The sequence below is a fragment of the Clostridioides sp. LIBA-2809 genome, assembly GCF_056688965.1.
Genome location: NZ_CP197004.1, coordinates 1117916 through 1175586 on the forward strand (window position 1 = coordinate 1117916; position 57671 = coordinate 1175586).

The 57671-nt window shown below is 29.3% G+C and carries 38 protein-coding genes, 1 tRNA gene and 3 rRNA genes (2 of these 42 running past the window's edge); 40 read left to right on the top strand and 2 right to left on the bottom strand.

The window, feature by feature from the left end; all coding sequences use genetic code 11:
- The 30 genes from ACTG44_RS05430 to ACTG44_RS05575 all read left to right on the top strand — a co-directional run.
- Positions 1-233, top strand: the 3' end of a protein-coding gene (locus ACTG44_RS05430) for a YczE/YyaS/YitT family protein (RefSeq protein ID WP_021383736.1). The gene continues 457 nt to the left of window position 1, outside the view; the window shows 233 of its 690 coding nt (coding positions 458-690); its start codon lies off the left edge, out of view; the stop codon is at positions 231-233.
- 432 nt (positions 234-665) lie between these two features.
- Positions 666-1205 (top strand): helix-turn-helix domain-containing protein, encoded by a 540-nt coding sequence (locus ACTG44_RS05435; protein ID WP_021383760.1) that lies wholly within the window; start codon positions 666-668, stop codon positions 1203-1205.
- An 18-nt stretch (positions 1206-1223) separates the two neighbouring features.
- On the top strand, positions 1224-2267 hold the full coding sequence (potA, locus tag ACTG44_RS05440) for a spermidine/putrescine ABC transporter ATP-binding protein (protein WP_021383779.1): 1044 nt from the start codon (positions 1224-1226) through the stop codon (positions 2265-2267).
- A gap of 1 nt (position 2268) precedes the next feature.
- The gene (locus ACTG44_RS05445) at positions 2269-3105 is read left to right on the top strand and encodes an ABC transporter permease (RefSeq protein ID WP_021383784.1); all 837 of its coding nucleotides are present in this window, start codon (positions 2269-2271) and stop codon (positions 3103-3105) included.
- Between the two features lie 104 nt (positions 3106-3209).
- Positions 3210-3884 (top strand): ABC transporter permease, encoded by a 675-nt coding sequence (locus ACTG44_RS05450; protein ID WP_003432155.1) that lies wholly within the window; start codon positions 3210-3212, stop codon positions 3882-3884.
- The gene (locus ACTG44_RS05455) at positions 3884-4936 is read left to right on the top strand and encodes an ABC transporter substrate-binding protein (RefSeq protein WP_479918340.1); all 1053 of its coding nucleotides are present in this window, start codon (positions 3884-3886) and stop codon (positions 4934-4936) included. The genes ACTG44_RS05450 and ACTG44_RS05455 overlap by 1 nt, the downstream gene beginning before the upstream one ends.
- Positions 4937-5291: 355 nt before the next feature.
- On the top strand, positions 5292-6140 hold the full coding sequence (locus ACTG44_RS05460) for a diguanylate cyclase domain-containing protein (RefSeq protein ID WP_021383776.1): 849 nt from the start codon (positions 5292-5294) through the stop codon (positions 6138-6140).
- A complete protein-coding gene (locus tag ACTG44_RS05465) occupies positions 6133-7794 on the top strand; it encodes a DUF2334 domain-containing protein (protein ID WP_479921436.1) in 1662 nt (553 codons plus the stop codon). Before ACTG44_RS05460 ends, ACTG44_RS05465 begins: the two co-directional genes overlap by 8 nt.
- A gap of 48 nt (positions 7795-7842) precedes the next feature.
- Positions 7843-9099, top strand: a complete 1257-nt coding sequence (locus ACTG44_RS05470; RefSeq protein WP_479921437.1) for a glycosyltransferase family 2 protein — start codon at positions 7843-7845, stop codon at positions 9097-9099.
- Between the two features lie 22 nt (positions 9100-9121).
- Positions 9122-11203: a cellulose biosynthesis cyclic di-GMP-binding regulatory protein BcsB gene (locus tag ACTG44_RS05475; RefSeq protein ID WP_479921438.1), complete on the top strand. Its 2082-nt coding sequence runs from the start codon at positions 9122-9124 to the stop codon at positions 11201-11203.
- A 36-nt stretch (positions 11204-11239) separates the two neighbouring features.
- Positions 11240-12325, top strand: coding sequence for a glycoside hydrolase family 113 (locus tag ACTG44_RS05480; RefSeq protein ID WP_021383756.1), 1086 nt, complete (start codon positions 11240-11242; stop codon positions 12323-12325).
- Positions 12326-12385: 60 nt separating this feature from the next.
- A complete protein-coding gene (wecB, locus tag ACTG44_RS05485) occupies positions 12386-13510 on the top strand; it encodes a non-hydrolyzing UDP-N-acetylglucosamine 2-epimerase (protein ID WP_479921439.1) in 1125 nt (374 codons plus the stop codon).
- A gap of 116 nt (positions 13511-13626) precedes the next feature.
- Positions 13627-14601 (top strand): glycoside hydrolase family 73 protein, encoded by a 975-nt coding sequence (locus ACTG44_RS05490; RefSeq protein WP_479921440.1) that lies wholly within the window; start codon positions 13627-13629, stop codon positions 14599-14601.
- A 241-nt stretch (positions 14602-14842) separates the two neighbouring features.
- Positions 14843-16345, top strand: a 16S ribosomal RNA gene (locus ACTG44_RS05495).
- Between the two features lie 240 nt (positions 16346-16585).
- Positions 16586-19483 (top strand): 23S ribosomal RNA (locus ACTG44_RS05500).
- A gap of 90 nt (positions 19484-19573) precedes the next feature.
- Positions 19574-19647, top strand: a tRNA-Gly gene (locus ACTG44_RS05505).
- A gap of 8 nt (positions 19648-19655) precedes the next feature.
- Positions 19656-19772, top strand: a 5S ribosomal RNA gene (gene rrf / locus ACTG44_RS05510).
- The 16S, 23S and 5S rRNA genes sit together here with 1 tRNA gene alongside, the layout of an rRNA operon.
- A 261-nt stretch (positions 19773-20033) precedes the next feature.
- Entirely contained in the window at positions 20034-22052 is a 2019-nt protein-coding gene (locus tag ACTG44_RS05515) for an N-acetylmuramoyl-L-alanine amidase (RefSeq protein ID WP_479921441.1), read from the top strand.
- A gap of 460 nt (positions 22053-22512) precedes the next feature.
- The gene (locus tag ACTG44_RS05520; protein WP_479918347.1) at positions 22513-24534 is read left to right on the top strand and encodes an N-acetylmuramoyl-L-alanine amidase; all 2022 of its coding nucleotides are present in this window, start codon (positions 22513-22515) and stop codon (positions 24532-24534) included.
- 247 nt (positions 24535-24781) lie between these two features.
- Positions 24782-26698 carry a hypothetical protein gene (locus ACTG44_RS05525; RefSeq protein WP_479921442.1) on the top strand — a complete coding sequence of 639 codons (1917 nt, stop codon included), beginning with the start codon at positions 24782-24784 and terminating at the stop codon, positions 26696-26698.
- Entirely contained in the window at positions 26691-28910 is a 2220-nt protein-coding gene (locus tag ACTG44_RS05530; RefSeq protein ID WP_479921443.1) for an ATP-dependent helicase, read from the top strand. Before ACTG44_RS05525 ends, ACTG44_RS05530 begins: the two co-directional genes overlap by 8 nt.
- A 111-nt stretch (positions 28911-29021) precedes the next feature.
- A complete protein-coding gene (locus ACTG44_RS05535) occupies positions 29022-29852 on the top strand; it encodes a PD-(D/E)XK nuclease family protein (RefSeq protein ID WP_479921444.1) in 831 nt (276 codons plus the stop codon).
- The gene (addB, locus tag ACTG44_RS05540) at positions 29842-33309 is read left to right on the top strand and encodes a helicase-exonuclease AddAB subunit AddB (RefSeq protein ID WP_479921445.1); all 3468 of its coding nucleotides are present in this window, start codon (positions 29842-29844) and stop codon (positions 33307-33309) included. Before ACTG44_RS05535 ends, addB begins: the two co-directional genes overlap by 11 nt.
- Positions 33309-37136, top strand: coding sequence for a helicase-exonuclease AddAB subunit AddA (gene addA / locus ACTG44_RS05545; protein WP_479921446.1), 3828 nt, complete (start codon positions 33309-33311; stop codon positions 37134-37136). Before addB ends, addA begins: the two co-directional genes overlap by 1 nt.
- Before the next feature lie 44 nt (positions 37137-37180).
- Positions 37181-38392, top strand: a complete 1212-nt coding sequence (locus ACTG44_RS05550) for an exonuclease SbcCD subunit D (RefSeq protein WP_479918352.1) — start codon at positions 37181-37183, stop codon at positions 38390-38392.
- Positions 38379-41906, top strand: a complete 3528-nt coding sequence (locus ACTG44_RS05555; protein WP_479918353.1) for an AAA family ATPase — start codon at positions 38379-38381, stop codon at positions 41904-41906. Before ACTG44_RS05550 ends, ACTG44_RS05555 begins: the two co-directional genes overlap by 14 nt.
- A gap of 129 nt (positions 41907-42035) precedes the next feature.
- Entirely contained in the window at positions 42036-43289 is a 1254-nt protein-coding gene (locus ACTG44_RS05560) for a hemolysin family protein (protein ID WP_052328874.1), read from the top strand.
- A gap of 148 nt (positions 43290-43437) precedes the next feature.
- Positions 43438-44490, top strand: coding sequence for a sporulation integral membrane protein YtvI (gene ytvI, locus ACTG44_RS05565; protein WP_021383852.1), 1053 nt, complete (start codon positions 43438-43440; stop codon positions 44488-44490).
- Positions 44491-44579: 89 nt separating this feature from the next.
- Positions 44580-45806, top strand: a complete 1227-nt coding sequence (gene pepT, locus ACTG44_RS05570) for a peptidase T (RefSeq protein WP_021383813.1) — start codon at positions 44580-44582, stop codon at positions 45804-45806.
- A gap of 207 nt (positions 45807-46013) precedes the next feature.
- Positions 46014-47060: a cell wall-binding repeat-containing protein gene (locus ACTG44_RS05575; RefSeq protein WP_021383877.1), complete on the top strand. Its 1047-nt coding sequence runs from the start codon at positions 46014-46016 to the stop codon at positions 47058-47060.
- Positions 47061-47232: 172 nt separating this feature from the next.
- On the opposite strand, the gene yfcE is transcribed toward ACTG44_RS05575, so the two are convergent.
- Together yfcE and ACTG44_RS05585 are read right to left on the bottom strand one after the other, a co-directional pair.
- Entirely contained in the window at positions 47233-47802 is a 570-nt protein-coding gene (yfcE, locus tag ACTG44_RS05580) for a phosphodiesterase (RefSeq protein ID WP_021383861.1), read from the bottom strand.
- 24 nt (positions 47803-47826) lie between these two features.
- On the bottom strand, positions 47827-48627 hold the full coding sequence (locus tag ACTG44_RS05585) for an NAD(+)/NADH kinase (RefSeq protein WP_021383844.1): 801 nt from the start codon (positions 48625-48627) through the stop codon (positions 47827-47829).
- 136 nt (positions 48628-48763) lie between these two features.
- On the opposite strand from ACTG44_RS05585, the gene ACTG44_RS05590 reads away from it, so the two are divergent.
- From ACTG44_RS05590 to ACTG44_RS05635, 10 genes are all read left to right on the top strand, one after another.
- Complete coding sequence (locus ACTG44_RS05590) at positions 48764-49624, top strand: ABC transporter ATP-binding protein (RefSeq protein WP_021383895.1); 861 nt, start codon at positions 48764-48766, stop codon at positions 49622-49624.
- Complete coding sequence (locus ACTG44_RS05595) at positions 49624-50310, top strand: ABC-2 transporter permease (RefSeq protein WP_021383894.1); 687 nt, start codon at positions 49624-49626, stop codon at positions 50308-50310. Before ACTG44_RS05590 ends, ACTG44_RS05595 begins: the two co-directional genes overlap by 1 nt.
- 51 nt (positions 50311-50361) lie before the next feature.
- Positions 50362-50904 (top strand): hypothetical protein, encoded by a 543-nt coding sequence (locus tag ACTG44_RS05600; protein WP_021383911.1) that lies wholly within the window; start codon positions 50362-50364, stop codon positions 50902-50904.
- Between the two features lie 87 nt (positions 50905-50991).
- Positions 50992-51459, top strand: coding sequence for a YbaK/EbsC family protein (locus ACTG44_RS05605; protein ID WP_021383817.1), 468 nt, complete (start codon positions 50992-50994; stop codon positions 51457-51459).
- Positions 51460-52167: 708 nt separating this feature from the next.
- A complete protein-coding gene (locus tag ACTG44_RS05610; RefSeq protein WP_021383893.1) occupies positions 52168-53304 on the top strand; it encodes an acyl-CoA dehydrogenase in 1137 nt (378 codons plus the stop codon).
- Between the two features lie 58 nt (positions 53305-53362).
- Positions 53363-54145 (top strand): electron transfer flavoprotein subunit beta/FixA family protein, encoded by a 783-nt coding sequence (locus tag ACTG44_RS05615; protein ID WP_021383832.1) that lies wholly within the window; start codon positions 53363-53365, stop codon positions 54143-54145.
- Positions 54146-54163: 18 nt separating this feature from the next.
- The gene (locus tag ACTG44_RS05620) at positions 54164-55174 is read left to right on the top strand and encodes an electron transfer flavoprotein subunit alpha/FixB family protein (protein WP_021383864.1); all 1011 of its coding nucleotides are present in this window, start codon (positions 54164-54166) and stop codon (positions 55172-55174) included.
- Between the two features lie 18 nt (positions 55175-55192).
- Positions 55193-55990 carry an enoyl-CoA hydratase-related protein gene (locus tag ACTG44_RS05625; RefSeq protein WP_021383809.1) on the top strand — a complete coding sequence of 266 codons (798 nt, stop codon included), beginning with the start codon at positions 55193-55195 and terminating at the stop codon, positions 55988-55990.
- A 99-nt stretch (positions 55991-56089) separates the two neighbouring features.
- A complete protein-coding gene (locus ACTG44_RS05630) occupies positions 56090-56935 on the top strand; it encodes a 3-hydroxybutyryl-CoA dehydrogenase (RefSeq protein ID WP_021383883.1) in 846 nt (281 codons plus the stop codon).
- Between the two features lie 81 nt (positions 56936-57016).
- Positions 57017-57671, top strand: partial view of an acetyl-CoA C-acetyltransferase gene (locus ACTG44_RS05635; RefSeq protein ID WP_479919990.1) — the 5' portion only. It continues 521 nt past the right edge of the window; 655 of the gene's 1176 nt are visible here — the first part of the coding sequence; its start codon is at positions 57017-57019; the stop codon falls past the right edge of the window.

Below are 57671 nucleotides of genomic sequence, written 5' to 3' on the forward strand. Positions count from 1 at the left end.
GAGGAACTATAGAAGTTGGAGCATTAATAGTAGGATTTTTCCTAGGAGGAAAAGTTGGTATAGGAACTATAATAAGTGCATTTGGATTAGGTTATTTTACACAGATAATATTTAGTTTATTTAAATTGGATTGTAGCAAGATTAAACATAGATTTATAGTAGATGATATAAAATTTATTAAGATATATATGAGTGGAGATAAAAAAACTACTGCTCAAAATATAGCTAAGTAACTTAACAATAAACTTAATAAAAGGTTAAATATTGTAAATTTAAAATTATATATATAACGTTGGATATTAAAAGAATATTAAACTATGAAGATTGCTAGAAATCTATAAAATATAGATTTCTAGCAATTTTTTATTTGTTTAACACTTTTTTATGTTTTAGAAGTTTTATTATGTATTTAATGAATTGATTAATTTATAATTAGGGATACTAAACTTTATAGATATTAATATAAACACCCTTAGATTGTGTATTTTCCAAAGCCTTTAAAATACTTGCATCTATTCTAAATAAAAAAATAAAAAAATGTCAAAAAAACTCTTGTATTATATCCAAATTTTATATATAATTACCTATGTTGTTTACAAATTTTAAACTCAATGTTTAGTAAACAAAATGTTTAGTAAAATAAAACAGAAACTAGGAGGTGCAACATGGATATAGGTGAAAAGATAAAAAGATTAAGAACAGAAAAACAACTGACCCAGGAAGAGTTAGCTAATAGATGTGAATTGTCAAAGGGATTTATTTCTCAATTAGAAAATAACTTAACATCACCATCCATAGCTACCCTTATAGATATACTTGAAATACTAGGTACGAATTTAAGGGAATTTTTTAATGAAATAGATGACGAAAGAATTAGTTTTACAAAAGAGGATATGTTTGAAACGGAAGATGAAGACTTAAAATATAAACTGAAGTGGCTAATTCCGAACTCACAAAAAAATGAAATGGAGCCAATAATAATAACATTGTATCCAGGAGGACAATATAAAGAAGAAAAGCCACATGAAGGCGAAGAATTTGGATATGTATTAGCAGGTTCGATATATGTTCATATAGGCGAAAAGAAAAATAAGGTAAAAAAAGGAGAAAGCTTTTACTTTAGACCAAGAGCAAATCACTATATATCAAACGAAGGTAAAACGACAGCAAAAGTGATTTGGGTAAGTACGCCACCATCATTTTAGAATAGAGGTGTTTAATAATTGGTAGAAAATATAATAGAATTAAGAGATATATCTAAACATTATGAAGAACTTACCGTTTTAGATAATTTCAATTTAGATATAAAGAAAAATGAATTTTTAACTTTACTTGGACCAAGTGGATGTGGAAAAACTACTACATTAAAAATAATAGCAGGATTTGAGTATGCTGATGATGGTAAAGTTTTATTTGAAGGTAAAGAGATAAACAATTTACCACCATATGAAAGACAAGTAAATACAGTATTCCAAAAATATGCTTTATTTCCACATATGGATGTGTATGAAAATGTAGCTTTTGGACTAAAAATTAAAAAGACTCCAAAAGATGTAATAGATGCTAAAGTGAAAGAGGTTTTAAAACTTGTTGCACTAGAAGGCTTTGAAAGACGACAAGTTGACTCACTAAGTGGAGGACAGCAACAGAGAATTGCAATAGCAAGAGCTCTAGTTAATGAACCAAAAGTACTGTTACTAGATGAGCCACTTGGAGCACTTGATTTAAAGTTAAGACAAGAAATGCAAATAGAATTAAAAAGAATTCAAAAAAAATTAGGAATAACATTCGTGTTTGTAACTCATGACCAAGAAGAAGCTCTTACTATGTCAGACACTATTGTCGTAATGTATAAGGGTAAGATACAACAAATGGGAACACCACAGGATATATACAATGAACCTAAAAACTCATTTGTAGCTAAGTTTATAGGTGAAAGTAACATATTTGATGGAATTATGATAGAAGATTATAAAGTAAATTTCTGTAATAGGGATTTTGAATGTGTTGATAAAGGGTTTGAAAAAAATGAAAATATAGAAGTGGTAATAAGACCAGAAGATATAAAAATGGTAAAGCCAGAAGAAGGAATGTTAAAGGGGAAAGTTACATCTACTGTGTTTAAAGGAGTGCATTACGAGATAGAATTAAATGAGAATGGCAGATTATGGATACTTCATAATACTAAAAATGCTGAGGTTGGAACAGAACTAGGTATGGACATATATCCAGAAGACATCCATATAATGAGAAAAGAGAATAACTAAGATGAAGAGAAAATCTTTCTTAGCATATCCATATGTAGTTTGGAGTGCGATATTTGTAATAATTCCTTTAATACTAGTAGTATTTTTCAGTTTTACAAAAGAATCAGGTGGAGGTTATGCATTTACACTTGAGAATTATAAAGAAGTAATAGACCCCATATATATTAAAGTATTTGCTCGTTCTATTCTTTTAGCAGGAGGAGCGACATTGATATGCCTTGTAGTTGGTTATCCAGTGGCGTATATAATTTCAAAAGCTCATGTAAGTAGAAGAGGTTCATTAATATTATTATTTATTCTTCCTATGTGGATGAATTTTCTTTTAAGAACTTATGCATGGGTTGCTATATTAGGAAAAAATGGACTTTTAAATACATTTTTAGGTTGGTTTGGAATACAGCCATTAGCAATTTTGTATACTAATTTTGCTATACTTTTAGGTATGGTATATAACTTTTTACCATTCATGGTTCTTCCAATATACACTGCACTATCAAAGATGGATAATGATTTGATAAATGCTGCTCATGACTTAGGTGCAAATAATATGACAGTATTTAGAAAAATTATATTTCCTTTGAGTTTACCAGGTGTAATGTCTGGAATAACTATGGTATTTATGCCAGCAGTTACTACTTTTGCAATATCAAGACTGTTAGGTGGAGGTAAAATAATGCTAGTTGGAGATTTGATTGAACAACAATTTACAGTTGTTGGAGATTGGAACTTTGGCTCAGCAATATCGATATTTATGATGATAGTAATATTGATATCGATGTCTATAATGTCAAAATTTGGAGATGAGTCTGACAAAGAAGGCGGTGGGTTACTATTTTAAAATTAAAGAAAATAACTTCTAATATATATTTAGCATTAGTATTCTTGTTTTTATATGCACCCATATTTGCCTTAGTACTATTTTCTTTCAATGATTCAAAATCAATGGCAAGATGGAATGGATTTACATGGAAGTGGTATGGTCAATTACTTCAAAATGAGAGTATAATGAGTGCTTTATATTATACTATCGTAATAGCTATATTAGCATCTGTAATATCTACAATAGTAGGAACTATAAGTGCTATAGGAATACATAAGATGAGAGGTAAGAGCAAAAAACTAATACTAAATGTAAACTATCTTCCTATTTTAAATACAGAGATAGTTACAGCAGTAGCTCTTATGAGTCTGTTTGTATTTGTAAAAATGGAATTTGGATTTACAACAATGCTATTGGCACATATAATGTTTTGTTTGCCATACGTTATACTTTCAGTTTTACCAAAAATGAAGCAATTGCCTGATAATATAGAAGATGCAGCTATGGACTTAGGAGCAACACCTATATATGCTCTTAGAAAGGTAATTTTACCACAAATAAAGCCAGGTATAGTTTCTGGATTTTTAATTGCATTTACTATGTCAATAGATGACTTTATAATAAGTTTCTTTAATGCTGGAAATGGTGTAAGTAATCTTTCTATAGAAATCTATGGAATGGCTAGAAGAGGTATAAAACCTGAAATAAATGCATTATCAACAATAATGTTTGCAGTGGTTTTAGGATTACTTTTATTAGCTAACAAAAAAGAATCTATAGTAAGGGGGACTAAATAATGATTAAGTTTAAAAAAGTAATAGCCCTTATAGCTGTAGGTGTGATGACAGTTACTCTATTTACAGGATGTAATAAAGCAACTGATTCTACAAAAGTTTTAAATGTATATAATGTTGGAGATTATATAGATGAATCTCTTATAGATAAGTTTGAAGAAGAAACGGGGATAGATGTTCAATATTCGACTTATGATACTAATGAAATGATGTATCAAAAAGTAAAGAGTGGTAGTACACACTACGATTTAGTCTTTCCTTCAGACTATATGGTAGAAAAAATGAAAAATGAAGGTCTTTTGGAAAAGCTAGATTTTAAAAATATACCTAATATGAAGTATTTAGATAAGAGTTTTTTAAATCCTGTATACGATGAAACTAATGAATATAGTGTTGCATATATGTGGGGAACTCTTGGAATATTGTACAATAAAAAAGAAGTTAAAGAACCTATAGATAGCTGGAATATACTTTGGAATCCAAAGTATAAGGGCAATATAATGATGTTTGATTCTGTTAGAGATACTATAGGAATAACTCTTAAAAAATTAGGATATAGTATGAATAGTGTAAATCCAAAAGAAATAAATGAAGCGAAAAATCTTTTAATGAAACAAAAAGACTTGGTATTAGCCTATGTAAATGATGAAGGTAAGGATAGACTACTTGGTGGAGAAGTAGCAATGGGTATGTTGTATTCTGGAGATGCAGTTACATTGATGGACCAAAACCCTGACCTTGATTACGCTATACCTAAAGAAGGTACTAATAAATGGGTAGATGCTATGTGTGTACCTACAACTGCACAAAATAAAAAAGAAGCTGAATTGTTTATAAACTTTTTATTAGACCCAGAAAATGCAAAAATAAATGCTGAATATATTGGATATTCGACACCTAATACAGGAGCACTAAAATTATTAGACCCAGAAATAACTAATAATCCTGTTGCATATCCGTCTAAAGAAGTCCTTAGTAAATGTGAGACTTTTGAAGATATTGGTGAAAACATAAAGTTATATGATAAGGCTTGGATAGAATTAAAGTCAAAATAGAGTTTTGGTGATTAATTATATTTACTTAATAAAACTGTTCTTTTTAGAAATTAATTTTCTAATTATTGAACAGTTTTATTTTTTGCTCATATTATATACTTTTTTTGAATTTATTTTTATAATAATTTAAAATTCAATAAGTTTAGTTGATTACTAGTTTTGTAATAACACTCATAAAAACAAGCAAATATATGACTTTAATGTCAAGTGTTTGCTTGTTTTTTTATTAAACTATGTTCACATACAATTTAAATAAGATTTAAGTAAGTGAAAAGCTTATTTGTATAATGACTTTAATAATAATTAGAAAAAATGGGCAACTTAATAGAATAATTGGAGGTGTAAATTTATAAAAATGAATAGGATAAATAAAAAAATAGATTTATTAATATTGAGTTTACTAGTTTTTATGTTTTTAATTGTTGGAATAGTAATATTATCTATTAGAACAGAAAATAAATTGAATGTATTTATAATGCTTGCAGTAATTTTTTTCATAATAATGTTAACTTATTTATCAAACTCAGTAGTAGGATTGATAACAAGTTCGATAACTATATTTATATATACATCCTATATTTTATATAACAATATTACTCACAATATAGATGTTGAATTTATATCATATATGTGGATAATAGCAATACCTATATCTTCAATTATAATAGGTACTTTAAATAAAAATATAAATGAATTACAAGATACGAACATAAAGTTATCTGAACAATATAAAGAATTAGTGACTATTGATAGAGAAACTGGACTTAGAAATTTAAAGATTTTTTATAATGATGTAAATATGGAGATAAGTAAATCTACTAGACATAATACTAATTTTTCTCTTATGATAGTAAAATTGCCATACTACGGAAATCTACAGACAATATTTGGAGAAAATAAAACTAATAAAATAGTAAAACATATCAGTTCTAGTATTATAGACTGTACAAGAAATGAGGATATAATCTATAGTTTACAAAAAGATATGATAGGAATATTAATGCCAAATACATCCCTGGAAGGTTCAAAAGTTGTTAAAGACAGAATAAATAAAAGGATAAGAGAGCTAAATTTAGATTTAAACAATAAAGGAAAGTATGTAAATATAGACATTAAAATTGCATTTTTAGAGTATAAAGACAGCTTTGGAGATAGTATAAATTTTAAGAATATGGTTGAAGAGGAACTACAATACGATGTTTAAAATATTTAATAAGAGTTTATCAAAACTAGTAATGATATTATCAATAGTATTAATAATATTAAATTTTAACCTATCTTCATATGCATCAGAAATTACTTCTAATAAAAATAAGGTCTTAATCATATATGATTCTAAGAAAGAAACAGCTTACAATAGAGATATTTTAAAAATTATGAGGACTCTATTGGGAAGATTTAGTTCAGATATTGAATCATTAAAATTAAGTAACTATGATGATGAAATAAATAAAAATTATTATAGTCATGTGTTTATTATAGGAATTAATGAAAATTCATATAGTAATGACAAAAAAACTAAATATTTACTTAGTTCATTGGATTCATATAAAGGCAATATATGTTGGTTGGGGTATGGTATAGAAAATCTTTTGGAATATAAAAAGTATAATTTAGAGTATTTGGGAAAAACAAATAATATAGTTAATGTAAATTATAAGGGGAAATCATACAATTTGGATGAACACTATTTATTTAACCTTATAAAATCAAAAGATACAAGTAATAAAGTGATAGGAAGGATTGATGATACATTAAACAAGTATCCATATATAATAAATGATAAAAATCTTTTCTATGTATCAAAATTGGATTTGGATGGTGTTTTATTTTATATATTCTGTGATTCATTGAACGATATTTTTAATATTAAAGAGTTTGATAAGGGAAGTCTATTTGTAAGAATAGAAGATGTACATGCTTTCAGAGACCCAGAGGACCTTGTAAAGATAGCTGATTATTTAAGTGACAAGAATATACCATTTACAATTGCACTGATACCAGCTTATGTAAATCCTAAGAATCATAAAATAACTACTTTATCAGAAAGCCCTGAGATTGTAAAAGCAATAAAATATATGCAAGATAAGGGGGGGACAGTGATATTACATGGATATACTCATCAATATAAAAAAGAAGCAGTTTCTGGAGAAGGGTACGAATTTTGGGATGGAGAAAGGGATGCACCTTTAAAGGAAGACATGAAAATATTTGTAAAAAATAGGGTGTTGAGTGGTCTTAGAATATGTATAGAAAATGGAATTTATCCTCTTGCGTTTGAAGCACCACATTATGCAATAGAATCGGAAGGATACAGAGAGTTAAAAAAATATTTTTCTACTTATGTAGGTCAACATCAAAATAATGATAAAAAATTTAGTACAAATACATATCCTTATGTTATTCGGGATACAGAAGAGTTTAATATACTTATACCTGAAAATTTAGGATATATAGACCCAAAAGATAATTTTACTTTTCAAAATATAAAAGAAAATTTAGATAAAATATCTATTGTTAGAGGTTTTAGTGGAGGATTCTTTTTTCATTCATATTTAGATATAGAGTATTTAAAATACGCAATAGAATATCTAGAAAAACAAGATATAGATTTTATGGATTTAAGAGATTTTGATAATTGGGTAAAAGTTGACGAAATACAAATAAGAAATGTTGGAGATGAAATTAGAGTAACTTATGATAGAAAATTAGAAGAAAATACTGAAAGTGATATTAAATTTAAGTCCATATCCAATATTAGCAAAATTTTGATATTAATAGTATCTGTAAGTGTTTTAACATTTGTGATTATATTTATATATTTTAAAAAAATAGATAAAAAGAAATTTTTAAAATAAGTGATTTTATATTAGAATCAATGTTTTAAAAACTTTTAGGAGAAATTTATGAGAGATTTAAATATATCAGAGTATTTATTTATATTTAGTTTATTTAGTATATGGTCTTTATTGCTTATAAATATTATTTTAGCTATGGGTGGTTATATATTTTATTTTAAAAATTTTGATAAAGAAGTAAAAAAAATTGATGAATATCCTATGGTATCAATACTTGTTCCTGCTCATAATGAAGCTAAAGTAATAGGTAAAACTGTGGAATCTTTACTATTACTTAATTATCCTAAGGATAAAATGGAACTTATTGTTATAAATGATAACTCATCTGATAATAGTAAAGAAATTTTAGAAAGCATAAAAAATAAGTATAATAATTATAATTTTACCATAATAAATACAGATAATTTAACTGGAGGAAAAGGAAAATCAAATGCATTGAATATTGGATATACCATTTCTAAAGGAGAGTTTATAGCTGTTTATGATGCAGATAACACACCGGACAGAAATGCACTTAGATATTTAATACAAACAATAGTAATGGACGATGAATTAGGTGCTGTTATTGGAAAATTTAGAACTCGAAATAAAAATAAAAATCTATTAACAAAATTCATAAACATAGAAACGCTAAGCTTTCAATGGATGTCACAAGCTGGTAGATGGCAATTATTTAATCTGTGTACAATACCAGGAACTAACTTTATATTGAGAAAAAGTATCATAGAAGAAATTGGAGGATGGGATAGTAAAGCAATTGCAGAAGATACAGAAATTAGCTTTAGGATATATAAATTGGGGTATAAGATAAAGCTTGTACCACAGTCTATAACATGGGAACAAGAACCAGAAACTGTTAAGGTATGGATAAAGCAACGTACCAGATGGGCAAAGGGTAATATATATGTCTTAATGAAATATATAAAAAATATATTTAAACAGGGAAAAAATAAAATTGTATTTGATATAGCATACTTTTTTTCTGTATATTTTTTATTCTTAACATCTGTCATCATATCAGATATTTTATTTGTTTTAAGTATATCTAAACTAATAGAGATTTCAATTCCAATTAACTTTTTTCTAATATGGATACTATCATATCTTTTATTTATCATAGAGGTGAGTATAAGTCTGAGTATAGAAAAAGGTGAATCAACATTTGAAAATATATTCATAGTTGCAATCATGTATTTTACATACTCCCAATTATGGCTATTTGTAGCTATAAAAGGAATGATAGAGTATTTAAAAGATATAATTTTTAAAAGAGAAGTTAAATGGTATAAAACAGAAAGATTTTGATTCATGTACAGGAGGAACTAGCATGAAAAAATTTATTATATCAATTATATCTCTAGTATTGTTTTTTTCAAATATAGCAATTGTAGATGAAGTAAAGGCTGATGAGACGAAAGTTAAAAACTATAAGTTTGAAAGAGACATCACTATTGATGGTGTTATAGGAAGTAATAGTACTTTTTTTGAGGTAAATAAAAATTGGGATATTGATGAAGTTTTATTACATCTTAGTTTTAGTAAAAGTCAAATATTAAATGGAGATGTTTCAAGTTTAACTGTTTTAATAAATAATGTACCAATAAAATCTATTAAATTAAACGCTAAAACAAATTATAAAAATACACTAGAAGTACTAGTACCAAAAGATTATATAATAGAAGGTTATAATGAAATAAAAATAAAAGCATATAAAACAATATCTGATGAAATTTGTCAGGATGATTCTAATACTGGAAATTGGATGGTTATTCATAAAGAATCATATACATCAATTAGATATAAGCAGAAAAATATGGGAAATTTGATAAATGAATATCCATATCCATATGCAGAAATTGAAGATAAGCTTAACTTAGATACAACTATAGTAGTTCCAGACAATATGACTAGAGGAGAATCCACAGCTGTATTCAATCTAGCTTCAGAATTTGGAAAAATAACACAAAATGATGATTTAAGACTTGATGTTAAACTATTTTCAGAAATGAAAAATTGGTCAGAAGATAATATTATATATATAGGTAAACCTGAAAATACAGCAGAAGAAATTTTGAATATTTTAAGTACAAAAGAACAAACCCTCTTATCTTCAAATTGCATAATTAAGCAAGTAGATTCACCTTACAATAAGAATAAAAAGATGATAGTGATAATTGGTAGTAATGAAGATTATTTAATAAAAGCATCAAATTTATTAGTAGAAAATAAAATTTCTAGTCAAGTACTATCGTCATCAGTACTTGTAAACAAAGATACTAATATAAAAATTAATGAACAACAAGAACTAAACTTAGCTCATTTGACATTAAAAGATTTAGGATATTCAGATTTTTTGTTAGAAGGTGCATTTAGTCAACAAGCTTTGTTTGATGTTAAAATACCAAAGGGCAAAGTATTAGATAATGGTTCAAAAATTGTATTAAATTTAAGGTACTCTGATAATTTGGACTTTGAAAAATCGTTGCTTACAGTGTCTATAAATGATGTTGTTGTGGGAAGTAAAAAATTGGATAGGTCACATTCTAATAATGATAAGTTAGAACTAAAAATACCTAAAGATATAGATAATAAAAATTACTATCAAGTTAAGTTAGCTTTTAATTTGAGTATAAAAAATTCGAATTGTATTACAAGAGAAAGTAATAATCCTTGGGCATATGTATTAAATAGTTCTTATTTGGAGTTATCTACAAAAGAAAATGAGGCTTTGTCCTTTGAAAGTTATCCATATCCATTTGTTAAAGATGATGAGTTTAATGATTTAACTGTGATAATGCCAGATTATTCAGGATCACAAGCTATGACTTGGATGTCTAGATTAGGGGTTAATTTAGGTGCAAATATAAATTCATATAAAGGAAATATAAATGTAATTAGAGGAAAAGAATTTAATGAGAAATATAAGGATACCAATATTATAGTTTTTGGAGTACCATTTAATAATTCTGTTATAAAGATGTTAAACAATAATTTAAACATAAAGTTTAATAAAAGTTACTCCAACTTTTTATCAAATGATAAGATAAGTTTTATTGATAATTATGGAAAAAATATTTGTGCAATTCAATTAATAAAATCACCTTATAATAATCAAAAGGATATCATGGCAATTAGTTCAATAAATGAAAAAAATTTATATTTAGGTATGGATTATTTATTGAATAAAAGTAAAGTTAATGATTTAAAAGGAGATACATTAACAGTTGATGAATATGGAGAGGTAGAAGATTTAGCTTATAATTTAAAAATTAATAAGGAAGTAAAAGATTCAAACAGTAACATCAGTATTAGTAAGACTACTAAAGTATTTTTAATGATTTCTTTTATTATTATAATTGTAGGAGCAGTATTGTCAATGTTATATATAAAAAAGTATAAAAGAAGATAAAATGATAAATCTATTATTTTAAAAGAGGTATATAATTTGAATAAACATGTAAATAAATTTAAATTAAAAAGAAATGTTTTAATCTCAGTGATGGTTTTAATTTTTATATTTATAATTTACTTTATAAGCATAGAATTAAAAGAAAAAAGTTTAATAAAGAATCAATATAATGGTAAGATTAAATCAGCCAATTTATCTGTAGACTATGAAATAAAGCAAGTTATGAAGGATATAGATAAACTAGGATTGAATACAGTAAATGTACCTATAATTATAAATGTAGATGAAATTAATTCTGATATTATGTCAATAGATAATACCAGTAAAGAAAAAGCAATTAAGTTGATAAAAAAACTAAATAAAAAAGGTGTTTCAACAATATTAGAAGCATATCCATGGATAGAAAATGGCAAGTTATATGAGACTGACTGGAATCCTAGAAATAAAGAAAGATTTTTTTATACATGGCAAAATACTATATTAAATGAACTTATAATAGATGTGGCAAATCCTCTAGATGTAAATGTTTTGAATATAGGTTCTAATTTTGTACATTTAGAGGAATATCAGAAAAATTGGAGTGAGATAATAGATTTTGTACAATCAAAATTTGATGGTCTTATAACATACAGGACTAATTGGTGGTATACAAAAAAAGATGATTTAAATAGTAAATTGTCTTATGAAGAAAAGCTAAATAATAACTTTTTTGATAAATTAGATTTTATATCTATAGCAGCATATTTTGAATTAAGTAATAAATCTGTTAATACAGTGGATGAATTGGTTTCTGCACTATATTCATCTACTGTAAATAATAGAGGACAAAATATAAAAGAAGAAATATATAATCTTTATAAGGTTCATAGAAAACCAATATTTTTTGGAGAACTAGGTTTTTCAAATAGAGAAAATGCGAGTTCTCAACCTTGGAATCATATTCCTTCAAAAGTTATAAATGGTGAAGAGCAAGCAAGATGCTTTGAGGCATATAAAAAGGTTTTTGAAAATGAAGATTGGATAAAGGGCTTTTCTGTGTTTTGTGTAGGTAAAATAGATGAAGAAAAAAATTTTTACCCATCAAAGGAGAGTATAAAGATTATTAAGTCTTGGTATGAATAGTTTTATTATGTAAATATTAGTATTTGCATAAATTAAAATGGATGATTAGGAGAGATACAAATGAATGACATCAAGGTTATGACTGTGTTTGGTACTAGACCTGAAGCTATCAAAGTGGCACCTTTGATAAAAGAACTTGAAGAAAGAGAGCATATAAAAAGTATTGTGTGTGTTACAGCTCAACATAGAGAAATGCTTGACCAAGTTATAGAGACATTTAACATAAATGTAGACTATGATTTGGATATAATGAAAAAAGGACAAAGTTTAAACGATATAACATGCAAAATTTTAAATGAACTTCCATTAATTATAAATAAGGAAAATCCAAATATAATATTAGTGCATGGAGATACAACCACAACTCTAGCTACTAGTTTGACTGCATTTTATAGTAAAATTTTTGTTGGTCACATAGAAGCTGGACTTAGAACCTATGATAAATATTCTCCATTTCCAGAGGAATTAAATAGACAACTTACAGGTATTATTGCTGATATACACTTTGCTCCTACTAGTTTGGCTAGAAAAAACTTAATTTCTGAAGGAAAGCTTAAAAATAATATATTTGTAACTGGCAATACTGCAATTGATGCGTTAAAGATGACAATAAAAGAAGACTACAATCATCCTATAATTGATAAGATTGGTAATGATAGGATGATTTTATTAACTTCTCACAGAAGAGAAAACTTAGGAAATCCTATGAAAAATATATTCAAAGCTGTAAAACGAATAGTAGATAGCTTTGAAGATGTACAGATAGTATATCCCATACATTTAAATCCTGAAATACGTAATATAGCTGATGAAGTATTTGGAAAATCACCTAACAGAATTCATATTATAGAGCCTTTAGAAGTAGTTGATTTTCATAATTTTTTAAATAAATCATATATGATAATGACTGATAGTGGAGGAATACAAGAAGAAGCTCCATCATTAGGTAAACCAGTTCTTGTATTGCGTGATAAAACAGAAAGAACTGAGGGGATTGAGGCTAAGACACTTAAATTAGTAGGTACAAATGAAGAAAAAATATATAATTCAGTAAGTAATTTATTAGTAAATAAAGGGAGCTATATTCAGATGAGTAAAGCATCTAATCCATATGGGGATGGAAATGCAAGTAAATATATAGTGGACATAATAATGAAAAAATTTAATTACAAATATTTAAATTAGTTTTTAGTTATTTAATATAAAATTTATAGAATTTATAGTGGAAAAGGTTAAAACTATTATCCATTTATATAAAATTTGTGATAACATAAGGAATACCATTTTTAAGGGGGAGTAATATGGGTAGAAAAACCATAAAAAACTTAGGTAGAAATAAAAGTGTAAAGAGAATAAAGCTTCTATTTAAAAAAATTTTTATTACTGTATGCATAATAGCAAGTATAATTGCTGTTTTTAACATAACAAAATATTTTGAGGAATTATATAAAGTAAGAGATATAAAAAGTACTAAAATTGAATACTATATGGATGTAGCTGATGAAGCTGGTGATGGGAAAGTTCAATTAAGTTGGAAGGCGTTGCTTGCTATAGATATGGTAATACATAATGAAGATTTAAGTAATATAAAAAAGAAAGACACATTGAATATAGGTGAAAGATTTATAGTAGAGGATAAAAACGATAAAGGAGAGAAAGTGTATAAGGTAAAAAAATTCACTAAAGTATTAAGTGAACTGAAATTTGACTCTTCTCAAAAAGGTAGAGCAAAAAAATATATGAAGGATTTAGAATACACATATCTTGGAAATAAAGAATTAAATAATAGTGATGAAAAAATTAAGTTTATAAAAAAATTAGAAGACTCAGCTATAAGAGAATACATTGACTATGGAATACTGCCATCTATCACAATAGGACAAGCTATATTAGAATCTGGATGGGGAAATTCTAAACTCACAAAACAGAGCAACAATTTATTTGGAATAAAAGCAGATAAAGCATGGAAAGGAAAAAAGGTAGAAATTTCAACTTCAGAAAACTATAATGATAAAATTGTAGCAAATTTCAGGTCATATAATTCAATACAAGATTCTGTTAAAGACCATAGTTTATTTTTAGCTAATAATAAAAGATATAGAAAACATGGTTTATTTGAAGCAAAAGATTATATCAGTCAAGCACAAGCATTGGAAAATGCAGGATATAGTACAGCTGAAGATAAAAAAGGAAATCGCATATATGCAGAACTATTAATAGAAGTCATTAGAAGTTACAATTTGCAACTTATAGATAATAAAGTAGAAACAAAGTAATTATTAACTTCATACAAAGTCATAACAGGATAATATTAGTTTCTACAAAAGAATAGAAAATTTGTAAAAAAAACTAAAAAAATGTATTGACTTGTTATTTAAAAGGTGATATTATTATTACTGTACTCGAAAGAGAACAAAATGAACTTTGAAAATTAAACAGTAGGTTAATTTATAAAACAAGAAACAAACCATAAAGCCAGATATTTTGATAACAATAGTATCTGAGCCTGATAAACTTTTATTTGAGAGTTTGATCCTGGCTCAGGATGAACGCTGGCGGCGTGCCTAACACATGCAAGTTGAGCGATTTACTTCGGTAAAGAGCGGCGGACGGGTGAGTAACGCGTGGGTAACCTACCCTGTACACACGGATAACATACCGAAAGGTATGCTAATACGGGATAACATATTTGAGAGGCATCTCTTAAATATCAAAGGTGAGCCAGTACAGGATGGACCCGCGTCTGATTAGCTAGTTGGTAAGGTAACGGCTTACCAAGGCGACGATCAGTAGCCGACCTGAGAGGGTGATCGGCCACATTGGAACTGAGACACGGTCCAAACTCCTACGGGAGGCAGCAGTGGGGAATATTGCACAATGGGCGAAAGCCTGATGCAGCAACGCCGCGTGAGTGATGAAGGCCTTCGGGTCGTAAAACTCTGTCCTCAAGGAAGATAATGACGGTACTTGAGGAGGAAGCCCCGGCTAACTACGTGCCAGCAGCCGCGGTAATACGTAGGGGGCTAGCGTTATCCGGATTTACTGGGCGTAAAGGGTGCGTAGGCGGTCTTTCAAGTCAGGAGTGAAAGGCTACGGCTCAACCGTAGTAAGCTCTTGAAACTGGGAGACTTGAGTGCAGGAGAGGAGAGTGGAATTCCTAGTGTAGCGGTGAAATGCGTAGATATTAGGAGGAACACCAGTTGCGAAGGCGGCTCTCTGGACTGTAACTGACGCTGAGGCACGAAAGCGTGGGGAGCAAACAGGATTAGATACCCTGGTAGTCCACGCTGTAAACGATGAGTACTAGGTGTCGGGGGTTACCCCCCTCGGTGCCGCAGCTAACGCATTAAGTACTCCGCCTGGGAAGTACGCTCGCAAGAGTGAAACTCAAAGGAATTGACGGGGACCCGCACAAGTAGCGGAGCATGTGGTTTAATTCGAAGCAACGCGAAGAACCTTACCTAAGCTTGACATCCCAATGACATCTCCTTAATCGGAGACTTCCCTTCGGGGACATTGGTGACAGGTGGTGCATGGTTGTCGTCAGCTCGTGTCGTGAGATGTTGGGTTAAGTCCCGCAACGAGCGTAACCCTTGTCTTTAGTTGCCATCATTAAGTTGGGCACTCTAGAGAGACTGCCAGGGATAACCTGGAGGAAGGTGGGGATGACGTCAAATCATCATGCCCCTTATGCTTAGGGCTACACACGTGCTACAATGGGTAGTACAGAGGGTTGCCAAGCCGTAAGGTGGAGCTAATCCCTTAAAGCTACTCTCAGTTCGGATTGTAGGCTGAAACTCGCCTACATGAAGCTGGAGTTACTAGTAATCGCAGATCAGAATGCTGCGGTGAATGCGTTCCCGGGTCTTGTACACACCGCCCGTCACACCACGGGAGTTGGAGACGCCCGAAGCCGATTATCTAACCTTTTGGAAGAAGTCGTCGAAGGTGGAATCAATAACTGGGGTGAAGTCGTAACAAGGTAGCCGTATCGGAAGGTGCGGCTGGATCACCTCCTTTCTAAGGAGAATTGCCTACTGTTTAATTTTGAGGGTTCGTTTTTACGAATACTCAAAATTAGCACTTTAAGCAACAGAATAAGCTGAGCACATGCGAAGTTTGTTTGTTGGCGACGTGCGTTAGCACCTTAAAAACTGCATATATATTTAGTGATATGACATCTAATTTGTAATATATAAAGCTGATAACTTTTAAAAATTATCAAGTTGATAGACTTTAATCTATCAAACCTTTTTAACAGGTCAAGTTATTAAGGGTGCAGGGCGGATGCCTTGGCACTAGGAGCCGATGAAGGACGTGATAAGCTGCGATAAGCTTCGGGGAGTTGCACGTAAACTTTGATCCGAAGATTTCCGAATGAGGAAACTCACTTAGAGTAATGTCTAAGTATCATTAAGTGAATACATAGCTTAATGAGGGGAACTCAGGGAACTGAAACATCTAAGTACCTGAAGGAAGAGAAAGAAATTCGATTCCGTAAGTAGCGGCGAGCGAACGCGGATGAGCCCAAACCAATAAAGTTTTCTTTACTGGGGTTGTGGACATACCATATATAAGAGGTCATTATAGACGAAGAAGTTTGGAAAGACTCATCATAGAAGGTAATAATCCTGTAGTCAAAATAATAATTCTTTAGGTATGATCCAGAGTACCACGGGACACGTGAAACCCTGTGGGAAGCAGGAGGGACCACCCTCCAAGGCTAAATACTACCTAGTGACCGATAGCGTATAGTACCGTGAGGGAAAGGTGAAAAGAACCCCGGGAGGGGAGTGAAATAGAACCTGAAACCCTGCACTTACAAGCTGTGGAAGCACATTTCTTGTGTGACCGCGTACTTTTTGTAGAACGGGCCAACGAGTTACGTTAAGTAGCAAGGTTAAGCACTTAAGGTGTGGAGCCGTAGCGAAAGCGAGTTTTAACTGAGCGTTCAGTTACTTGACGTAGACCCGAAACCGGGCGACCTACCCATGAGCAGGATGAAGCGAAAGTAAAATTTCGTGGAGGTCCGAACCCACGAGCGTTGAAAAGCTCGGGGATGACTTGTGGGTAGCGGTGAAATTCCAATCGAGCCCGGAGATAGCTGGTTCTCCCCGAAATAGCTTTAGGGCTAGCCTCAAGGTGAGAGATACGGAGGTAGAGCACTGAATGTCCTAGGGGGTATTGCACCTACCGAAGACTATCAAACTCCGAATGCCGTCATCTTATACTTGGGAGTCAGACTGTGGGTGATAAGATTCATAGTCGAAAGGGCAACAGCCCAGATCGTCAGCTAAGGTCCCTAAATGTAAGTTAAGTGGTAAAGGATGTGGGATTGCACAGACAACCAGGATGTTGGCTTAGAAGCAGCCACTCATTCAAAGAGTGCGTAATAGCTCACTGGTCGAGTGATCCTGCGCCGAAGATTTCCGGGGCTAAAACTTACTACCGAAGCTACGGCATCATTATGATGGGTAGGGGAGCTTCCCATACGGGTTGAAGCATGACCGTAAGGACATGTGGACAGTATGGGAGTGAGAATGTTGGCATGAGTAGCGAGATGTGGGTGAGAATCCCACAGGCCGTAAACCCAAGGTTTCCAGGGGAAGGTTCGTCCGCCCTGGGTTAGTCGGGACCTAAGCTGAGGCCGAAAGGCGTAGGTGATGGACAACAGGTTGATATTCCTGTACTACCGATAACCGTTTGAGAGATGGGATGACACAGTAGGATAAGCTAAGCACACTGTTGGTTATGTGTGCCCAAGCATTGAGGCAGTCAGAGTAGGTAAATCCGCTTTGATAATGCTGGGATGTGATGGGGAGCGAAATTTAGTAGCGAAGTAGCTGATTTCACACTGTCAAGAAAAGTCTCTATCGAGGTTAAAGGTACCCGTACCGCAAACCGACACAGGTGGGTGAGGAGAGTATCCTAAGGCCCGCGAGAGAACTGTTGTTAAGGAACTCGGCAAAATGACCCCGTAACTTAGGGATAAGGGGTGCCACCATCCGGTGGCCGCAGAGAATAGGCCCAAGCGACTGTTTACCAAAAACATAGGTTTCTGCTAAGTCGCAAGACGATGTATAGGAGCTGACGCCTGCCCGGTGCTGGAAGGTTAAGGGGATCTGTTAGAGCAATCGAAGCAGTGAACTTAAGCCCCAGTAAACGGCGGCCGTAACTATAACGGTCCTAAGGTAGCGAAATTCCTTGTCGGGTAAGTTCCGACCCGCACGAAAGGCGTAACGATTTGGGCACTGTCTCAACAACAGACTCGGTGAAATTGTAATTCCGGTGAAGATGCCGGATACCTGCGACAGGACGGAAAGACCCCATGGAGCTTTACTGTAGCTTGACATTGGGTCTTGGTACTACATGTACAGGATAGGTGGGAGGCTTTGAAACCAGGACGCCAGTTTTGGCGGAGCCATCCTTGGGATACCACCCTTGTAGTACTGGGACTCTAACCATAGGCCATGAATCTGGTCTTGGGACACTGTCAGGTGGGCAGTTTGACTGGGGCGGTCGCCTCCCAAAAGGTAACGGAGGCGCTCAAAGGTTCTCTCAGTACGGTCGGAAATCGTACGTAGAGTGTAAAGGCAAAAGAGAGCTTGATTGCAAGACATACAGGTCGAGCAAGGATGAAAATCGGACTTAGTGATCCGGTGGTTCTGCGTGGAAGGGCCATCGCTCAACGGATAAAAGCTACCCTGGGGATAACAGGCTTATCTCCCCCAAGAGTCCACATCGACGGGGAGGTTTGGCACCTCGATGTCGGCTCATCACATCCTGGGGCTGTAGTAGGTCCCAAGGGTTGGGCTGTTCGCCCATTAAAGTGGTACGCGAGCTGGGTTCAGAACGTCGTGAGACAGTTCGGTCCCTATCCGTCGCAGGCGTAGGAAATTTGAGAAGACCTGTCCTTAGTACGAGAGGACCGGGATGGACGTACCTCTGGTGTACCAGTTGTTCTGCCAAGGGCATGGCTGGGTAGCTATGTACGGAATGGATAAGCGCTGAAAGCATCTAAGCGCGAAGCCAACTTCAAGATAAGATTTCCCACCGCAAGGGTAAGACCCCAGAAAGACTATCTGGTTGATAGGTCGAAGGTGTAAGTGCAGCAATGTATTTAGCTTATCGATACTAATAGGTCGAGGACTTGACCAAATTATTTGATGTCCATTCAATAAAATATATGTGTAGTTTTTAGAGTGCTAACTCTAGAAAATTAGTTTTGCTAATTTATAAGAATTTAATGCGGGTGTAGCTCAATGGTAGAGTTCTGGCCTTCCAAGCCAGCTGTGAGGGTTCGATCCCCTTCACCCGCTCCAAAAGATTATGTGGTTACAATAGCAGAGAGGATACACCTGTTCCCATTCCGAACACAGAAGTTAAGCTCTCTAGCGCTGATGGTACTTGGTGGGAAACTGCCTGGGAGAGTAGGACGTAGCCACGTAATCTTTTTTTGTTGTATAAAATTTAATAAAACTACAATTATTATATGTTTTTATTTGTCTTTTATAGATTTTTTTGGCAATAAATGATATAGTGGATATAATTAAATATATTAGATATATTTAATTTTTTTATTTTTTGTGTTTTATAAGTTTATTTTTTATATAATTATTTATAATTTTGGGTAGATACTCTTTGATATATTTTAAAAATCTAAATCTATAAAACAAAATAGAAATTTACATTAAGTAAGGAGATTAATATGAGAAGAAATGCAAAATTATTAACAACAGGAATTCTTTCAATGGCAATTGTTGCACCGACAATGGCATTTGCTACTGAATCTAATGCTATGGAAAATAATGCAGATTTAAATATAAGCTTAGAGAAAAAAAGTATAGTTTTAGGCAGTACATCAAAAGTTAGTGTTAAATTTAAAGAAAAGCCAGATGCAGATAGTATTACATTAAAATATAAATGTTATGATATGCCCTTAGATACGACTATAAATTACAACCAATCAACTGGAGCATATGAAGGAACTATCAATTATAATAAAGACCCAGAATATCAAAATGTTTGGGAGCTACAAGGTATAACAATAAACAGTGCAAATAATCCTAAGACTTTAAACAAACAAGACCTAGAGAAGCTAGGATTAAATTTAAAAGACTATAATGTAACACAAGAATGTATAATTGAAGATATAACTTCAAGAAAAGATGTAAATAAATACTTGAGAAAGACTTCTGCACCTATTACAGAACTTACAGGAAGTGATAGATATGAGACCGCAGTTAAAATAAGTAAAGAAGGCTGGAAAAATGGTTCAGATAAGGTAATTATAATAAGTGGAGATGTAAGTATTGATGGGATTATATCAACTCCACTAGCTACTACATATAATGCACCAATACTTTTGGTTGAAAAAAATAATGTGCCTGATAGTGTAAAATCAGAATTAAAACGTCTAAATCCTAAAGATGTAATCATAATTGGAGATGAGAATTCTATTTCTAAAACTAGTGCTAATCAGATAAAATCAACTGTAAATGCTAGTCAAACACGTCTAAGCGGTTCTAACAGATACGAAACATCTCTATTGATAGCAAAAGAAATAGATAAAAATCATGATGTAGATAAAGTTTATATAACGAATGCTACTGGTGGAGAAGTAGATGCACTTACTATAGCAGCAAAAGCAGGTCAAGATAAGCAACCAATTATATTGACTGATAAAGATAGTATTACAAATAATACATATAAATGGTTGGAGGGTGAGGATTTACAAAGTGCTTATTTTATAGGTGGTCCTCAAATGATATCAACAAATGTTATAAATAAAGTAAATGATATAACTAAGGATAGCGTTACTAATAATAGAGTATATGGAGCAGATAGACATGAAACAAATGCAAATGTAATAAAAAAATTCTATACAGAGGATGAATTAGAAGCTGTTTTGGTAGCTAAATCAGATGTACTTGTTGATGCTTTAGCAGCAGGTCCATTAGCTGCTAATTTAAAATCTCCAATACTTATAACTCCAAAGACATATGTGTCAGCATATCATAAAGCTAATTTAGAAGCTAAATCAGCTAATAAGGTATATAAAATAGGTGGAGGATTGACTTCAAGTGTAATGAATTCTATAGCAGCATCATTATCTAAGCACAATACTACTCCAGCAGACCCAGATAATAATGGTGCTAAGACAGTTATGATTGACCCAGGACACGGTGGTTCAGATAGTGGTACAACAGGGAAACCATTAGGTGGTATTAAAGAAAAAGATTATACTTTAAATACTTCACTTGCGACTACTGAATATTTGCGTTCAAAAGGTATAAATGTAATTATGACTAGAGACACAGATAAAACTCTATCACTTGGAAACAGAACTGCTTTATCTAATTCTTTAAGACCAGATTTATTTACAAGTATACACTATAATGCGTCTGATACAACTGGAAATGGTGTGGAAGTATTTTATAAACTTGAAGATAAAAATGGTGGAACTACTAAAACTTTAGCTACAAATATATTAAATAGAATTTTAGAAAAGTTCAATCTAAAAAACAGAGGTGCTAAGACGAGAGCACTATCAACTGATGCTACAAAAGATTATTTATATGTTTTAAGAACAAATGATATGCCAGCAGTACTCGTAGAATGTGCATTTTTAGACAATGAGAAAGATATGAGTTTATTGAATACATCAAGTAAAGTAAAAGAAATGGGTACACAAATCGGTAAAGGTATAGAAGAGTCGCTAAAATAGTCTAAATGAGAATCATTAAAGGTTTTAATATAAAATTAATTATGGTCTTAAACTTAGACTAAATCTACAAAATAAAATATAATTGTATTAATAAGAAAGGCTATATATATACTGTTGCATATAAGTGCAAAAAAGTGTATATATAGCCTTTTGTAGTTAAGTATAATATAAAAACATTCATAGATATAAAGAATATTATTAACTATTAAAAGTTGTGATATTTGTCTATAAAATACGATGAAAATTAAGGTATTATGTGTTATTATTTGTTTTTTATGGATTTTTATCACAATAAGTGATATAGTGAAGATAAATAAATGTATTTAATACATTTATTTTTTTATTATTTTATTTTTATAATTTATTTATAAATTATTTATAATTTTGGGTAGATACACTTTGACATATTAAAAAATTAAGAAGACTAAGTCAGAAATTTATTTTAAATAAGGAGATTGATATGAGAAGAAATACAAAATTATTAACAACAGGAATTCTTTCAATGGCAATTGTTGCACCTACAATGGCATTTGCTACCGAATCTAATGCTATGGAAAATAATGCAGATTTAAATATAAGCTTAGAGAAAAAAAGTATAGTTTTAGGCAGTACATCAAAAGTTAGTGTCAAATTTAAAGAAAAACCAGAAGCAGATAGTATTACATTAAAATATAAATGTTATGACATGCCATTAGATACAACTCTAAATTACAACAAATCAACTGGGGCATACGAAGGTACTATCAATTACAATAAAGACCCAGAATATCAAAATGTTTGGGAGCTACAAGGTATAACAATAAACAGTGCAAATAATCCTAAAACTTTAAACAAACAAGACCTAGAGAAGCTGGGATTAAATTTAAAAGACTATAATGTAACGCAGGAATGTATAATTGAAGATATAACTTCAAGAAAAGATGTAAATAAATACTTGAGAAAGACTTCTGCACCTATTACAGAACTTACAGGAAGTGATAGATATGAAACAGCAGTTAAAATAAGTAAAGAAGGTTGGAAAAATGGTGCAGATAAGGTAGTTATAATAAATGGAGATGTAAGTATTGATGGGATTATATCAACTCCACTAGCAACTACATATAATGCACCAATACTTTTAGTTGAAAAAAATAATGTTCCTGATAGTGTAAAAGCAGAATTAAAACGTCTAAATCCTAAAGATATAATTATCGTTGGAGATGAGAATTCTATTTCTAAAACTAGTGTTAATCAGATAAAATCAGCTGTAAATTCTTCTAATCAAACTCGTCTAAATGGTTCTAATAGATACGAGACATCTCTATTGATAGCAAAAGAAATAGATAAAAATCACGATGTAGATAAAGTTTATATAACAAATGGTAAGGATGGTGGAGAAATAGATGCACTTACTATAGCAGCAAAAGCAGGTCAAGATAAGCAACCAATTATAGTGGCTGACAAAGATAGTATTACAAATATTACATATCAATGGCTGGAGAGTGAGGATTTACAAAGTGCTTATTTTATAGGTGGTCCTCAAATGATATCAACAAATGTTATAAATAAAGTAAATGATATAACTAAGGATAATGTTACTAATAATAGAGTATCTGGTGCAGATAGACATGAAACAAATGCAAATGTAATAAAGAAATTCTATCCAGATGCCGAATTAGAAGCTATGTTAGTAGCTAAATCGGATGAACTTGTTGATGCTTTAGCAGCAGGTCCATTAGCTGCTAGTTTAAAGTCACCAATTCTTATAACGCCAAAGACATATGTGTCAGCATATCATAAAGCTAATTTAGAGGCTAAATCGGCTAATAAGGTATATAAAATAGGCGGAGGATTGACTTCTAATGTAATGAATTCTATAGCAGCATCACTATCTAAACATAATACAACTCCAACAGACCCAGGAAGTAATAATGGTGCTAAGACAGTTATGATTGACCCAGGGCATGGTGGTTCAGCACCTGGAAATTCATTTGGAGGAATGATTGAAAAAGATTACAATTTAAATACTTCACTTGCAACTACTGAATATTTACGTTCAAAAGGTATAAATGTAATTATGACTAGAGATACAGATAAAACTGTATCACTTGGAAGTAGAACTGCTTTATCTAACTCACTTAAACCAGACTTATTTACAAGTATACACTATAATGGTGATAATAATAGAAAAGGTCATGGAGTAGAAGTGTTTTATAAACTTAAAGATAAAAATGGAGGAACTACTAAGACGGTAGCTAAAAATATATTAAATAGGATTTTAGAAAAGTTTAAACTTACTAATAGAGGAATAAAAACGAGAGCTTTAAACGATGACTCTACAAAAGACTATTTGTATGTTTTAAGAACTAATAATATTCCAGCTGTACTTGTAGAATGTGCCTTTTTGGATAGTGCAAGTGATATGAGTTTAATAAACTCGCCAGCAAAAGTAAAAGAAATGGGTACACAAATAGCTAAAGGAATAGAAGAGTCATTAAAGTAATTATAAGTAAAAAGATTTAAAAGTTTAATGTAAATCTATAATTGGAAATTGACATTAAAGTCATAAAATGAAATATAAGTGTATCAATATCAAAGACTGTATATACATTGTTGCATATATAAATGCAAGACTATGTATATATAGTCTTTTTTGTAGTTAAATGCAATAATTTGATTGTATTTTGTAAAATACACAATATGATATAATTAGATAATATACACTTAATTTAATTGAGGAAGGTGATTATGTGGAATATTTATTTGAAAAAAGTGGTTTAAGAGAATATAGAGATGAACCTTTAGATAAATATAGAGAAATATTAGAAAAAAACTATAATAATTCAAGAAGTATTATTCTATTGGTACCAAATAATAATACAAAAATAAGATATGAAAGGTCTTTAAAATTAGATTATAGTGAAGAGTTGAAAATAACAACATATATAGGTTTTGTAAAAAAAGAATTATTGAAATATTGGCCACTCATAATAGAAAAATGTAATAAAATAAGTAAAAAACCTGTATCTCCAACATTTATATCAAACAGTTTAAGTGAATATTTAATAGTACAAAAAGTTAAGGAAAAAAGGATACAAGAAGGTTATTTTGAAGATATTACAGGAACAAATAAATCAATAGCAAATAGTATAATGACCAATATAAACAAATCTGCATTCAATTTAATTGATTTTGATTTTATTGGAGAAAAAATATATTCATCAAAGAAAAACAGAGATAGTATATATAGATTTTCATATACTCAAATGGATGAAATTATATCATATTATATAGACTCATTATTATCAAACTCAATTTTAGATAATGCATTAAGTGTATATCTATATAATCAATATCTGCTTACTGATGATTCTTATATAAAAAACTTATTTAAAGAAGTGAGATATATAATAGTGGATAGCCTTGAAAATTCAAGTAATGTAGAAGTTGATTTTATTGTAAAAGCATTAGATAATGCATTGGAAAGTTATATATATATTGATTATAGCAAAGATTACTCTGTATTTAATAATGCAGATATGGACTATATAAATGAAAAGATAATATCAAAAATTGAATCACAAGAAAAAGATAAGATTAAAAAGAAGAACATAGGAATAGAAGACTTATACTTATTAAATGCAAAAGTGGAATTAAATCAATCAAGCCAACTGTACAATGAAATGTTAGATTTAATAAGTGAAAAAATTATATCTCTTATAGAAGATGGTATATCTCCAAGAGATATAGCAATTATATCTCCTATAAATAATACTATATTGGAGTATCAGATTAGAGACTCTTTGATAGAAAAAAATATAGATGTTTTTAATACTAAAAAGGATAAAAAAGTTATAGATTATCCATATGGAAATGCACTGGTAGTAGCTACATGTATATTTTATGGGCATTTAGATTTTATAAAAGAAGATGAATATTTAAGTTTTTTAGAAACTCTTTTAGAAATAAATAGGATAAAGGCATTTAAAATTCTCAATGAAACAAGAAATTTAAGTATTGATAATATAAATGGATATAGTCAGTACTGTGACATTTTACAGTATATTGAAGAAAAGAAGAAAAGTGATATAAAAATACATGAATTTTTAATTCAGTTCTATATAGATAAAATGCTAGGTTTAAAAGAAGGTAAGAAGAATGTTGGGTTATGTAAAAAGATAATAGCTGAAAGTGAATCTTTTAGTGAAAGTATAAGTTTACTTGATATGAAAGAAGAAAAGATATTCATAGAAGCTTTAAAGACTACAATAAATGATTATTACTCTGTTGTTGATATGGAAGAGTTAAAATCTAAAGATAAAATAGTAATAACTACTCCTTATTCGTATATATCATCAAATATAGATAGAAGTATACAAATATGGGTAGATATAGGAAGTAATGCTTGGAATATGAAAATAGAAAAAGATATAAGCAATTTGATTGTACTTAGAAAATCTTTTGAGGAAAAAAAGATTTATACAAATGAAATGGAAGAATATTATAAGAAATATTATCTATACAATACTGTATATAATTTGTTACTAAATGCAAATAAAATTTATGCATACAAGAGTGAGTATACGATTAATGGATATATTCAAGAAAGTATGTTATATAGTATACTTTTAAAAATCTCACATAAAGGAGATAAAAATTATGATTAATATAAATTATAGAGAAGATCAGATACCAATAATAAATTATGATAATGGTACTATGGCGGTACCAGCAGTACCAGGTGCAGGAAAAACATTTATAATAACAAACTTAGTAGCAAAGCTATTACTTGAGCAGAAGCATAAAGGTGGAAAGATATTAGTTCTTACTTATATGAACAGTGCTGTAAATAATTTTAAAGGTAGAATAAAAAAAATTCTTGAAGAGAATAAAATAGATGATGCTAGTTCATATGAAGTAATGACCATACATAGTTTAGCTGTAAAGATAATAAAGGAAAAACCAGAAGCTGTAATGTTAAGTGAGGATTTTAATATAGCTGACGATTTACAAAAAAATATTATATTAAATGAATGTATAAATAGATTTAGATTTGAAGGAGGAGAAAGAGCTTTTAGATGGTTTCTAAAAGAGCAAAAAGATGAGCGTTGGAAAGAAATAACTCTTGAAGCTTGGGAAAGAGGTTTTTTTGAATTTGCAGGAAATGCAATAAGTGAACTTAAGTATAAAGGTATTTCTCCAGATAAACTTGAAGAAATATTGTCAAGAGGGCATAAAGGAATGCTTAAAATTATTTTACCAATATATAAGTTATATGATAGGAAGTTGAAGCAAAATGGATTATTAGATTATGATGATATATTAATTTTAGCAGAAAAAACTTTGAGTTTAGATGAAGCACTTAGAAAGAAGTTTCAGACTAGATACAAATATATTTTTGAAGATGAATGTCAGGATTCAAATGAAATTCAAGGTAATATAATAAAAATTATATCTAGCGAAAATAAAAATTTAGTTAGGGTTGGGGATATAAATCAGAGTATAACAGGAACTTTTTCATCATCAGACCCCAGATTTTTTAAAGAATTTATAAATAATGCAGATTTCTGTCACAGGATGAATATGTCAAATAGAAGTTCAAAAGATATACTTGATTTAGCAAATACTCTTGTGGATTATGTTACAAAGGAATTTAGACAGGAAGAATGTAGACATGCTCTTGAAGATATGCAAATAAAGACTGTACCAAATGGAATGGGGTATAAAGAAAATCCTAACCCAGAACATTATAATATAAATGTAAAGTGGTATGAGAGTTGGAAAAATGAAATAGAGCAAACTGCTAAATATGTTAAAGGGATAAAAAATAAATACCCAGATAAAAGTATAGGTATATTAGTCCCATTTAATGAACAAGTTACACAAGTTGCTAAAGAACTTAGGGAGTACAATCTAACTTTTGAAGAATTAGGGCCAAATTCTTTGAGTAAGAGGAAGATTATAAACAACATAGCATCTATTATTGATTTTATGCTACATTGTGATGATGTAGAAAAGCTAATAAATGTACTTGATAAGGTTTTTATAAATATTGATAATGAAGCAGATGAGAAGAATTTTTTAGAAGTATTAAAAGACTATTCGACAGAAGAAATCATCTACAATTTTGAATTTAGTAAGTTAGACACTGATTTAATAGAAATTAATGAAGAAAGTGAGGTATATTTGAATTTCAAAAAAGGAATAGATATTATAAAACATATATTAGAATATCCAATAATAAGGTTAGACTTATTAGTTTTATTTATTGGCAAAAAACTTAATTTAGAAAAAGAAGATAAGGCTGTACTTGATTATATATCTTTTTATATAAAGTATCTAGTATCAGAAAATATACATATGGATTTAGAGGATGTATATAATTTATTATTCGATGTAAAAAATAAAGTATTCAATCACATAATAGATGTAGTATATGAGATAAATGGATATGAGCCAGAGCCTGGTAGTATAACATTATGTAATTATCATAAGTCAAAGGGAATGGAGTGGGATTGTGTGTTTTTATTAGGTCTTGTTGAATATAATTTCCCTGACAATATCAATCAAAAATTTCAGAGTGATAAATGGTATTTAAAAGAAAAATACAAAAATCCTATGGCAATTGTTAAATCAGAAATCGAAGCTATATTAAAAGGAAGTATCTCAACTGATTATGCTCATAAGACTAAGATTGATTCTATAAATGAAAAAATTAGACTTTTATATGTAGGAATTACTAGAGCAAAGGAGATGTTAGTACTTTCAGGAAGTGCTTATAGAGATGAAAATGATATAGGCAATAAAAGAAAAGAGCAAAAACCAAGTATATATTTAAGCAGACTGAACCGACATATTATTGAAAAGAGGTCAAATTAATATATGATAAGTTACATCAATATATTGTTTAAAATATTGATTGAAAAAAGTTAAAACAATATATAGTAGTAAATAGTTATTAAAAATAAAATTAAGAGGAAAGTGATATGAGTGAATGATAAATTAAAATATTTTTCTTATAGTCAAAATTCAATTAACACATATAAATCATGTCCATTGAAGTTTAAATATAAATATATTGATAGAATAAATTGGAAAAATGATGATATTGGTAGTAGAGAGTATTATGAAAGTTTAAAAACAGGAAGAGATTTTCATTTAATTTGCGAAAGATATTTTAGTAATATACCCCTTGGAATCTATTCTAATGAAGGTGATAAAAATAGTAAAAAATTTTTAAAATGGATTGAAAATATAAAAAAAGTAGTTCCTATTAAAGAAGATAAAATATATCTACCAGAATATGAAGTAAGGATGACTTTAAAAGAAGATATAATACAGGCAAAGTATGATTTAGTTGTAATTGGAAAAGACAGTATAGAGATATGGGACTGGAAAACTGAGTCTAAAAAGATTGACTATAAAAATGTAGAAAATAGAATACAAACAATTGTTTATATGTTTTTAGCAAAAGAAGTAATCCCAAAAGTTTTAAAAATGGACATAAATGTTAAAGATATAAATATGAGATACTATCAACCTGAATTTGATGACCTACCAATCATCATTTCATATGACGAGGAAAAGCATGAAGCAAATAAAAATAAAATTCAAACTTATATAAGTATGATAAAGAATACTAATTATGAAGAACATACATACGAAGACAATCTATACAATGATATAGAAAAGGTATATAATAAAGAAGAACGTATGTGCTATAGAAACAAGAATCATTGCAAGTATTGTGAATTCAATAAATTATGTAATGGTAAAGAAATAGATTATAGTATTTTGGAGGCGGAAATTTATGGGACTTAGGTTTATATTAGGTAGAGGTGGAAGTGGAAAATCTACTTATATACTAGATGAAATTAAAAGAGAAGCTCAAAAAAATGAAACTACATCAATTATACTTTTAGTTCCAGAACAATACACATTTGAGGCTGAAAATAGAGTAAGTAAACTATTTTTAGGTAAAGAAAAAGATAAGTATTTAAGAGTTAGGGTGCTTAGTTTCAAAACACTAAGTAATATAGTTTTTTCTCAAGCAGGAGGATTAACCGATGTAAATATAAATTCTAGTGGAAAAGCAATGATGGTATATAGAGCAATTGAAGATGTAAGTGAAGAATTAAATGTATTTTCAAAATCAAAGTCACAATCTGGTTTTGTAAGTTCAATTACAGATATGATATCAGAAATGAAACAGTATAATATAAGTCCTGAGATGTTAGAGAATATATCTGGAGAATTAGATAATGAGACTTTAAGCCTAAAATTAAAAGACATAAGTAAGATATATAATTCTTTTGAAGGAAAACTACATGAAAATTACGTAGATGCTCAAGATATGCTAACTTCATTGGCAAATAGGATAGAATTAAGTAGTTATTTAGAAGGAGCTTGTATTTATATAGATGAATTTACAGGTTTTACACCAAATCAGTACAATGTAATAAAGAGCATATTAAACAAAACTAAAAATGTCAGTATTTCTTTGACTGTTGATGATATTAATTATATTGGATATAGTAAAGCAGATGTATTTTCTAGAACTAAATTTACTTATTCAAAATTAACTCAATTGTGCAATGAAGAAGGAATAAAAATACTACCACAAGTAAATTTGAATACAGGTATTATAAAAAGATTTGAGGAAATTAAAGAATTACAACACTTAGAAAAATTTTATAATGCTTATCCATATAAAACATATTTAAAACCAACTGAAAATATAAAAATCAAAGAATTTAATAATTTATATTCAGAGGTAGAAGAAATAGCTAAAGAAATTGTACATTTAGTTAGAGATAAGAATGTTAGATATAGAGATATAACTATTGCTACAAGAGATTTAAATAGATATGATTTTTTAGTACACTCTATATTTAACCAATATAATATACCAAATTTTATAGATAAGAAGAGAGAAGCAAAAAGTAATCCAATAGTTATTTTAATTATTTCAGCTTTAGAAATGAAAAATAGACGATATGGATATGAGACTATGTTTAGATATTTAAAAAGTGGACTTATAGGAATTGATAATAATGATATAAATTTACTAGAAAATTATGTACTGGCTAATGGAATTAAAGGTAAGAAATGGTTTGATGAAAAATGGGATTATAGAATAACACAGAGTCTTTCTAGTGAAGAAAGTGAATTTGAGCTAGAATTAAAAGACAAAATAAATGAAATAAAAAATAGAGTATTAGAGCCAATAATCACTTTACAAGAAAAATTAAAAGGAAAAAATAGAGTAAAAGAAATATGTAAATATATATATGAATTTTTACTAGATATAAATATGCCAGAAACTATAGAAAGTTTAATAGTAAATTTTAAAGACAAAGGGGAACTTGATGTTGCCAATCAATACTCACAAGTTTGGGATATAGTAGTGGATGTACTAGACCAAATGGTCGAGCTTATGGGTGATGAAATAATTTCTTTAGAAAAATTTATAAAACTGATAACTTTAGGTTTTGATGAATATGAATTAGGACTAGTTCCTCCTAGTATAGACCAGGTACTTGTAAGTAGTATTGATAGAATGAAAAATCCAAATACTAAATATTTATATCTAATTGGAACTACTGATGGTGTATTTCCTCTGATTACAAAGGATAGTGGGATATTGAGTGATAATGATAGAGAAAGCCTTGGAAGTAAAGGAATTGAAGTTGACATTGATAGTAAAACTAGAAGTTTTGAAGAACAATTTCTAGTATATAAGGCTCTTACCTCTACATCTGAGAATTTAATCATAACATATCCGATATCTGACCATGAGGGTAAAACTCTTAGACCATCAATAATTATATCAAGACTTAAAAAGATATTTCCAAATATAGAAAATAAAAGTTATTTAGTAGAAGAAGATAAGCAAAATGATGAAGATGTACTAAAAAAAATAACTGTTAAATCACCTACATTTAATGAACTTATAAATGTAATAAAAAATTATGATAGTGATAGTTATAATAAAGAAGATATTAATAGTATTTGGCTAGATATATATAGATATTATCTAAAGGATGAAATGTATAGTTCCATAACAAAAAAGGTTATAAAAGGTCTTAGTTATACTAATCAAGTTCATAAGATTGAAGAGAAAAAGATAAGGTCGTTATATAAAAGTAATTCTCTCAGTATATCTAGGCTTGAAAAATATGCAGAGTGCCCATTTGCTTATTTTATACAGTACGGTTTAAAAGCTCGAAAACGTAAAGAATACTCATTTACACCACCAGATTTGGGAACTTTCATTCACAATATTTTAGATAGATTTTCAAAGGAGCTTTCACAAGATAATTTATCTTGGAGAGACATTGATGAAAAGTATATAGAATTAAAGATAGATATAATAGTTGATGAAATAATTTCAAAGATACCAGGGTATATATTAAATAGTTCAGAAAGGTACAAATATCTTGCATATAGATTAAAAAATATGTTGACAACTGCTGTAGATATAATCAGTCAACAAATAAAACAAGGTTCATTTGAGCCAATAGATTATGAAGTTAATTTTGGAAGAGACGGAAAATATCCTCCTATAAAAATAGTATTAGACAATGGAGAAGAAGTAAATCTAATTGGGCAAATAGACAGAGTTGATGAATTTAAAGAAGGAGAAAATAAATATATAAGAATAGTAGATTATAAGTCAGGTAATAAATCCATAAGTTTGACAGAAATATATTATGGTCTACAATTACAATTACTTGTGTATTTAGATGCAATCCTTGAAAGTGTAAAAGGTGAAGATATAAATATAAATCCAGCTGCAATATTATATTGTAGAATAAATAATCCAATAGCAAAATTTAATGAAGACAAAGATGATGAAGAAATACAAGAAGCAATACTAAAAGAGCTTAGAATGAAAGGGCTTGTAATAAAAGATTCACATATAATAAAAGAAATGGATAAATCATTAATAGATGGAGAACGAAAAAATTCTTTAGTAATACCAGTAGGTCTTACTAAAGATGGAAATGTAGGTAAAAGTACATCAGCAGTAACTTATGAGGATTTTAAACTACTTAGAAAATATGTAAAACATGCTATAAAAGATTTATGTGAGGACATGTTGAGTGGAGAAATATGTATAGCCCCATATAAACATAAAGATGGAACATCATGTGATTTTTGTGATTATTCAGCCATATGTCAATTTGATTCAACTATGAAAGATAATAAATATAAAATTCTAAACAATAAAAGCAATGAAGAGATAATAAAAATGATGAAAGGAGATGTTGATTAGTGAGTTCTCCTAAATGGACAAAAGAGCAACTAGAAGTCATAGAAAGTAGAGACTGCAATTTATTGGTTGCAGCAGCTGCTGGGTCAGGAAAAACAGCAGTACTAGTTGAGCGTATAATTCAAATGATAACAAGTAGGGAAAATCCAATCGATATAGATAAGTTATTAGTTGTTACATTTACTAATGCTGCTGCATCAGAGATGAGAGAGAGAATAGGTGATGCTATAGGAAAATCACTAGATGAAAATCCAGAAAATAAACATTTACAAAATCAACTGGTTCTATTGAATAAATCTAGCATTACAACAATACACTCATTTTGTTTGGATGTTATAAAATCAAACTTTCATAGAATAAACTTAGACCCTAATTTTAGAATAGGAGACCAAACTGAATGTGCTATTTTGAAACAAGAAGCAATAGAAGATGTATTTGAAACCTTGTATGAAGAAAGAAATGAGGGATTTTTAAATTTAGTTGAAAGTTATGCAGAAAGAGGAGGAGACAAGGAAGTACAAGATATTATTTTAGGAATATACTCATTTGCAATGGCTTCTCCTAAACCTAAAAAATGGTTAATTGATTCAGCAGAGAGATTTAATATCGATGAGGATTTTGATTTTTCACAGTCTATTTGGGCTAGAGCTATATTAGATACTGTAAAAATAGAAATTAATGGTCTTTGTTTAAATATGGAAAAGGCATTAAAAGAAGTTGAATCAATAGAAGAATTAGAAACTTTTGCAGAAAAGTTAGCTATTGAGTATAAAAAAATAGTAGATATTTCAGAAGCATGTAATAAATCCTGGAATGAAGCGTATGAAAAGATGGCAGGTATGTCTTTTGAAAACTATGTAAAAGGAATAAAAAGAATCCCGAAAGATGCTCCTTCATATATAAAAGAATCAAAAGAAAAAGCAAAGTCTATGAGAGATAAAGCTAAAAAATCTTTAGAAAGTATAGTAAATGCTACATTCAATAAAGATAATGACTCAATTAAAGAAGAAATAAAATATCTTTATAATATAGTCAAGCCTATATCTAATATTGTACTGAGATTTGAAGAGGAATATAGTAATAAGAAAAGCGAAAAAGGAATAATAGATTTTAATGATATAGAGCATTTTGCCTTAAATATACTAACAAATGTAGATGAAGAAGGTAATATTATACCTTCTGATATAGCATTGGGATATAGAAAGAGGTTTTATGAGATATTTATAGATGAATATCAAGATAGTAATCTAGTGCAGGAAGTATTGCTTAAAGCTGTGGCTAACACAGAAACACCAAATAGGTTTATGGTTGGAGATGTAAAGCAGAGTATATATAGATTTAGACAAGCAAAGCCAGAATTATTTTTACAAAAGTACAATAACTACAATGATAAAAAGGGAAGTTCTCATAGAAAAATAATGCTTTATAAAAACTTTAGAAGTAGAGCAGAAGTTGTAGATGCTGTAAATTATATATTTGAAAATATAATGAACGAAAATATAGGAGAAATTGAATATACGGAAAAAGAAAGACTAAATTTGGGAGCTGATTTTAAGTTAGACACAGATGAAACCTCTATTGTTGGTGGAGCAACAGAAATACATCTTATACAAAAAGATAATAAACTTGATGATGATATTATAAATAATAAAGATGATAATGCCAATAATGAAGAAAATGAATTAGAAGAAGAAGAAAAGTTAGATAATATACAACTTGAAGCTAGAATGGTTGGAAAGATTATCAAAGATTTAATGAAAGTTAACGAAGATGGAAAAATTCAAAAAGTATACGATAAAGGAATTGATGGATATAGACCTGTTGAATTTAGAGATATAGTGATTCTTTTAAGAGCTACATCTGCATGGGCTCCAGTGTTTGCAGATGAATTGATGAATATGGATATACCAACCTATGCAGATGTTGGAGTAGGGTATTTTGATACAATTGAAATAAAAACTATATTATCATTACTTCAAATAATAGATAATCCAATACAAGATATACCACTTATATCTGTATTAAAATCTCCTATATTTGGATTTACGCCAGAGGATTTGATTGATATTAGAATTCAGAACAAAGATAAGACTTTTTATGAGGTTTTAGAAAGTACATCAGAGTATGACGAGTTTACGGATTATCAAAATGAAAATAAGTCTGAGTTTGTACCAAGTAAAGAATGTATAAGTAAAAGCAAGGATTTTTTTGTTAAATTAAAGGACTTTAAAGAAAAATCAATGTACATGAGTACCGACGAATTTATCTGGTATTTGTACACAAAGACTGGATACTATGCTTATGTTGGAGCATTACCAGGTGGAAGTCAAAGACAAGCTAATTTAAAAGTACTGTTTGAAAGAGCAAAACAATTTGAAGAAACTAGCTTTAAGGGAATATTCAACTTTGTAAATTTTATAGAAAAATTAAAAAAATCCAGTTCTGATATGGGAAGTGCAAAGACACTTGGTGAAAATGCAAATGTTGTTAGGATAATGAGTATCCATAAAAGTAAAGGATTAGAATTTCCAGTAGTTATATGTTCTGCAATGGGTAAAAATTTCAATACTCAAGACTTTAAAAAGAGTATTTTATATCATCATAATTTAGGGTATGGACCTCAGTTTGTGGACTATGAAAGACGAATCTCTTTTCCAAGTATAGCCAAAGAAGCATTAAAAAGTAAAATAAATATAGAAAATTTATCAGAAGAGATGAGAGTTTTATATGTTGCATTTACAAGAGCTAAAGAAAAATTAATTATAACAGGTTCTACTAGAAATATACAAGATAGTATAAAAAGATGGGCAAATGGAATTGAAGGTCTGGATACAATATCACAATACGAGATATTAAAAGGTAAAAATTTTCTGGATTGGATAATGCCTTGTGTATTAAAACATAAGGATTTGTCTAATTTATTGGAAGAAGTAGGCTTAGATGCAGTCTTTAATGTTGACCATAATTCAAAATGGAGTGGAAAACTATGGAACAAGAATGATGTCTTAATAGAAAGAAAGACTAATGAAGAAAATGAAAGTATTGAAGAAATCCTTGAAAAAATAGATGTAGATAAGCATGACAGTGATTATTATACTGAAATAGAAGGAAAATTAAATTATGTATATCCATATGAGTTTAGTACAAGAAAACCTGCTAGTATATCTGTTACAGAAATAAAAAAAATACAAAATAACTATGAAGAAGAATTAATAAATACTATCTTTGAACAAAAAGTAATACTAAAAAAACCTCTATTTATTCAAAATGATGAAGAAAGAGAAAAGATAAATGGAGCAGAAAGAGGTACAATAGTCCATTTAGTTATGGAAGTTTTAGACTTAAAAAAAGTAAATACTGTAAATGATATAAAGTTACAAATAAAAAGCCTTATTTCAAAAGGCGTAATAACAGAAAAACAAGCTAGTATAGTAAATCCATATAAAATATATAAGTTTTTTGCTTCCGACATAGGGAAAAGAATGCTGAATGCTGAACTTATAAATAGAGAAAAATCAATTTATGCACAAGTGAATATGAAAGATATATATATTTATGAAGAATTGATAAAAAATGATGATAAAAAACTTTATGATAAAGAAAGTGTCATGTTAAGAGGTATAGTTGATGCTTATTTTGAGGAAGATAATCAAATAGTTTTAGTTGATTATAAAACCGACTTTGTAAATGAAGAAAATATAAACCAAATAATAGAGAAATATAAAAAACAACTAGATTTATATGCAGATGTTATTGAAACTCTAACTGGGAAGTCAGTAAAAGAAAAATGTATATATTTATTTGGTGTTGATGAAGCTGTTTGTTATTAGTTTTTTTATATAAATTAAACATAAAGGTAGAGGAAGGGGAAAAGATGAGATTTATTCATACATCAGATTGGCATCTAGGGAAATCCCTAGAGGGCCATTCTAGAATTGAGGAACAAGCAAAGTTTTGTGAGGAATTTATAAAAATAGTAGAATCAAATGAAATTGATATGGTTGTAATTGCGGGAGATATATATGATACCTCGAATCCTCCAGCACAAGCAGAAAAACTGTTTTATCAAACTGTTTCAAAACTTGCTAATAATGGGCAAAGGTGTGTATTAATAATTTCAGGAAACCATGATAATCCAGAGAGACTTTCTGCAATAACACCTCTAGCACATGAACAAGGAATACTTATATTTGGATATCCATCAAGTTCTACAACCAAAGCTAAGTATGAAAGATTTGAAATAACAGATTCAATACAAGGATGCACAACACTAGATATAAATGGAGAAAGTGTTGTAATTGCTACATTACCTTATCCAAGTGAAAAAAGGTTAAATGAAGTTTTTTCAAGTGAAGATGATTTGGAAAAACAAAAAACTTATTCTGAAAAAGTAGGCAATATATTTAAAAGTTTAGAAGAAAATTTTAGAAGTGATACTATAAATATAGCAGTATCACATATATTTGTAATAGGTGGAGAGAGTACTGAATCAGAAAGACCAATACAACTGGGGGGGAGTTTTTTGGTCGAAAGAAAAGACTTACCAGAAAAAGCTCAATATACTGCATTAGGACATTTGCATAAACAACAAAAAGCTTCTGAACGTTTAAATGCATACTATTCAGGTTCTCCACTTCAATATAGTAAAGATGAAAGAGCATATACAAAAGGTGCATACATAGTGGATATAAAAGCTGGTGAAAAACCAATAATCGAGGAAGTATATTTTAATAATTATAAACCTATAGAAGTATTTAAATGTAATGGTATAGAAGAAGCTTTAGATATATGTGAGCAAAATCAAGATAGAGATATTTGGTCATACTTTGAAATAAATACCGATGAGATAATATCACAGAATGAAATAAAAAAAATGAAGGAATTATTAAAAGACATAATAGAAATAAAACCAATAATAACATCTTGTTATGAACAAGAAAGTGTAGATATAAAAGAAAAGTCTATGGCAGAGTTATTTAAAGAATTTTATTCTTTTAGTAGGGGTGTAGAGCCAAAAGGGGAGCTTATGGATTTGTTTCTAGATATAATAAGTGAAGAGGGTGAATCAGCAGATGAGACCAATTAGGTTAGAAGTTACAGGACTTAATAGCTACATTGATAAACAAGTTATAGACTTTGAAAAGCTAATTGAAAGAGGTTTGTTTGGGATATTTGGAACTACTGGAAGTGGAAAATCTACAATTTTAGATGCAATAACCATTGCTATGTATGGAAATATATCCAGAAATACAAAAGAATATATAAATAGCGTATGTGATAAGGCAATTATATCGTATGAATTTGAGATAGGAAGTAAAAATACTAGAAGAAGGTATATTGTAGATAGGACTATTGCTAGAAGTAAAACAGGGACAAAGACTTCTAATGCTAGATTAATAGAGATATTGAATGACAATACTAAAAATGTTTTAGCTGATAAGGTTGTGGAAGTGAATGAAAAAGTAGCTCAAGTTGTAGGATTAACAGCTAATGATTTTACTAGGTCAGTAGTTTTGCCACAAGATAAATTTAATGAGTTTCTAAGATTGTCACGTGCGGATAGAAGAGATATGCTAGAGAGAATTTTCAATCTTGAGAAATATGGAAGAAGTCTTGGAGAAAAAGTAAAAAAGAGAAAAAATCTACATTTACAAAATTTAAAAGATTTAAAATCAAAATTAAGTCAATATGATGGAATTACAGAAGAAGTATACAACAATATAAACCAAGAATTAATAGAATTAAAACAAATAGAAAAAGAGAAGAATAAAGCTTTAGATTTGGCTCAGAAATCCTATGAAGAGAGTAAGGCAGTATATGAAGAGCAATTAAAATTAGAGAAAAATGAGAGTAGAAAAAATGAACTTAATTTAAAAAGTAACGAGATAAAGGAAAAAACTACTACTGTAGAAAGTGATAATAATGCAAGAAAAGTAGACCCATACATAGGCTCTGTTCAAAATCTAGAAAAAAAAATAAATGAAGATAGCTTTACTGTAAATAATTTAGAAAAGAAATTAGTGATATTAAATCAAGAACTTGAGGTCATAAAAAATAGATATGAAAAAATAAGTAGAATTAAAAATGAAGAAGTCCCTAAGTTAAGTGAAGAAAAAATAAGGTTACAACAGGCAATAAAACTAGAAGAGGAGTTAGTTTTACTGGATAAAGAGTTAAAAGAGTTAAAAGAAAATGGAATTAATTTAAATAAGAATAAAGTAGAATTAGAAAAAGTAAAACAAGAGGCTGAATCTAGAAAAGATGCAGTAATTAAGTCCATAAAAGAAGTTGAAGGAAAAATTGATAAAGTAAATATAAGTGCTGAATTAAAGCAAAAGATATTTTTAGCATATGAATATGAGAAAGATTATAATAAGGTCTTAGAAGAGAAGAATCAAAAAATAAATAAATTAGAAGAAATACTAAAAGAGACAGAAGACATAAATTTAAAAATCAGATATATTGATAAAGATAAAAATGATACAAAACGTAATTTAGACAATTTATCTCTTCACTTAGATGTTCTTCTTAAAAAATGTCCTGGTAAGAGTGCAGATTTACTTTTAAAATCTGAATATGTAACTGAATTAAGAAATAAAGCAAACAATACTAAAGAAAATGAAATTAAGAAGAATAGTATACAAGATGAATTAAAGATAGTACTAGAAAGCAAGTTTAATACTGAAAGAGAAATAAATTTACTAAATGAGAAACTTGAAAATAATAGAAAAAACAGAGAAGACTTGGAAAAAGAGCTAGAAGAACTAAAATATTTAAATTTAGCATCTGAACTTAGACGTGAGTTAAAAGAAAATATGCCATGCCCAGTTTGTGGGTCAAAACATCATGAAAACCATAATATAACCAAATATGATGAAAATATAGCTTTTGTCAAAGAAAAACTAGAGAAACAGGAAAAAGAAAAATTAAGTATAAGACGCAATATAGAGGAATTAAATGCTAAAGTAAGTGGATATTTGTCTGTAGAAAAAATGAAAACTAAAGAATTGGAAGATGTAAAAGGAAAGCTAGGTGATATTCCATCTAGTCAATTATTAAAAAAGCTTGATGACGAACAAAGAAAACTTGCTTTGCTTAAATCTAACATTCAAGAATGGGAGAAAGAGAAAGAAGATACCGAAAATAAGATAACTTTGGTTAAAGAAGAAAAGAATAAGGTTGAAAAAGAAGAATTAAAAATAAAAGAAAGCTTGAATAACTATAAGAAATTAACGAGAGACTTAAATACAGAGATAGAAAGTCTAGAAAATAAATGTAGAAAACTAAAACAGGAGTATATAGGGTTAAAGACGATTACTAAAGTTTCTAATTTATCATCAAAGGTAGAAGAAATAAGAGAAAATGAAAAAAAATTAGAATTATTAAGCACTGGATACTCAAAGTTGTTAAAAAATAGAGACTCATTAGACCTTAAAATAAGAGAAAATGAAAGTAAACTACATGAGATAGAGATAGAGTTAATAAGAGCTAGAGAATTATATGTAGAAAAAAAAGTGCATAGAGAAAATAAGTATAAAGAAGTTATTAACATAACTAAGGGTGATTTGGCTAAAAATCTTTTACATAATGTTGAAGAAAATATATGTAAGATATTAGAACAAGAAGAATCAAGTAGAAAAAAATTAGAAGAGCAAAGATTAGAGTATGAAAAAAATATTGCTGAAAAACACAATATAGATGGTAGGCTTAAAACAGCTAGAGAGCAATATAAAGAACAAAAATTAATATTAAATGGATTACTAGCAGAAAATAAATTTGAAAGTATATATGCAGTAAAGAGAGCTTTATTAGATGGCGATGAAATAAAAAAATTAATTGAAGAGATATTAGAGTATGAAGAAGAACAAAAATTATTGACATTTAAAATAAAGTCATCAAAAGAAAAGTTAAATGGAAGGACTGTAAAGAAGGAATACTTTGAGCAATTAAAAGACGAGATTTATAATCTAAAAGTTGAGATAGGTAATATATCGAAAGATATTGGAGCTAATCAAAATAAGCTAATAACATTAAAAGACTCTTTAGATAAGATAAATGATTTTAATAAAGAACTTAAAGTGGTTGAACATCAGGTAGATTTATTAGAGGAATTAGATAAATGTGTGCAAGGAAATAAGTTTGTAGAATATGTTTCTACAAACCAATTAAAATATATCGCTTTGGAAGCATCAAAAAGATTGGAAAGAATAACAAAAGGAAGATATGCACTTGAAATTGATTCGACACTGAATTTTGTAATGAGAGATAATTTTAATGGAGGAGAAAGACGAAGTATTGATACCCTATCTGGTGGAGAAACATTCTTAACTTCTCTATCACTAGCACTTGCTCTTTCATCTCAGATACAATTAAAGGGAAGTGCACCTCTAGAATTCTTCTTTTTAGATGAAGGTTTTGGCTCACTAGACAGTGAACTTTTAGAAATTGTTATAGAATCCTTGGAAAGATTGCATAGTAATAATCTAAGTGTGGGTATAATAAGTCATGTCGAGGAACTTAAAAATAGAGTTCCTGTTAAGTTAATAGTTTCATCTAGTGAGGCTGGAGTAGGTTCTCAAGTAAAAATTGAATATAGTTAAAAACATATGTTAATTGAATATATTATCTAATATTTCCAAAAAATATATAATTGTGATATAATTAAAACTAATATTAAAGTTATTTATAATTAATATTAATATAAAAACATGTAATTAGGAGTGTGGTAAGTGTTGGAATCGCCCAATAATTTGATTCAGATTATATTTTTAATAGTATTACTTATGGGGTCTGCATTTTTCTCAGCATCTGAAACGGCTTTAATGTCATTGAGTAAAATCAGAATCAGATATATGCAAGATGAAGGAGTTAAAGGAGCTAAGTTAGTAAGTTCATTAATAGAAAATCCAAATAAACTTTTAAGTTCTATATTAGTTGGAAATAACGTCGTAAATATAGCAGCAACATCCATATCAACATCTTTATTTATAGGATTAATGGGAGAAAAAGGAGTGGCACTTGCTACAGCTGTTATGACAGTGTTAGTATTAATATTTGGTGAAATCACTCCAAAGACAATAGCAGCAAGTAATTCAGAAAAGGTTTCTCTATTAGTATCCAAACCTATAAAAGTAATTATATTTATATTAAGACCAATAGTATGGGTATTTAACATAATCACAAGTGTTATATTTAAATTATTCGGTATAACAAATAAAGGAGCCAAATCATTCATAACTGAAGAAGAATTAAAAACCATGGTAAATGTAAGCCATGAAGAAGGCGTCCTTGAAATGGAAGAAAGAGAAATCATAAATAATGTATTTGAATTTGGAGATATGCAAGCTAAAAATGCAATGATACAAAGAATAGATATGGTAGCTATAGATATGGAAGATAGTTATGATGAGATAATACAGGTATTTAAAACTGAAAAATTGAGTAGAATGCCTGTGTATGAAGAGACTATAGATGATATTGTAGGAATACTTAATATAAAAGACATTATATTTTTATCAGATGAAGAAATAGAATCATTTGACATTAAAAACTATATGAGAGAGCCCTTTTTCACATATGAATTCAAAAAAATAACACAACTTCTTGAAGAGATGAAGCTTGAAAAAAGCCAAATGGCCATAGTTGTAGACGAATATGGTGGAACATCTGGTCTTTTAACTATAGAAGATTTAGTAGAAGTGATTGTTGGCGATATAGAGGATGAATATGATGAAGAAGAAGATGAAATACAGGTTATAAAAGAAGATGAGTATATTGTAGATGGAAGTACTAAAATTGGTGATGTTAATGAACTTATTGGTGTAAACTTAGAATCTGAAGAATTTGATTCTATAGGTGGATTTATAATTGGACATTTGAGCAGATTGCCAGAAGAGAATGAAGTAATTGAAGTCGATAATATAAGATTTTGTATAGAGAGTATAGAAAAAAATAGAATTAAAAAAATAAGAATATATACATAATGTGATAATGTTCTTAAATATTATAAGTGCATGTAATATAAAAGTTAAATTTTATATTACATGCACTTATTTTTATTTTATATTCAAATAAAACTAGTATGAAATGGACAAAATAAAAATATAAATTAGAAGAAAGGAGATTTTTAAGATGAGCATACTAGAGAATAATTTCTTATACAAATTAAAAAATAATACTATCTTTTTTTGTATATATACATTTTTATTTATTTTTATTTATAAAGCTTTTCCATACATAGCTCCATTTTTTTTAGGTGGTATAATAGCACTTATGATTAATCCTATATCACAAAAATTAGAAAATAAGTTCCACATAAACAAAGGTGTATCTACACTAGTTCTAAGTTTTCTTGCAGTTGCCATAGTGAGTACAGTTACTACAATAATAGTAATAAACTCAGTAAAAGAACTAATGGGATTTTTAAATAACATATCTACTAATCCTGAAGATATAAGCAATACTATTATGTATTTCTTAAATAAAATAAATGATTTTATGAAAACATTTCAAGAAATAGCTAATTTTGATGTAGAGCAATTAGTAAATAAATTTAGTGGTGAAGTGATGCAAATTACAAAAAATCTTCTTACAAGTATTCTTGGATTAGCTACTTCCATCCCATATATTATAATATTTATAATTACTTTGTTTATTGCTACATATTTTATAGCAAAAGATTTAGATAAAATTGAAAATAATTTTTACAATATGTTTACTACTGATGTTAGAAAGAAGGTAAAAAACGTAAAAAAAGAAGCAGGTCTTTCTCTTGTTGGATATATAAGGGCTTATACAATACTCATGGCTATAACATTTTTTGCAATCTGGGGGAGTTTTGCTTTATTTGGATTGAAATATGGTTTGATAGTAGGGTTTGTGGGAGCTTTAATGGATTTAATTCCATTTCTAGGTATTATAACAATATACCTTCCAGTGATTGTTTACTATTTTCTTATAAAAAATTATTTTATAGCTATAAGTATGACTGTAATATTTTTTATCTTATCTTTAATTAGAGAAATACTAGAACCTAAACTAGTATCAGTAAATGTTGGATTAAATCCACTTGCGACGCTTGCTGCAATTTTTATTGGAATCCAAGTAAAAGGAATAATTGGCGTAATTTTTTGTTTGGGTTTGGTATGTATGCATGATATACTTAAGAAGGTGGATATTTTTTAATTATAGTAAGTCAGAAATTTTAAAAAATAAAATTTTATTCACTAATAAATAAAAAATTTCATTAATAGTATAAGAAAGAGGGTATATACGTGAAACAAAAAGTAGTAGAAAGATTTTTAAAATACGTATCATTTGATACAACATCTAATTCTCAATGTGAAAATTGTCCATCTTCAGAAGGGCAAAGGGTTTTAGCTAAGTATATAGTTGAAGAGCTAAAATCAATGGGTATTGATGATGTAAGTTTAGATGAAAATAGTTATATAATGGCTACTTTAAAAGGAAACACTGATGGTGTGGATACTATAGGATTCATATCACATTTAGATACAATTGAAGATGTTAGTGGAAAAGACATCAAACCAAGAATAATAGAAAACTATGACGGAAAAGATATAGTTTTAAATGAAGAATTAAATGTTGTTACGTATATAAGTGATTCTCCAGAATTAGAAGAATTTAAGGGAGATGATTTAATAGTTACTGATGGAACAACTTTACTTGGTTCTGATGATAAAGCTGGTATAGCTGAGATAGTAACTGCAATAGAATATCTAATAAATCATCCAGAAATTAAACATGGAGACATAAAAATAGGATTCACACCTGATGAAGAAATTGGTAGAGGTGCTGATTTATTTGATGTTGAAAAATTTGGAGCAAAATATGCATACACTTTGGATGGAGGAATAGTTGGCGAACTTGAGTGTGAAAACTTCAATGCAGCAAATGCAACTATCACTATACATGGTAGAAATGTTCATCCAGGGTCAGCTAAAAATAAAATGGTAAATGCTATACATATAGCTGCTGAAATATCAGAAATGTTTCCAGCAGATGAAAGACCAGAAACAACAGAGGGATATGAAGGTTTTTGGCATCTAAATTCTATAGGTGGAAATGTTGAAAATGTAAGTATGGCTTATATTATTAGAGACCATTGTAAAGAAAAGTTTGAACAGAGAAAGTCTATTATGATAGAAAATATAGAAAAAATAAATAAGAAATATGACAATAGAGTAGAATTAGACTTAAAAGACTCTTATTATAATATGAAAGAAAAAATTGAACCAGTTATGTTCATAGTTGATATAGCTAAAGATGCTATGGAGGAATTAGGTATAAAGCCACGTCTAGTTCCTGTAAGAGGTGGGACTGATGGAGCGAGATTATCTTTTAATGGATTACCTTGTCCAAATATATTTACTGGAGGATTAAACTTCCATGGTAAAAATGAATGTATACCAGTTAGTTCTATGGAGAAAGCGACTAAATTAATTATAAGAATAGCTGAAAAATATGCTGAAAGAGTTTAGTTAAAAAGTATTTAAAAACTAATCATTTAAAGTTATAATAGCTATATCATTCTTTATAAGTCAAACTGATTATAAGTTTGTATTGTATTTGAGATGATGTAGCTATTTTTATAATTATTTTTATAAAAGATAATTATTCTTAATTGTGGGTATCAATAAGAGGTATGGATATCAATAGGTATTAACTTTTAAAAAGGGGGAATTATATTGAAAATTAAATCTAAAAAAATAATAGCATTTGCACTTGTAGTGGGTATTATGATGCCTAGTTGTGTATATGCAGACACTAGTAGTAAAAATACAGAGAAAGGTGTAAATCATTATCTTCAAAACAGAAAATCTCCAAAAGGAGAAACGTTGATTGGTGAAGATAGATTTGATACAGCCATAAAAATATCTCAAAGTGGATGGAATAATGGTTCAGAGAGAGTGTTTCTAGTAAATTCAAATTCATTACCAGATGCATTGGCTTCAACTCCTTTAGCAAGTAAATTGGATGCGCCAATATTACTTACCAATAAAAACAGCATACCATATAATGTGGAAGATGAAATAAAAAGACTCAATCCAGAAGAAGTTATTTTAATTGGAAGTGAAGGAGCTATTTCATCAAGTGTAAAAGAATCTCTTGAAGATATGGGAGTGTTAGTAAGTCGTATTGGTGGAGCAGATAGAGAAGAGACTTCTTTACTTCTTACTAAGCAATTGGATGATACAGGGGATTTAGGTGTTTCAAAAGTAGCTGTAGTCAATGGATATAATGGTCTAGCAGATGCGACTTCAATATCAAGTCCAGCAGCAAGTGATAATGTGGCTATAATATACACAAGTAAAGATAGTATAGGAAGTGAAGCAAAGAGTTTTATTACACAAAACTCAAATGAGACATACATAGTAGGTGGAGAATATAGTATAAGTAAAAAACTTGAAGGGCAATTAGTAAATTCAGAAAGATTAGCTGGTACAGATAGAAAAGATACAAATGCCAAAGTATTAGAAAAGTTTTATGGAAAATTAAGTAAGGTTAATAATATGTATTTTGCAAAAGATGGAAGTGGAAGAGAAGCTGATTTAGTTGATGGACTTGCTGCTGGAGTATTAGCATCGAAGAGTAAATCACCTGTAATACTTGCAAGTGGCAGTTTAAGTAGTGCACAGAAAAATTTTATAAAAAAAGTAAAGGCTGATAAATTTGTACAAGTTGGTGGAGGTAAGAATAGTAAACCATATACAGAAGCATTAGCATTACAATAATATAGTAGATCCATAAGAATATATAAAAAAACAAGTAAACTAAGTTATATTTAATTTAGAATTTTAAGGTACTATCTTTTAAATTTCTAATTGAGATATAAATAGCGTAGTTTACTTGTTTTTTATTGTTAATTTAACAGATTAAGTTTGATTTATTTTTATTCAAAGTTTATTATTCATTAATATTTATTATATTTCCAGTATTGATGTCAACTAAGTTGATATCAAGTTCAAGTTCATCTTCATCATCAGTTTTTATAATATCTATAATTGCTACAGAATGGCTTCCATCTTTAGGGATAGAAGTACTTCCTGGATTTATAACTATTAAATTATCATCCATATATAGTTTCTTTACATGAGTATGTCCTAAAACTAATATGTCAGCACCCATTTTTTTTGCTTTATCAACGATTTCTTCCTCTGATTCTGTATAACCATGATTTAATATAATTCTAATTTCACCAAATTGGCTCATAACATAAGGACTTTGAATAGGATGTTCTATTACCATCTGGTCAACATCTGCATCACAGTTTCCTTTTACAATCACAATATTTTCTAACTTGTTTAATACTTCGATAAATTTTTTAGGATTGTATCCTTCTGGAATATCATTTCTAGGTCCATGATATAGGACATCTCCACCATGTAAGAGAATATCGCAATCAGACAATACATTTAATGCTTTTTCAAAGTAAAGCAAGCTACCATGAGTATCACTCATTATTCCTATTTTCATATTAAAAATCCTCCTAAGTGCAGTCTATAAAAATTTTTCAGATACTCTATGCCAAAATTCGTAATTTGACATTCTAAGTAATTTTATTTTTGCATCAGATATACTAATTTTTATATTTTCGATTTGTCTAAATCTGTGTTCAACTCCATCAACTACAATTAATACAGAATCTTCAAATCTGTATTCTGGTGCAATTTTTATAATAGATTCATTGGAACATATTATACTTGATGTAAAACACCTATATGCGTTGGTGTTTATGGGATGTAAAGGTGTAATCTGCATAAGTTCAAGATTTATATCAACGATACTACCTCCAGCAGAATAGTTATAGGCTGTTGAACCTGTGGAAGTAGAAATAATCATACCATCTCCACTAAAATTTTGTATATGTCTATTATCAAGGCTTAAATTTAGGTGTATAGTTCTAGACTTGTCCCCTCTTATAACAACCTCATTTACAGCAAGCATGTTAGAACCACTAGTAGTTGTATATACTTCAGCATTAAGAAGTGACATTTCTTGAATAATATAATCTTTTTTTAGATAAGCTTCAATAAAGTTATCGATTTTATCTGGTAAAATATCAGGAAAAAAACCTAGATGTCCTGTATTTATACCCATTATAGGAATTTCAGGAAAATCGAAATCTCTAACTGTCCTTAAAAAAGAGCCATCACCGCCAATTGATATAATGAGCTCTGTATCTGGATAAATATCTGAATACACTTCAAAGCCAGCATTGATAAGTTTTCTAGTTAAGAGTTCTTTAGTCTCAAGGGACTTATTTAATTGGTTTGTATTTATAGTTATAATTCTTTTCATATATTCACCTCTTCATACTTTGTATTATAACATAGTTTTATAATTCTTAATTTATAAATTTATAAATGACCTAGCTTGTTGTGAATGTGTTAAAATATGTATAGGCGGGTATAAAAAATACATAAGAGGTGAAGATGTGTTTGAAGTAAAGAATATCACAAAAAAATTAGGTAAATTCAAGTTGAATAATATAAACTTGGAGCTAAAAGAAGGGGATATTGTTGGAATTATAGGTCCAAATGGTTCAGGAAAGACGACTTTAATAAAAATTATAATGGGGATTATTGATGCAGATGAAGGTGAAATTAAACTTTGTAATGAAACTATTGACGATTCTCCAATAAGTTTTAAAAACAATATTGGTTTTGTATATGATTCTTTACAATTTTATCCACATTTAAAGGTTAAAGAATTTAGAAGAATAGTATCATTATTTTATAGTGATTTTGATAGAGAAAGATTTGATGAATATCTTAAAAAGTTTGAGATAGAAGAACATATGCATATTAAGAATTTGTCTAAAGGTCAATCTGAGAAACTTATGCTGTCAAATGCACTTAGTCATAATGCTAAATTATTGATTTTGGATGAACCAACTGCTGGAATAGACCCAATAGTAAGAACTGAAATAATGCAATACTTAAAAGATTTTGTAAAAAATGGAAACAGCAGTGTAATAATTTCCACTCACAACACTGATAATTTAATTAAGGTAGCTGATTATCTTGTCTTTATAAATAAAGGAAATCAGATTTTTACAGTTAAGAAAGAGTTAATAGAACAAGAATATAAAATAATTAGAGCAAATAAGGCAGAATTAGAAGCAATTAAAGAAAATATAGTTGGTGTGAAAGAGTATAAATATTACAATGAGGCACTTGTTAAAGTTGGAGATAGTTTAAAAATAAAAAGTTTGTTGGTAGAAATTGATAAACATAAGGTCAAAAATCCTACTATAGAAGAACTAATGTATTATTATGTAAATGAGGTGAAATAATGTTCAATTTAATAAGGAAGGATTTAATAATAGGAATTAGTTCAGATGGTATTCGCAATTTAAAGTACATAGTATTATTTTTTGTTTTTTATTTTTTCCTTAACTCAATTTCATATTACACAGTAAGCATTGTTGTAAGTTATTTGGTGTTTATAAATACATTTGAGTGTGATTATGAAAATGATTCAAGGATTTTTATAAGAAGTATGCCAGTTAGTATAGAAGATGTCGTCTATTCAAAATATTTACTGGGTGTGGGTTTGATAATTTCTGTGACAACATTTGTATCTTTAGTAAGTAAATTGACATCACTAGTATTTTTCAGAAATATGGTTTTAAATGATGTATTTTTCTCTGTAAATATATTTTTAGCAATCTTGGCAATTTTACTTCCTTTAATTTTTAAATTTGGATATGGCAAAATGAAAGTTTGTGGTCTAATGATAAGTATATTAATCTATTTTGTATATGGAGGTCTTTTGAAGACAATTAGCATGGTTGTATATCAGGTAAAGCATTTTAATTATAGCAAAATTGGAGGAGTGTATCTTTCAAATTATGTAACTGATATGGCTAATACTAAATATATAAACCTATATAGTATGACTTTTTTAACAATAATAATTTTTATAATATCGATGTATTTTTCTATTAGGATTTCAAAAAAGAATAAGTTTAATTATTAAAATTTTAATTAATATTATAGCACAATAGCACAAAATATAAGGAGACTAGAAATGAATAAGTTTATAAAGGTTTCATTTTTTATTTTGGGGATTTTTACACTATTCATAGCTATAAATAAATTAGTATATAGAGATATGGTAAGTGTCAAAGATTATGAAATAAATCATTTAGAGGAAATTGGTTTTGATTTTGATAGCAGAAGAAGTAGAGATATTGGTACTATTGTAAGATTTAAAATAAGCAATAATAGTAGATATAGCTATAGGTTAAGCAGTGCTAAAATGAAGTTTGAAAGCTGTGTAGAAAATAAAAAAGGAATAGATAAATGTTCTTCATATGTAAATATAGAGTTATCTAATGAGAAAAATTCTATAACTGAAAAAACTCTAAAGTATGGTATAAAACCAAATAATCAGGGTTATGTTGATTTTATAATTCCAAAAGGATTAAATTTTGATTATAGGTACTTTAGTCAGTCTGGGATGAGTGTCGAATATAGGGGAGAATATATTGTCGATATTCCAATGGCAAAAGGTTTATATCTAGTAGTTGGAAAAAATAATGATGTATGGAAAGCTACTATTATGGAATGATTTTAAAAAATTGAAAAATTAACCAATCATAGATATAATTAAGAATAATAAAAAATCTATAAACATTCAGAGTAGGAGGGGTATTTGATGTCAATAAGTAATGTAAGGGAGTATTTTAAAGGTTTTGGAAGAGAAGATAGTATATTGGAGTTTGAACAATCTAGTGCTACTGTAGAACTTGCAGCTGAAGCAGCAGGAGTTATTCCAGCAAGAATAGCTAAGACACTTTCATTTAAGATAGGTGATGATGCAATTTTGATTGTAACAGCTGGTGATGCTAAGATTGATAATAAAAAATATAAGGCTGAATTTAACTGTAAGGCAAAAATGTTAACACCAGAAGAAGTTTTAGAGTTTACTGGACATGCTATTGGTGGTGTTTGTCCATTTGGATTAAAAAATTCTCTAAAAGTGTACTTAGACGATTCAATGAAAAGATTTGATACAGTATTCCCTGCATGTGGAAGTAGTAATTCAGCAATAGAGCTTACATGTGAGGAAATGGATAAATTTTCTAATTGTGAAAAATGGGTAGACGTTTGTAAGAATTGGTAAAAAATATAGTAAACTATAGTAGAAATTAGTAAAAAACTATCTCTGTATACAATTTATACAGGGGTAGTTTTTTTGATGAAATATTTATAAATCTAGGAGGAAAATCTAATTTAAACTAATAATCCAAAATAAAGTTAAAAAATTCTGATTTTTCTTCAAAATTAAAAAAAAATGACAAAAAAATAGAAAAAATGTAGTAAATATTGTTAAAAAAATAATTAGAAATTATTGAAAAATTATCCTCTGAGTGATAGTATTATAGATGTAAGATATTTAAAAACAAAAAATAATCACAGAAAAATATGATTATTTAGCTCTATTAAAATAATTTTGATACGATAAAATTTTTTTTGTATACTGCTAAGAAGTAGATATATACACAATGTTTACTAACTAATATACCCTAAGATAAAAATCGTAAACAAATTATTTTGTCTATAACCATTGTGAAAGAAATCTTATTTTAGCTTGAAATTTCACAAAATTCCAAAAAGCGAGATTTTTTTTAAGTGTAGTTGATTTTAAATTAACAATTTATAATTAAATTAATGTCATAATTGGTTAGCATAATTACATATAAATATAGGGCGGACTTTAATTACGGTTATAAATTTCTCGACGTATATTCAAATACTTTATTATAGATGCTGCCGAGATTTTAATTAATAAATGAAAATAAAATATTTATAAAATACTGAGGAGGCTATTATGGATTTAAATTCTAAAAAATATCAGATGCTTAAAGAGCTATATGTAAGCTTCGCTGAAAATGAAGTTAAACCTTTAGCAACAGAACTTGATGAAGAAGAAAGATTTCCTTATGAAACAGTGGAAAAAATGGCAAAAGCAGGAATGTTAGGTATACCATATCCAAAAGAGTATGGTGGAGAAGGTGGAGACACTGTAGGATATATAATGGCAGTTGAAGAATTGTCTAGAGTTTGTGGTACTACAGGAGTTATCTTATCAGCTCATACATCTCTTGGTTCTTGGCCTATATATCAATATGGAAACGAAGAACAAAAACAAAAATTCTTAAAGCCATTAGCAAGTGGAGAAAAATTAGGAGCTTTTGGTCTTACTGAACCTAATGCTGGTACAGATGCATCTGGACAACAAACAACTGCTGTTTTAGATGGAGATGAATACATACTTAATGGCTCAAAAATATTTATAACAAATGCAATAGCTGGTGACATATATGTAGTAATGGCAATGACTGATAAATCTAAAGGTAATAGAGGAATATCAGCATTTATAGTTGAAAAAGGAACTCCTGGATTTAGCTTTGGGGTTAAAGAAAAGAAAATGGGTATAAGAGGTTCAGCTACTAGTGAATTAATATTTGAAGATTGTAGAATACCTAAAGAAAATTTACTTGGAAAAGAAGGACAAGGATTTAAAATAGCAATGTCTACTCTTGATGGTGGTAGAATTGGTATAGCAGCACAAGCTTTAGGTTTAGCACAAGGAGCTCTTGATGAAACAGTTAAATATGTAAAAGAAAGAGTACAATTTGGTAGACCACTATCAAAATTCCAAAATACACAATTCCAATTAGCTGATATGGAAGTTAAAATACAAGCGGCTAGACATCTTGTATATCAAGCAGCTATAAACAAAGATGAAGGAAAACCTTATGGAGTAGAAGCAGCAATGGCAAAACTATTTGCAGCTGAAACAGCTATGGAAGTTACTACAAAAGCTGTACAACTTCATGGTGGATATGGATACACTCGTGACTATCCAGTAGAAAGAATGATGAGAGATGCTAAGATAACTGAAATATATGAAGGAACTAGTGAAGTTCAAAGAATGGTTATTTCAGGAAAATTATTAAAATAGATAAATATTAAAATATACACAATAGGTCGATATTAAAATAGATATGGAGGAAGGATTTATGAATATAGTCGTTTGTATAAAACAAGTTCCAGATACAACAGAAGTTAAACTAGATCCTAATACAGGTACTTTAATTAGAGATGGAGTACCAAGTATAATAAACCCTGATGATAAAGCAGGTCTAGAGGAAGCTATAAAATTAAAAGAAGAAATGGGTGCTAATGTAACTGTTATAACAATGGGACCTCCTCAAGCAGATATGGCTTTAAAAGAAGCTTTAGCAATGGGTGCAGATAGAGGAATATTATTAACAGATAGAGCATTTGCAGGTGCTGATACTTGGGCGACTTCATCAGCATTAGCAGGAGCATTAAAAAATATAGATTTTGATATTATAATAGCTGGAAGACAGGCTATAGATGGAGATACTGCACAAGTTGGTCCTCAAATAGCTGAACATTTAAAACTTCCATCAATAACATATGCTGAAGAAATAAAAACTGAAGGTGAATATGTATTAGTAAAAAGACAATTTGAAGATTGTTGTCATGACTTAAAAGTTAAAATGCCATGCCTTATAACAACTCTTAAAGATATGAACACACCAAGATACATGAAGGTTGGAAGAATATACGATGCATTTGAAAATGATGTAGTAGAAACTTGGACTGTAAAAGATATAGAAGTTGACCCTACTAATTTAGGTCTTAAAGGTTCTCCAACTAGTGTATTTAAATCATTTACAAAATCAGTTAAACCAGCTGGTACAATATACAATGAAGATGCAAAAACATCAGCTGGAATTGTAATAGATAAATTAAAAGAGAAGTTTATCATATAATTTAAGGGGGGATAAAGAATGGGTAACGTTTTAGTAGTAATAGAACAAAGAGAAAATGTAATTCAAACCGTTTCTTTAGAATTGCTAGGAAAGGCTACAGAAATAGCAAAAGATTATGATACAAAAGTTTCTGCATTACTTTTAGGAAGTAAAGTAGAAGGTTTAATAGATACATTAGCACATTATGGAGCAGATGAAGTAATTGTAGTTGATGATGAAGCTTTAGCATTGTATACAACTGAACCATATACAAAGGCAGCTTATGAAGCAATAAAAGCAGCTGACCCAATAGTTGTATTATTTGGAGCAACTTCAATAGGTAGAGATTTAGCTCCTAGAGTATCTGCTAGAATACATACAGGACTTACTGCTGACTGTACAGGACTTGCAGTAGCTGAGGATACAAAATTATTATTAATGACAAGACCTGCTTTTGGTGGAAATATAATGGCAACAATAGTTTGTAAAGACTTTAGACCTCAAATGTCTACAGTTAGACCAGGTGTTATGAAGAAAAATGAAATTGATGAAACTAAAGAGGCTGTAATTAATCGTTTTAAAGTAGAATTTACTGAAGCTGACAAATTAGTTCAAGTTGTAGAAGTAATCAAAGAAGCTAAAAAACAAGTTAAAATAGAAGATGCTAAGATATTAGTTTCTGCTGGACGTGGAATGGGTGGAAAAGAAAACTTAGATATACTTTATGAATTAGCTGAAATCATAGGTGGAGAAGTTTCTGGTTCTCGTGCCACTATAGATGCAGGATGGTTAGACAAAGCAAGACAAGTTGGTCAAACTGGTAAAACTGTAAGACCAGACCTTTATATAGCTTGTGGTATATCTGGAGCAATACAGCATATAGCTGGTATGGAAGATGCTGAGTTTATAGTTGCTATAAATAAAAATCCAGAAGCCCCAATATTTAAGTATGCTGATGTTGGTATAGTTGGAGACGTTCATAAAGTACTTCCAGAACTTATCAGTCAGTTAAGTGTTGCAAAAGAAAAAGGTGAAGTTTTAGCTAACTAATTTCTTGGGGAGGGTATTATGAGTACAAGTGATGTTAAAGTTTATGAGAATGTAGCTGTTGAAGTAGATGGAAATATATGTACAGTGAAAATGAATAGACCTAAAGCCCTTAATGCAATAAATTCAAAAACTTTAGAAGAACTTTATGAAGTATTTGTAGATATTAATAATGATGAAACTATTGATGTTGTAATATTGACAGGGGAAGGAAAAGCATTTGTAGCTGGAGCAGATATTGCATATATGAAAGATTTAGATGCTGTAGCTGCTAAAGATTTTAGTAGCTTAGGAGCCAAAGCTTTTGGAGAAATAGAAAATAGTAAAAAAGTAGTAATAGCTGCTGTAAATGGATTTGCTTTAGGTGGAGGATGCGAGCTTGCAATGTCATGTGATATAAGAATTGCATCTGCTAAAGCTAAATTTGGGCAACCAGAGGTAACTCTTGGAATAACTCCAGGATATGGTGGAACTCAAAGACTTACAAGACTGGTTGGAATGGCAAAAGCAAAAGAATTAATCTTTACAGGTCAAGTTATAAAAGCTGATGAAGCTGAAAAAATAGGGCTAGTAAATAGAGTTGTTGAGCCAGAAGTTTTAATGGAAGAGGTTGAGAAATTAGCTAAGATAATAGCTAAAAATGCTCAGCTTGCAGTTAGATACTCTAAAGAAGCAATACAACTTGGTGCTCAAACTGATATAAATACTGGAATAGATATAGAATCTAATTTATTTGGTCTTTGTTTTTCAACTAAAGACCAAAAAGAAGGAATGTCAGCTTTTGTTGAAAAAAGAGAAGCTAACTTTATAAAAGGGTAAAAAATCTAATTAAAAATATATTTGCTGTTAACTAGATTGAATCAATATTTTAATCTAGTTAGCAGAATATAAATACTAAAATAACAGGAGGTTATAACTATGAAATTAGCTGTAATAGGTAGTGGAACTATGGGAAGTGGTATTGTACAAACTTTTGCAAGTTGTGGTCATGATGTATGTTTAAAGAGTAGAACTCAAGGTGCTATAGATAAATGTTTAGGTTTATTAGATAAAAATTTAACTAAGTTAGTTACTAAAGGAAAAATGGATGAAGCTACAAAAGCAGAGATATTAAGTCATGTTAGTTCAACTACTAACTATGAAGACTTAAAAGATATGGATTTAATAATAGAAGCATCTGTAGAAGATATGAACATAAAGAAAGATGTTTTCAAATTATTAGATGAATTATGTAAAGAAGACACTATTTTAGCAACAAATACTTCATCATTATCTATAACAGAAATAGCTTCTTCTACTACTAGACCAGATAAAGTTATAGGAATGCATTTCTTCAATCCAGTTCCTATGATGAAATTAGTTGAGGTTATAAGCGGACAGTTAACATCAAAAGTTACTTTTGATACAGTATTTGAATTATCTAAGAGTATCAATAAAGTACCAGTAGATGTATCTGAATCTCCTGGATTTGTAGTAAACAGAATACTTATACCTATGATAAATGAAGCTGTTGGTATATATGCAGATGGCGTTGCAAGTAAAGAAGAAATAGATGAAGCTATGAAATTAGGAGCAAACCATCCAATGGGACCATTAGCATTAGGTGATTTAATAGGATTAGACGTTGTTTTAGCTATAATGAACGTTCTATATACTGAATTTGGAGATACTAAATATAGACCTCATCCACTTTTAGCTAAAATGGTTAGAGCTAATCAATTAGGAAGAAAAACTAAGATAGGATTCTATGATTACAATAAATAAAAATTTAGAAATTTAAATAGTATTGTTTAAAAAACAATTTCGATAATCTGATAAAAATCTAATTTTACGGGGGTAATGAATATGAGAGAAGTAGTAATTGCCAGTGCAGCTAGAACAGCAGTAGGAAGTTTCGGAGGAGCATTTAAATCAGTTTCAGCAGTAGATTTAGGAATAACAGCGGCTAAAGAAGCTATAAAAAGAGCTAATATAACTCCAGATATGATAGATGAATCACTTTTAGGAGGAGTACTTACAGCAGGTCTTGGACAAAATGTAGCAAGACAAATAGCATTAGGTGCAGGAATACCAGTAGAAAAACCAGCTATGACTATAAATATAGTTTGTGGTTCTGGATTAAGATCTGTTTCAATGGCATCTCAACTTATAGCATTAGGTGATGCTGATATAATGCTAGTTGGTGGAGCTGAAAACATGAGTATGTCTCCTTATTTAGTACCAAGTGCTAGATACGGTGCAAGAATGGGTGATGCTGCTTTTGTTGATTCAATGATAAAAGATGGATTATCAGACATATTCAATAACTACCACATGGGTATTACTGCTGAAAATATAGCAGAGCAATGGAATATCACTAGAGAAGAGCAAGATGAACTAGCTCTTGCAAGCCAAAATAAAGCTGAAAAAGCTCAAGTTGAAGGAAAATTTGACGAAGAAATAGTTCCAGTTGTTATAAAAGGTAGAAAAGGTGACACTATAGTAGATAAAGATGAATATA

Excerpts from the sequence above, each read along its gene's own strand:
- ACTG44_RS05435 (WP_021383760.1), top strand. The coding sequence starts at position 666 with ATGGATATAGGTGAAAAGATAAAAAGATTAAGAACAGAAAAACAACTG.
- ACTG44_RS05445 (WP_021383784.1), top strand. The coding sequence starts at position 2,269 with ATGAAGAGAAAATCTTTCTTAGCATATCCATATGTAGTTTGGAGTGCG.
- ACTG44_RS05450 (WP_003432155.1), top strand. The coding sequence starts at position 3,210 with ATGGCAAGATGGAATGGATTTACATGGAAGTGGTATGGTCAATTACTT.
- ACTG44_RS05455 (WP_479918340.1), top strand. The coding sequence starts at position 3,884 with ATGATTAAGTTTAAAAAAGTAATAGCCCTTATAGCTGTAGGTGTGATG.
- ACTG44_RS05460 (WP_021383776.1), top strand. The coding sequence starts at position 5,292 with ATGAATAGGATAAATAAAAAAATAGATTTATTAATATTGAGTTTACTA.
- ACTG44_RS05465 (WP_479921436.1), top strand. The coding sequence starts at position 6,133 with ATGTTTAAAATATTTAATAAGAGTTTATCAAAACTAGTAATGATATTA.
- ACTG44_RS05470 (WP_479921437.1), top strand. The coding sequence starts at position 7,843 with ATGAGAGATTTAAATATATCAGAGTATTTATTTATATTTAGTTTATTT.
- ACTG44_RS05475 (WP_479921438.1), top strand. The coding sequence starts at position 9,122 with ATGAAAAAATTTATTATATCAATTATATCTCTAGTATTGTTTTTTTCA.
- wecB (WP_479921439.1), top strand. The coding sequence starts at position 12,386 with ATGAATGACATCAAGGTTATGACTGTGTTTGGTACTAGACCTGAAGCT.
- ACTG44_RS05490 (WP_479921440.1), top strand. The coding sequence starts at position 13,627 with ATGGGTAGAAAAACCATAAAAAACTTAGGTAGAAATAAAAGTGTAAAG.
- ACTG44_RS05515 (WP_479921441.1), top strand. The coding sequence starts at position 20,034 with ATGAGAAGAAATGCAAAATTATTAACAACAGGAATTCTTTCAATGGCA.
- ACTG44_RS05520 (WP_479918347.1), top strand. The coding sequence starts at position 22,513 with ATGAGAAGAAATACAAAATTATTAACAACAGGAATTCTTTCAATGGCA.
- ACTG44_RS05530 (WP_479921443.1), top strand. The coding sequence starts at position 26,691 with ATGATTAATATAAATTATAGAGAAGATCAGATACCAATAATAAATTAT.
- addB (WP_479921445.1), top strand. The coding sequence starts at position 29,842 with ATGGGACTTAGGTTTATATTAGGTAGAGGTGGAAGTGGAAAATCTACT.
- ACTG44_RS05550 (WP_479918352.1), top strand. The coding sequence starts at position 37,181 with ATGAGATTTATTCATACATCAGATTGGCATCTAGGGAAATCCCTAGAG.
- ACTG44_RS05555 (WP_479918353.1), top strand. The coding sequence starts at position 38,379 with ATGAGACCAATTAGGTTAGAAGTTACAGGACTTAATAGCTACATTGAT.
- ytvI (WP_021383852.1), top strand. The coding sequence starts at position 43,438 with ATGAGCATACTAGAGAATAATTTCTTATACAAATTAAAAAATAATACT.
- yfcE (WP_021383861.1), bottom strand. The coding sequence starts at position 47,802 with ATGAAAATAGGAATAATGAGTGATACTCATGGTAGCTTGCTTTACTTT.
- ACTG44_RS05585 (WP_021383844.1), bottom strand. The coding sequence starts at position 48,627 with ATGAAAAGAATTATAACTATAAATACAAACCAATTAAATAAGTCCCTT.
- ACTG44_RS05595 (WP_021383894.1), top strand. The coding sequence starts at position 49,624 with ATGTTCAATTTAATAAGGAAGGATTTAATAATAGGAATTAGTTCAGAT.
- ACTG44_RS05600 (WP_021383911.1), top strand. The coding sequence starts at position 50,362 with ATGAATAAGTTTATAAAGGTTTCATTTTTTATTTTGGGGATTTTTACA.
- ACTG44_RS05605 (WP_021383817.1), top strand. The coding sequence starts at position 50,992 with ATGTCAATAAGTAATGTAAGGGAGTATTTTAAAGGTTTTGGAAGAGAA.
- ACTG44_RS05610 (WP_021383893.1), top strand. The coding sequence starts at position 52,168 with ATGGATTTAAATTCTAAAAAATATCAGATGCTTAAAGAGCTATATGTA.
- ACTG44_RS05615 (WP_021383832.1), top strand. The coding sequence starts at position 53,363 with ATGAATATAGTCGTTTGTATAAAACAAGTTCCAGATACAACAGAAGTT.
- ACTG44_RS05620 (WP_021383864.1), top strand. The coding sequence starts at position 54,164 with ATGGGTAACGTTTTAGTAGTAATAGAACAAAGAGAAAATGTAATTCAA.
- ACTG44_RS05625 (WP_021383809.1), top strand. The coding sequence starts at position 55,193 with ATGAGTACAAGTGATGTTAAAGTTTATGAGAATGTAGCTGTTGAAGTA.
- ACTG44_RS05630 (WP_021383883.1), top strand. The coding sequence starts at position 56,090 with ATGAAATTAGCTGTAATAGGTAGTGGAACTATGGGAAGTGGTATTGTA.